The 57,671-nt window shown below is 41.5% G+C and carries 50 protein-coding genes and 1 pseudogene (2 of these 51 cut by a window edge); 10 read left to right on the plus strand and 41 right to left on the minus strand.

Annotation, left to right across the window (positions count from 1 at the left end):
• Positions 1 to 862 carry the 5' portion of a cell division protein FtsQ gene (locus NST74_RS18465; RefSeq protein ID WP_341113715.1) on the minus strand. Its footprint begins 17 nt before the window's first position, so the window shows 862 of its 879 coding nt (coding positions 1-862); its start codon is at positions 860 to 862; its stop codon lies off the left edge, out of view.
• Positions 863 to 1,042: 180 nt separating this feature from the next.
• Here NST74_RS18465 and NST74_RS18470 point away from each other — a divergent pair, with 180 nt between their 5' ends.
• From NST74_RS18470 to NST74_RS18480, 3 genes are all read left to right on the plus strand, one after another.
• Positions 1,043 to 1,876: a MurR/RpiR family transcriptional regulator gene (locus tag NST74_RS18470; RefSeq protein ID WP_341113716.1), complete on the plus strand. Its 834-nt coding sequence runs from the start codon at positions 1,043 to 1,045 to the stop codon at positions 1,874 to 1,876.
• A 309-nt stretch (positions 1,877 to 2,185) separates the two neighbouring features.
• Positions 2,186 to 3,778: a glycoside hydrolase family 5 protein gene (locus NST74_RS18475; protein WP_341113718.1), complete on the plus strand. Its 1,593-nt coding sequence runs from the start codon at positions 2,186 to 2,188 to the stop codon at positions 3,776 to 3,778.
• A 191-nt stretch (positions 3,779 to 3,969) separates the two neighbouring features.
• Positions 3,970 to 4,644 carry an SOS response-associated peptidase gene (locus NST74_RS18480; protein WP_042129026.1) on the plus strand — a complete coding sequence of 225 codons (675 nt, stop codon included), beginning with the start codon at positions 3,970 to 3,972 and terminating at the stop codon, positions 4,642 to 4,644.
• 116 nt (positions 4,645 to 4,760) lie between these two features.
• On the opposite strand, the gene NST74_RS18485 is transcribed toward NST74_RS18480, so the two are convergent.
• The 3 genes from NST74_RS18485 to aroA form a co-directional block, all read right to left on the minus strand.
• Positions 4,761 to 5,396 (minus strand): hypothetical protein, encoded by a 636-nt coding sequence (locus NST74_RS18485; RefSeq protein WP_341115927.1) that lies wholly within the window; start codon positions 5,394 to 5,396, stop codon positions 4,761 to 4,763.
• A 217-nt stretch (positions 5,397 to 5,613) separates the two neighbouring features.
• Positions 5,614 to 6,669 carry a chorismate synthase gene (aroC, locus tag NST74_RS18490; protein WP_341113719.1) on the minus strand — a complete coding sequence of 352 codons (1,056 nt, stop codon included), beginning with the start codon at positions 6,667 to 6,669 and terminating at the stop codon, positions 5,614 to 5,616.
• 18 nt (positions 6,670 to 6,687) lie between these two features.
• Positions 6,688 to 8,034: a 3-phosphoshikimate 1-carboxyvinyltransferase gene (gene aroA / locus NST74_RS18495; protein WP_341113721.1), complete on the minus strand. Its 1,347-nt coding sequence runs from the start codon at positions 8,032 to 8,034 to the stop codon at positions 6,688 to 6,690.
• 106 nt (positions 8,035 to 8,140) lie between these two features.
• Here aroA and NST74_RS18500 point away from each other — a divergent pair, with 106 nt between their 5' ends.
• Positions 8,141 to 9,019 (plus strand): LysR family transcriptional regulator, encoded by an 879-nt coding sequence (locus tag NST74_RS18500; protein ID WP_341113725.1) that lies wholly within the window; start codon positions 8,141 to 8,143, stop codon positions 9,017 to 9,019.
• 61 nt (positions 9,020 to 9,080) lie between these two features.
• Here the strand turns inward: NST74_RS18500 and NST74_RS18505 are convergent, their stop codons facing one another.
• Positions 9,081 to 9,341 carry a helix-turn-helix domain-containing protein gene (locus NST74_RS18505; protein ID WP_042129035.1) on the minus strand — a complete coding sequence of 87 codons (261 nt, stop codon included), beginning with the start codon at positions 9,339 to 9,341 and terminating at the stop codon, positions 9,081 to 9,083.
• Positions 9,342 to 9,356: 15 nt separating this feature from the next.
• Positions 9,357 to 10,349, minus strand: a complete 993-nt coding sequence (locus NST74_RS18510) for a hypothetical protein (protein ID WP_341113726.1) — start codon at positions 10,347 to 10,349, stop codon at positions 9,357 to 9,359.
• Between the two features lie 421 nt (positions 10,350 to 10,770).
• Between NST74_RS18510 and NST74_RS18515 the strand changes: the two genes are divergently transcribed.
• Positions 10,771 to 11,490, plus strand: coding sequence for a class I SAM-dependent methyltransferase (locus NST74_RS18515; RefSeq protein ID WP_341113728.1), 720 nt, complete (start codon positions 10,771 to 10,773; stop codon positions 11,488 to 11,490).
• 83 nt (positions 11,491 to 11,573) lie between these two features.
• Here the strand turns inward: NST74_RS18515 and NST74_RS18520 are convergent, their stop codons facing one another.
• The 16 genes from NST74_RS18520 to NST74_RS18595 all read right to left on the minus strand — a co-directional run bounded on the left by NST74_RS18520 (position 11,574) and on the right by NST74_RS18595 (position 26,903).
• Positions 11,574 to 11,672 (minus strand): sporulation protein YjcZ, encoded by a 99-nt coding sequence (locus NST74_RS18520; RefSeq protein WP_139328621.1) that lies wholly within the window; start codon positions 11,670 to 11,672, stop codon positions 11,574 to 11,576.
• Positions 11,673 to 11,988: 316 nt separating this feature from the next.
• Positions 11,989 to 12,615, minus strand: coding sequence for a type 1 glutamine amidotransferase family protein (locus NST74_RS18525; protein ID WP_341113729.1), 627 nt, complete (start codon positions 12,613 to 12,615; stop codon positions 11,989 to 11,991).
• 110 nt (positions 12,616 to 12,725) lie between these two features.
• Positions 12,726 to 13,688, minus strand: coding sequence for a helix-turn-helix transcriptional regulator (locus NST74_RS18530; protein WP_341113730.1), 963 nt, complete (start codon positions 13,686 to 13,688; stop codon positions 12,726 to 12,728).
• A 133-nt stretch (positions 13,689 to 13,821) separates the two neighbouring features.
• Positions 13,822 to 14,685 (minus strand): RNA polymerase sigma factor SigJ, encoded by an 864-nt coding sequence (gene sigJ / locus NST74_RS18535; RefSeq protein ID WP_341113732.1) that lies wholly within the window; start codon positions 14,683 to 14,685, stop codon positions 13,822 to 13,824.
• A 42-nt stretch (positions 14,686 to 14,727) separates the two neighbouring features.
• Positions 14,728 to 15,912: an NAD(P)/FAD-dependent oxidoreductase gene (locus tag NST74_RS18540; protein WP_341113733.1), complete on the minus strand. Its 1,185-nt coding sequence runs from the start codon at positions 15,910 to 15,912 to the stop codon at positions 14,728 to 14,730.
• A 288-nt stretch (positions 15,913 to 16,200) separates the two neighbouring features.
• On the minus strand, positions 16,201 to 16,965 hold the full coding sequence (locus NST74_RS18545) for a VOC family protein (protein ID WP_341113736.1): 765 nt from the start codon (positions 16,963 to 16,965) through the stop codon (positions 16,201 to 16,203).
• Between the two features lie 2 nt (positions 16,966 to 16,967).
• Complete coding sequence (gene proC / locus NST74_RS18550; RefSeq protein ID WP_339287215.1) at positions 16,968 to 17,807, minus strand: pyrroline-5-carboxylate reductase; 840 nt, start codon at positions 17,805 to 17,807, stop codon at positions 16,968 to 16,970.
• Complete coding sequence (locus NST74_RS18555) at positions 17,792 to 18,619, minus strand: MetQ/NlpA family ABC transporter substrate-binding protein (RefSeq protein WP_042129053.1); 828 nt, start codon at positions 18,617 to 18,619, stop codon at positions 17,792 to 17,794. Before NST74_RS18555 ends, proC begins: the two co-directional genes overlap by 16 nt.
• Positions 18,620 to 18,630: 11 nt before the next feature.
• A complete protein-coding gene (locus NST74_RS18560; protein ID WP_341113737.1) occupies positions 18,631 to 19,650 on the minus strand; it encodes a uroporphyrinogen decarboxylase family protein in 1,020 nt (339 codons plus the stop codon).
• 31 nt (positions 19,651 to 19,681) lie between these two features.
• Complete coding sequence (locus NST74_RS18565; RefSeq protein WP_042129057.1) at positions 19,682 to 20,341, minus strand: methionine ABC transporter permease; 660 nt, start codon at positions 20,339 to 20,341, stop codon at positions 19,682 to 19,684.
• A complete protein-coding gene (locus NST74_RS18570; RefSeq protein ID WP_341113738.1) occupies positions 20,316 to 21,359 on the minus strand; it encodes a methionine ABC transporter ATP-binding protein in 1,044 nt (347 codons plus the stop codon). The genes NST74_RS18565 and NST74_RS18570 overlap by 26 nt, the downstream gene beginning before the upstream one ends.
• Before the next feature lie 46 nt (positions 21,360 to 21,405).
• Positions 21,406 to 22,566: an amidohydrolase gene (locus tag NST74_RS18575; RefSeq protein WP_341113739.1), complete on the minus strand. Its 1,161-nt coding sequence runs from the start codon at positions 22,564 to 22,566 to the stop codon at positions 21,406 to 21,408.
• Positions 22,567 to 22,586: 20 nt separating this feature from the next.
• Positions 22,587 to 23,258 (minus strand): GntR family transcriptional regulator, encoded by a 672-nt coding sequence (locus tag NST74_RS18580; RefSeq protein ID WP_341113740.1) that lies wholly within the window; start codon positions 23,256 to 23,258, stop codon positions 22,587 to 22,589.
• A gap of 245 nt (positions 23,259 to 23,503) precedes the next feature.
• Positions 23,504 to 24,856 carry a sodium-dependent transporter gene (locus NST74_RS18585; protein ID WP_341113743.1) on the minus strand — a complete coding sequence of 451 codons (1,353 nt, stop codon included), beginning with the start codon at positions 24,854 to 24,856 and terminating at the stop codon, positions 23,504 to 23,506.
• Positions 24,857 to 25,064: 208 nt separating this feature from the next.
• A complete protein-coding gene (locus tag NST74_RS18590; protein ID WP_042129067.1) occupies positions 25,065 to 25,937 on the minus strand; it encodes a carbohydrate ABC transporter permease in 873 nt (290 codons plus the stop codon).
• A gap of 15 nt (positions 25,938 to 25,952) precedes the next feature.
• The gene (locus tag NST74_RS18595) at positions 25,953 to 26,903 is read right to left on the minus strand and encodes an ABC transporter permease (protein ID WP_042132288.1); all 951 of its coding nucleotides are present in this window, start codon (positions 26,901 to 26,903) and stop codon (positions 25,953 to 25,955) included.
• A gap of 167 nt (positions 26,904 to 27,070) precedes the next feature.
• Here NST74_RS18595 and NST74_RS18600 point away from each other — a divergent pair, with 167 nt between their 5' ends.
• From NST74_RS18600 to NST74_RS18610, 3 genes are all read left to right on the plus strand, one after another.
• On the plus strand, positions 27,071 to 28,882 hold the full coding sequence (locus tag NST74_RS18600) for a sensor histidine kinase (protein WP_341113745.1): 1,812 nt from the start codon (positions 27,071 to 27,073) through the stop codon (positions 28,880 to 28,882).
• Positions 28,883 to 28,886: 4 nt separating this feature from the next.
• Entirely contained in the window at positions 28,887 to 30,494 is a 1,608-nt protein-coding gene (locus NST74_RS18605; RefSeq protein ID WP_341113748.1) for a response regulator transcription factor, read from the plus strand.
• A gap of 109 nt (positions 30,495 to 30,603) precedes the next feature.
• Positions 30,604 to 32,283, plus strand: coding sequence for an ABC transporter substrate-binding protein (locus NST74_RS18610; protein WP_341113750.1), 1,680 nt, complete (start codon positions 30,604 to 30,606; stop codon positions 32,281 to 32,283).
• 116 nt (positions 32,284 to 32,399) lie between these two features.
• Here the strand turns inward: NST74_RS18610 and NST74_RS18615 are convergent, their stop codons facing one another.
• Positions 32,400 to 33,506, minus strand: coding sequence for a hypothetical protein (locus tag NST74_RS18615; RefSeq protein WP_341113751.1), 1,107 nt, complete (start codon positions 33,504 to 33,506; stop codon positions 32,400 to 32,402).
• 69 nt (positions 33,507 to 33,575) lie between these two features.
• On the opposite strand from NST74_RS18615, the gene NST74_RS18620 reads away from it, so the two are divergent.
• Positions 33,576 to 34,100: a CDP-alcohol phosphatidyltransferase family protein gene (locus NST74_RS18620; RefSeq protein ID WP_341115928.1), complete on the plus strand. Its 525-nt coding sequence runs from the start codon at positions 33,576 to 33,578 to the stop codon at positions 34,098 to 34,100.
• A 4-nt stretch (positions 34,101 to 34,104) separates the two neighbouring features.
• Here the strand turns inward: NST74_RS18620 and NST74_RS18625 are convergent, their stop codons facing one another.
• The 9 genes and pseudogenes from NST74_RS18625 to NST74_RS18665 form a co-directional block, all read right to left on the minus strand.
• Positions 34,105 to 34,701, minus strand: coding sequence for a DUF1349 domain-containing protein (locus NST74_RS18625; protein WP_341113753.1), 597 nt, complete (start codon positions 34,699 to 34,701; stop codon positions 34,105 to 34,107).
• 199 nt (positions 34,702 to 34,900) lie between these two features.
• Positions 34,901 to 37,987 (minus strand): ATP-binding protein, encoded by a 3,087-nt coding sequence (locus NST74_RS18630; protein ID WP_341113756.1) that lies wholly within the window; start codon positions 37,985 to 37,987, stop codon positions 34,901 to 34,903.
• 210 nt (positions 37,988 to 38,197) lie between these two features.
• Positions 38,198 to 38,917 carry an ankyrin repeat domain-containing protein gene (locus tag NST74_RS18635; protein WP_341113759.1) on the minus strand — a complete coding sequence of 240 codons (720 nt, stop codon included), beginning with the start codon at positions 38,915 to 38,917 and terminating at the stop codon, positions 38,198 to 38,200.
• A gap of 30 nt (positions 38,918 to 38,947) precedes the next feature.
• Complete coding sequence (locus NST74_RS18640; RefSeq protein WP_341113760.1) at positions 38,948 to 40,459, minus strand: S-layer homology domain-containing protein; 1,512 nt, start codon at positions 40,457 to 40,459, stop codon at positions 38,948 to 38,950.
• Between the two features lie 149 nt (positions 40,460 to 40,608).
• Positions 40,609 to 41,301 (minus strand): response regulator transcription factor, encoded by a 693-nt coding sequence (locus NST74_RS18645; protein WP_341113762.1) that lies wholly within the window; start codon positions 41,299 to 41,301, stop codon positions 40,609 to 40,611.
• A complete protein-coding gene (locus NST74_RS18650) occupies positions 41,279 to 42,778 on the minus strand; it encodes a sensor histidine kinase (protein WP_341113766.1) in 1,500 nt (499 codons plus the stop codon). Before NST74_RS18650 ends, NST74_RS18645 begins: the two co-directional genes overlap by 23 nt.
• A gap of 266 nt (positions 42,779 to 43,044) precedes the next feature.
• Positions 43,045 to 43,887 carry a sugar phosphate isomerase/epimerase family protein gene (locus tag NST74_RS18655; protein ID WP_341113767.1) on the minus strand — a complete coding sequence of 281 codons (843 nt, stop codon included), beginning with the start codon at positions 43,885 to 43,887 and terminating at the stop codon, positions 43,045 to 43,047.
• 221 nt (positions 43,888 to 44,108) lie between these two features.
• On the minus strand, positions 44,109 to 45,197 hold the full coding sequence (locus tag NST74_RS18660) for a DUF1648 domain-containing protein (protein ID WP_341113769.1): 1,089 nt from the start codon (positions 45,195 to 45,197) through the stop codon (positions 44,109 to 44,111).
• A gap of 1,088 nt (positions 45,198 to 46,285) precedes the next feature.
• Positions 46,286 to 46,438 (minus strand): annotated as a pseudogene (locus NST74_RS18665) (recombinase family protein); the annotation flags it as partial.
• A gap of 175 nt (positions 46,439 to 46,613) precedes the next feature.
• Between NST74_RS18665 and NST74_RS18670 the strand changes: the two are divergent.
• Positions 46,614 to 47,822 carry a GNAT family N-acetyltransferase gene (locus NST74_RS18670; protein ID WP_341113770.1) on the plus strand — a complete coding sequence of 403 codons (1,209 nt, stop codon included), beginning with the start codon at positions 46,614 to 46,616 and terminating at the stop codon, positions 47,820 to 47,822.
• Positions 47,823 to 47,918: 96 nt separating this feature from the next.
• Here NST74_RS18670 and NST74_RS18675 read toward each other — a convergent pair whose 3' ends face one another.
• From NST74_RS18675 to NST74_RS18715, 9 genes are all read right to left on the minus strand, one after another.
• Complete coding sequence (locus tag NST74_RS18675; RefSeq protein WP_341113771.1) at positions 47,919 to 48,836, minus strand: N-acetylglucosamine kinase; 918 nt, start codon at positions 48,834 to 48,836, stop codon at positions 47,919 to 47,921.
• 129 nt (positions 48,837 to 48,965) lie between these two features.
• Positions 48,966 to 50,528, minus strand: a complete 1,563-nt coding sequence (locus tag NST74_RS18680) for a glycoside hydrolase family 3 protein (RefSeq protein ID WP_341113773.1) — start codon at positions 50,526 to 50,528, stop codon at positions 48,966 to 48,968.
• A gap of 17 nt (positions 50,529 to 50,545) precedes the next feature.
• On the minus strand, positions 50,546 to 51,688 hold the full coding sequence (locus NST74_RS18685; RefSeq protein WP_076141025.1) for an exo-beta-N-acetylmuramidase NamZ family protein: 1,143 nt from the start codon (positions 51,686 to 51,688) through the stop codon (positions 50,546 to 50,548).
• A gap of 98 nt (positions 51,689 to 51,786) precedes the next feature.
• Positions 51,787 to 52,494, minus strand: coding sequence for a PIG-L deacetylase family protein (locus NST74_RS18690; protein ID WP_042129099.1), 708 nt, complete (start codon positions 52,492 to 52,494; stop codon positions 51,787 to 51,789).
• 2 nt (positions 52,495 to 52,496) lie between these two features.
• Positions 52,497 to 53,468, minus strand: coding sequence for a GNAT family N-acetyltransferase (locus NST74_RS18695; RefSeq protein ID WP_341113775.1), 972 nt, complete (start codon positions 53,466 to 53,468; stop codon positions 52,497 to 52,499).
• Positions 53,469 to 54,689 (minus strand): anhydro-N-acetylmuramic acid kinase, encoded by a 1,221-nt coding sequence (locus NST74_RS18700; RefSeq protein WP_341113776.1) that lies wholly within the window; start codon positions 54,687 to 54,689, stop codon positions 53,469 to 53,471.
• The gene (locus tag NST74_RS18705; protein ID WP_042129105.1) at positions 54,689 to 55,549 is read right to left on the minus strand and encodes a carbohydrate ABC transporter permease; all 861 of its coding nucleotides are present in this window, start codon (positions 55,547 to 55,549) and stop codon (positions 54,689 to 54,691) included. Before NST74_RS18705 ends, NST74_RS18700 begins: the two co-directional genes overlap by 1 nt.
• An 18-nt stretch (positions 55,550 to 55,567) precedes the next feature.
• The gene (locus NST74_RS18710) at positions 55,568 to 56,470 is read right to left on the minus strand and encodes a carbohydrate ABC transporter permease (RefSeq protein WP_042189608.1); all 903 of its coding nucleotides are present in this window, start codon (positions 56,468 to 56,470) and stop codon (positions 55,568 to 55,570) included.
• A gap of 104 nt (positions 56,471 to 56,574) precedes the next feature.
• Positions 56,575 to 57,671, minus strand: the 3' portion of a protein-coding gene (locus NST74_RS18715; protein ID WP_042129109.1) for an ABC transporter substrate-binding protein. The gene runs 358 nt beyond the window's last position; the window shows 1,097 of its 1,455 coding nt (coding positions 359-1,455); the start codon falls outside the window, past its right edge; its stop codon occupies positions 56,575 to 56,577.

Genomic DNA, 57,671 nt, shown 5'->3' on the forward strand with positions numbered 1-57,671 from the left:
CTGCTTCCTGTCTTTTACGTGCTGACCACCGAATGAGGGATATAATCGCTGTTGCTGCAACAACCGCTGCTACCAGCATACTCAGCCAAATCAAGCTCTCTTCATAGGACTCTGCCCAAGCAAACTCAAAATCACCAAAATTCCATCCGGATTCCGACAGCAATTCCGATCCAAGCGCAACCATTACCAGAATTGTTCCAGAAATAACGAGCTTAGGAGATAACCAAGCTGCTGTTGCATATTTCATATTCCGTTCACGCGGCTTCATGCCAAGTAAGGGTTCGATCTTTCCATATAAGCGCGGAACCAGATACATGGTAGGAATCAAAGCGAACAAGATACCAGAGAAGAGTACATCATTCAAAAAGCCAACTCCCTCAATGACTACGATACTCTCTGCCAGACCTTTAACAGCTTCAAACTCTTCTACACCCACCCATACCTTCACTATATCCACAACAGAGCTGAAGAACTGATGAATCACTACACCAGTAATCGCCGCCACTCCAACCTGTCTGCGATTCTTCGGATCGGATACCATACGACCTGCAGTATACATCGCTAGTGAGAAGGTAATGAATTTCTCCAGTTCTCCTAACCCACCAAATTGACCTAACATCAGTTCCCCGAAAATCACTTCACCTACAGCTGCCCCAATGGCCGCATATAAAGGATGAAACAGCATACATAAGGTCAAAGGAATGAAAGCAAAATATTCAATCGATAATTCAATGGGGCCTAGTTTGATCCCAGGCACTAGCTCCGTGAACATATTGGACAAACCGTAAAGCGACATCGATAGTACAAAAATCATCATTTTTTGTGACTGTGTCAGCGTGTAGCGCGTTTTTATCGTACTCATGAATATTTGGCCTCCCTACAGGAATTTATCTTCATTATAAGAAGGTCATGTCAGCACAACTTTTACCAATTGTTAAATGAGAGTAATATTTTTTTCAATATTTTTAATGTTGTAAAAATATTTACAACATCTTCGCACGATATATTCTATTTATCGCTTCATATTAGGAGGAATGAGAAATTGTATAAAGATTGGAATCGCCGCGCTTTCTCACCAAATCAACGAATTATTGCTGACTTTATCCAGAAAAATGAGCAACGTGTGGTCTATATGACCGAACAGGAAATGGCCGATGAGCTTAAATTGAGCATCGCCTCCGTCTCTCGTTTCTGGAAAGCGGCTGGATACAACCATGCCAAGGATTTCAAGAACCGACTTCGTTTCCGTTTCGAGTCCACACCTTCCATCAAAATGCGTGATGCCATGCAAAGATCGGATGATAGTTCACTCCCTCAAGTACTGCTGGACAATTGCTCACATCATCTACAAGAAACACGCCGCTATTTGAGCGACGAGGCACTGCAACGTGCAACAGAAGCATTATCTACAGCTCGCATTGTATATGTATATAGCCCCGGTCCATGTGCTGGATTGGCGGAGCTGATGATCTATCGTATGGCGCGTTTTGGATTACAAATGAAAAAAATGGCTCCCAGCGGACACGAGTTGTTAGAGTCCTTGATGCATGCTGATAAACAAGATGTAGTGCTTGTCTTTGGATTCGTTCAACTGTTACCGGAAATCGAAGTGATTCTGGACCATTCACGGGAAGTAAAATATCAGGTCATCTTGATCACCGACAGACTTGTATATCCTCGATCCCAAGATGCAGATATTGTACTGTATGCCGGGAGAGGTGAGGTATGGGAATTTCACTCTATGGTCGGTCCCACTTATATCATCGAGAATCTGATTCTTGGCGTAGGTTTAGCAAATAGGGATAGTAGTCTGAGCAAGCTGGACAATTTGCAGCAGCTAAGAGCGCAGTATGGAGGAAAGCTTCCGCGGAGTTAGGATAATTACGATAACAAAAAGATAACAAAAAAACACATAAGTATCGAATGTTCTAGCGGTTTATTAAATTTTTTTATTCAAAATTACTAATAACAATTAAAAACAAGTTTTCCAAGAAAAAATGCTCAACAGTATAAAATAATTATACGCTCCTTAAATAACATAATGCTAATATAATAACGACAAGTCCTATGAAGTTAGCAATTCCTCGAAAGCACAGTTAAATATGTCACCCTCATTATTCAAACACTAGGAGGTGAACTCACGCTACCGGTATTAACCTAATGAGGGTTTACATAAATAAAATTCATGGGGTGGTTTTTAGTGATTTTACGCAAGTGGTTGATTGCTTTTGTCGCATTTTTACTGATGTTCTCGTGGACTGGACAACTCACGAACAAAGCACATGCTGCAAGCGGATTTTATGTAAGCGGTACCAAATTATTGGATGCTACAGGACAACCATTTGTGATGCGAGGAGTCAATCATGCGCACACATGGTACAAAGATCAACTATCCACCGCGATACCAGCCATTGCCAAAACAGGTGCCAACACGATACGTATTGTACTGGCGAATGGACACAAATGGACGCTTGATGATGTAAACACTGTCAACAATATTCTCGCCCTCTGTGAACAAAACAAACTAATTGCCGTTTTGGAAGTACATGACGCCACAGGAAGCGATAGTCTATCCGATTTGGACAACGCCGTTAATTACTGGATTGGTATTAAAAGCGCGTTGATCGGTAAGGAAGACCGTGTAATCATTAATATAGCTAACGAGTGGTACGGAACATGGGATGGCGTCGCCTGGGCTAATGGTTATAAGCAAGCCATACCCAAACTGCGTAATGCTGGTCTAACTCATACGCTGATTGTTGACTCCGCTGGATGGGGTCAATATCCAGATTCGGTCAAAAATTATGGGACAGAAGTACTGAATGCAGACCCGTTAAAAAATACAGTGTTCTCTATCCATATGTATGAATATGCTGGGGGCAATGCAAGTACCGTCAAATCCAATATTGACGGTGTGCTGAACAAGAATCTTGCGCTGATTATCGGCGAATTTGGTGGACAACATACAAACGGTGATGTGGATGAATCCACCATTATGAGTTATTCCCAAGAGAAGGGAGTCGGCTGGTTGGCTTGGTCCTGGAAGGGAAATAGCAGTGATTTGGCTTATCTCGATATGACAAATGATTGGGCTGGTAACTCCCTCACCTCGTTCGGTAATACCGTAGTGAATGGCAGTAACGGCATTAAAGCAACTTCTGTGTTATCCGGCATTTTCGGGGGTGTAACTCCAACCTCAAGCCCTACTTCTACACCTACATCTACGCCAACCTCAACTCCTACTCCTACTTCTACTCCTACTCCTACGCCAAGTCCGACCCCGAGTCCGACCCCGAGTCCGACCCCGAGTCCGGGGAATAACGGGACAATCTTATATGATTTCGAATCAGGAACTCAAGGTTGGTCGGGAAACAATATTTCGGGAGGCCCATGGGTCACCAATGAATGGAAAGCAACGGGAGCGCAAACTCTCAAAGCCGATGTCTCCTTACTATCCAATTCCACGCATAGTCTATATATAACCTCTAATCAAAATCTGTCTGGAAAAAGCAGTCTGAAAGCAACGGTTAAGCATGCGAACTGGGGCAATATCGGCAACGGGATTTATGCGAAACTATACGTAAAGACCGGGTCCGGGTGGACATGGTACGATTCCGGAGAGAATCTGATTCAGTCAAACGTCGGTACCACTTTGACACTATCCCTCAGCGGCATTTCGAATTTGTCCACAGTCAAAGAAATTGGGGTAGAATTCCGCGCCTCCTCAAACAGTAGTGGCCAATCAGCTATTTATGTAGATAGTGTTAGTCTGCAATAGACTAATCTGTAAAAAAACTTCAGGTTATATAGTAAGCTTAATAATTCGAGGAGCCGTTACCTAACGGCTTCTCTTTTGCTATCAAGGATTGATTGAAAACTTAATTCATCCTCACTTCGAATGACTACGAAAGCCATGAATAATTTACCTTCTTTTACAAACACTACGAAACAAAAGGAGGCTGATGTTTCATGTGTCAACGTTTTTCCCTGGCGGCCGAACTGCAGGAAATTAGGGATCATTTTGAAATTAACCGGGTGATGTACTACTATAAAGACCGCTATAACATTAGTCCCACACAGGATATGCCGGTAGTTTTACAACAGGATGGCGAGCGAATTCTAGATGAGTTCCGCTGGGGGTTCGTTCCTTATTGGGGAAAAGATGCGATCAATGCAGATCTCCGAAATGTGCATCAGAATCCAACCTATCGCAAGATGGTGGACAAGCATCGTTGTATTATTCCGTGCAATGGATTTTACTATTGGAAAAAAGAAGGCAAGAAGACTTATCCCGTTCGGGTAGTCATGAATAATCGCAGTATGTTCGGAGTAGCTGGTCTATACGAAATTTGGCGTGATACGCGCGGGGAACCTCTTCGCACCTGCTCTCTGGTCATGACAGAAGCTAACCCACTGATTAGTGAATTTGAGAGCCGGATGCCGGCAATTTTGTCCCCCCAGGATATCACTCGATGGCTAGATGAGGAGACCAATGATCTTGAAGCACTGAATCCGATTCTGCGGCCTTATTCAGCAGATGAAATGCAGGTGTACCCGGTCACACCAATGATTAACAACAACAGAAATGACTCGGCTGAATGTATTCGGGAAATGGATTTGAACGAGTCCTGGGTAAAGCCGTGAAATAACTACAGATTTGAATTAGAACTCCCTAATAAATAAGCAGCGGTGCTAGTGCTTGAAACCAAAGCCTTAGCACCGCTGCTTTATTGTTATCGGTGAACACTGAAAGCAAGTCGTCACTTGAGTTCGGATTCATATTGTTCAAGCTTTTCAAAAACACCATTCACCCATTCTTGGTCATCCCATAGCTTGGGATTGTTAAGCTTTCTAACCGCAGGGTGACCCGTTGTGATAGTATCTACACCATCTTTGTATCCAAAGTACAAATCAACTAATTCTAAAGACTTATTTGAAGATTGAACTAGTAATTCGCAAGTCAATCCAGACCCTTCATTTGAAAAAGGCAAGCTTAAATAGTAAAGATTCTTATCAAGTTTCTTAAACTCTACTTCCTTAAACTCATTATCGAAGCCGAAATTCACACTACTGGCACCATTCAATTCCTGCTTTTGTGTTAATTCCAACATTTTATCTGTGAATTTAAGAAGATTTGCCTTCGAGATGTAATTCTCAAATGATACAATTTCTTGTTTTGCAACAGCTCCGGTATAAAGATTAACGAAAGCTTTTCCAAAAGCCTCAATGGAAACAGCTTCACTGATCTGATCTTCTTTAATGAAAAATTGTTGATTAGCCAACTCACTTAATAGTTCTGTTGCTGATTTCTCTGACGGTTCAACAGATGCTTCTATCTTTGATATCGATTCAATGGAATTGTCATTTATTGTGGTAGGGTTTAAAACAAATAACATCAACACTACAATACCTAACGTGAATATTCTCATAAAATCCCCTTTTTAATAATTATATAAAAAATAGTTTTTCCTATAAAATCTATGACTCATCCTATGATTCCATAATATACTAATAATGCTTTCTATATATAGTCAAATTGGAAATTCATCTCTTTCGCAAACCTAAAAAAGCCCATTAGCGCAATATGCGGTAATGGGCGAGACGGCTCTTGATTTATCCGAGCATAGCAGCTTGTCGTTTATACTGATCCTCCAGCACTAAACAGACCATAGCCTCTACAACAGGGACAATTCTCGGGCAAATACATGGATCATGTCTACCTTCAGTGCGTATCTCTTGTTCTTCGCCTCTGATGTTAGTCGTTTGCTGTGGTACAGAGATGGAAGACGTCGGTTTTACGCTAATCCGAAATACGATTTCTTGTCCGGTGCTAATTCCCCCGATGATTCCTCCGGAATGATTGGTTAGGAAACCATCGCTATTCATCGCATCATTATGCTCACTCCCCAGCATCGTTGCCGCTTCGAAGCCAGCTCCAAATTCTATCCCTTTAACTGCGCCTATGGACAGCATGGCTTTCGCCAGTTCTGCATCCAATTTATCGAAAACAGGCTCTCCAAGACCCGGAATTACGCCACGAATGCGGCATTCCACGATGCCTCCACAGCTATCTCCAACCTCAGCTAACCGCTCAATCTTTTGAATCATCTTGGCAGCTGCAATCGGATCACAGGCGCGGACAGCATTTTGTTCAATAATCTCCTCATCAAAGGATTCACACTTTATACCACCGATTTCTTGTGAGTATGCTACTACCTGCACGCCTCTTCTCTCTAACAGCTTACGGGCTATTGCACCTCCAGCCACTCTTGCCGCAGTTTCTCTACCTGAAGCTCGTCCGCTACCGCGATGATCCCGGATGCCGTATTTCTCTAGATAAGTAAAATCGGCATGGCCCGGCCGAAAAGCATCCTGTATCTCACTATACGCTTCTGGTCTCATATCGTGGTTTTGTAGAACTACAAAGAGTGGTGTCCCTGTTGTTTTACCCTCAAATACTCCTGATTGTATGTGGACAACATCATATTCTTTACGAGGCGTAGTCACTGAAGATTGACCCGGTTTTCTCCGATCCATTTGCTTCTGAATATAAGCTTCGTTAATCTCAACGCCAGGTGTTACACCATCCACTATGACACCTACCGACACACCATGTGACTCACCAAAGGTTGTAATTTTGAACACTTCACCGAATGTATTTCCTGCCATTATATATGCACCCCTTATTTAATATTGGATCTGTACACCTAATGCTGACAATCTGTCAAAATAATCTGGACAGGTCTTGGAGACACAACCAGGGTCGATTATCTGAATATTCTCAATCTTCAAGCCGATTAAAGAAAGCGCCATAGCCATGCGATGATCGTCGTGAGAATCTAGCATAGCGGGAATAGGCTGACCCGGATATACCGTTAGGCCATCCTCAAACTCATCCACACGGATTCCGAGCTTACTAATTTCCTCACATATCGCGGCTATCCGATCACATTCATGATGTCTGATATGCGCAGCATCTTTTAAAGTGATTGGAGCATCGGCAAAAATAGCCATAGCAGCCACAGTTAGTGTTTGATCCGACCATTTCTTCATACTCACTGTGAATCCACCTTTAATCTGTGGGACACCTTGTACTTCAACATAGTTCTCCCCACGAAGAACGGTACAGCCCATTAACTCCAGAACATCTAAGAACTCGATATCAGGTTGACTTGTATTGCTAGCATTGATCCCTTCAATACGTACACACCCTGCCGTAAGCGCAGCTACCGCCCAAAAGTAACAGCATGTAGATACATCAGGCTCTAAAGTAATCGTGTGACCTTGATACTTTGCTGTTGGAACTGTTATCGAGTGACCGTCCTGAGAGGCTTCTGGTGTTACACCAAATGAAGTCATCATAGCAAGAGTCATCTCGACATAGTCTCTTTGCACAACTTCACCATCAATAAACACGGTTACCGGTTCTTTGGCATACGGTGCAGCTAGCAGTAATCCGCTAATAAATTGACTTGAAGTAGAGCCGGGTAGCGTTGCCTTTCCTCCTTGCAGACCTTGTGTCTCTAATGTAAAAGGTAAACAGCGTTCGGCTTGCTTATACTCAAACTGTGCGCCAAGGTTCGTTAATGCGTCGAGTAATGGCGCAAGAGGTCGCTCACACAGTCGTTTACTTCCATTCATTGTCCAAGTGCCATTCCCTGCCGCGAGTGCAGCGGGTAAGAATCTCGCAACTGTGCCTGCCGCTCCTACATATAGTTCCCCAGTCGGATTCGGCCAATTGCCTCCACATCCCTCGACAACTGCTGTCTCTTCATCTATCACAACGGAAATTCCAAGTTTCTTTAAGGATTCAATACACCAATAAGAGTCGTCACTTCTTAATATTCCCTTTATTTCTGAACGTCCTTCAGCTAAAGCAGCGATTATCAAGGCCCGATTCGTCAGACTTTTGCTCCCTGATATAATTATCGTCCCATTGATTGCCACTTCCGCTGGACTAACCTTCACTACTTGTTTATCGCTATTTGTTGACCAAGGAGAACGCGCTTCTAAGTCCGGTTGATTGGATTCCATTACATCCACCCCTTTGAATTATTCCTCTAGACTGATTATAATAAATGAAATGAAATAAATGAAATCGTATTTTCACTATAATGATATAGAGGTGATCTATACCATCATGTTCAACTTAGAATGGTATCGAATTTTCTGGCAAACGGCACGTCATCGAAATTTAACAAAAGCAGCAGCGGAACTGCATATTACACAGCCCTCTGTGAGTTATGCCATTAAACAGATGGAAGAGGCCTTGGGGCTGAAGCTGTTTCACAGGCTATCCAAAGGTGTAGAACTAACAGAAGAAGGGCGAGCACTTTTCGAATATGTAGAGCAATCCTTTACTATGCTGGATTCTGCACAGAAACATCTGAAGAGCTTGAAGCAATTAAATGAAGGAGAAATACGCATCGGAGCAAGCGATTATCTGATCAAGCATCTTTTGTTGCCGCAGTTGAACACCTTTCATAGCACATACCCAGGTATACGAATTCGGCTTTCACATGGGAAGACACCCGATATCACTAAGCGTTTAAAAGATGGTGAGATCGACTGTGCCTTTGTACATATGCCTCTTCAAGATCCACTGCTAAACATCCAGACACTCGCGGTGTTGGAGGATTGTTTTGTAGTTGGTGAAGCCTATAAAGAATTAGCGAATCGTTCATTAACCATGAAAGAAGTGTCAGAGCTGCCGTTAATCCTATTTTCACAGGGGAGCAGTACAAGAGTATTTGTAGAGCAATGGTTTGCAGCTAAGGGACTGTCGGTAATTCCAGATATTGAGTTGGGGAGTATAGAACTGCTAGCAGAGTTCGCTAGATTAGGGTACGGGGCTGCTTTTATTAGCCGTTCTTTCGTGCAAGAGGATATTCATAGTCGAAAACTTTATGAGCTGAAGCTAGACGATCCGCTTTTACCTCGCAGTATAGGTTTTGCAGTACGACGGGATAGAAAGCTATCTGTTGCGGCTGAGCATTTCGTTCGGATGATTGGTACGTAGTTATCAGAGAATGTTAAATTCTTTGACTAAAAAAAGAAAAAAACACCGGAATTCCCAGTGTTTATTTCATTCCTAAAGCTTCTTTCATTTGTGGGATAGATAAACCGTTGGCTTTCATCTCTTTGATCCAAAGAATGCGTGCGACGGTTTCCTCTCTTTTATATCTGCGTGTTAAATTCTCCTCCGCCTGTTCAAAGGGCAGCATGCCTTCCTCTGTGTAATGTTTGAGTGTACTGTAACGGGCATTTGTGATTCTTACCAATTCACCTATAGATACATACTCTGACGCCAAAATATTCTCCATGGTACGTTGTCTAGACATTGATTACCAACTCCTTTACAGCGGGCGTTTCGGAACAATACGCACACCTTGAATTGGCACTTTCATCATTACAAAATGCGGGATCGCATCATATAACAAATTATCAATTTTAAGAGTCGCAATCGATCCTCTCTCCATCACCTTAACTTCATGTCCATAGGACTCTAATCTTGTAATAACTGCGTCTAGTCTTTGATTAGAATTATCAAACCAAGACTCTGTTTCAATAAAGACAGCTCGTGAACGCTCTAGGGCAGGGAAGATTAGGTTGATACTGCTACCGATAAATGTCTTCGCAAACTTTGTCTTCAATTCTAAGAAACGTTTAAGACCTAACTCAATTCCATGGCGAATTTGTATAGAAAATAAAGCCTTTGCCCATAAATTACTTTGGTATAGTTCATGTAGTTTGATATTTACCTTTTCTAATTCATTCAGCGAGAAAAAAGCATGCATACATCCACTTTCACGAAGTAGCCATAACATACAAATGACCTCATCCGTTACAGGACCCTCTTCCAAAATTTCTGCCCGAATGTTCTCTGTAATGCTTGTGTATGCCTGCATATTACTGCGATAAGCTCTAACTTCAACTTCAGCAGAGTCAAAAAACATGTCGCTCCCTAACAGACTTGGGATATCTTCAAGCAAATTCATTGCTTTAAGATAATCTGAAATCGCGGTTTCAAACTTTTTCAATTGATTGTTAGACGGCATGGATGCCTTTTTTAACCACCAATTCAGGTCACCCTTCACCTCAGCACTATTATGAAATAAGGGTTGTAGAACAGTTTCTCTATAAAGAGTTGAATGAGATTGCTCAAGAGCTTCCTTATGCAAAATTAAGTTGTACTCAGATTGCGTAATACTTTCCTCTAAGTAAAGCTCCAAGATAACCGCAGCCGCCATACAGCGTAAAGACACTTTCTTGACAGTAGTCATATGAAGACTTCTCTGTGCATTTAGCGCAATCAATGAGAAACTCGGCGCTAATTTTAAATCCATCATAACCATCCACCCCTATCCATAAATTCGTATTTACTGGATGATGATATTTATTCCGAATGTCGAGCGTGTGATTCACTTACTACTTACTACTTACTACTTACTACTTACTACTTATCATTTACAATACACCAATTTAACATTAATTGTCAATGACTCTTATGAAGCGTAATCATATCCTTTCACGCAAAAAAGCCAGACCACCGAGCAATTACATACATTGCTTGACGATCTGGCTATTGAGTTTTGTACACAAATCAAAAGTTTTATGCTCCCCGTTCTTAAATTCTTCCCATTCAGCGCTTTCGAATCCTAAAAGTTTTTTTATGTATGTCCTTAAGTCAGTAATAATCAACATTGCGGTACAATGTTGATTTCCATTCATATTATAAAATATAACCCGCAGTGAAAGGAATTTAAACTCATGGAATATTTGAATATGCTTGCTAAATTAGGTGTTGGAAATGCTCATCCTGGAGGGTTTACTGCAACTTTAAAGCAATTTGAACAATATCCTCTACTACCTGCTTCCCGAATCCTTGAAGTTGGTTGTGGCACTGGCAGAACATCTTGTTATTTAGCAGCACAGGGTCATGATGTAACAGGTGTAGATATTCAACCGGATATGATCTCAAAAGCAAAAATACGGGCTGAAAAAGAAAATGCTTCAATTCAATTCTTAGTAGGTGACGCAAGTTCGCTTCCTTTTCCTAACGAGTCATTTGATGTGATTCTTGTTGAGTCTGTATCTATTTTCACTGATACGGATACAGCATTTTCGGAATATTATAGGGTTTTACGGACTGGAGGCAAGCTTTTTGACAGAGAAATGGTCCAATATAAACCTATACCCACAGAAATCAATCAAGAGATCACTACTTTTTATCATATTGAAAAGCTATGGAATATTAGTGATTGGTCAGCATTAGTAAATGCAACAGGATTCAATCATTCCCAGATCGATGGTCCCTTCTTGTTTCCTAAATCAAGTGAGGATCTTACAGAGCATCCAGACCATTATCAACAAATGGATGCTGATTCCTTTCTTGACCACACGATTTGGGAAGTGATCAGTAAATACAACAGTATAATGGACCGTTATCATGAATACATCGGATTTATTCTCGTTATTGGAACGAAATAAAGGATTGTCATGTCCATCAACATTTGCAAAGAAAGAACAATAGCCTTGGAACAGTGGCTATTGTTCTTTCTGATAGCCTGCTATTATACAAAGAAACAAGCAGATAATATAATTACCAATAAGATATAAAGAACCAAAATTTCTCCAGTAGAAGTGAATCTGCCTCCAACTCCACAGCTCATTGATTATCCCTCCCTTTTACTTCCTAAAACATAATATGCACCACTATTCTAAAAGTATGGACTATCACCTAATTAACATGAGCTGACGGATTTTAATATCCTACTCACGCCGGAAATAATTACGAAATTGGTCCCAACATTAAGTGCCAAAGTTTCTCAAATAGATGATGAGGAATTGTCGCAAATTCGAACCCGAATCGAAAGAATTGAAAAGATTCTTAGTGAGGTAGAATAAACGGCGGAATTGCAACAGTCACCCCAGTAAAGACCCATCCGATAAGATATGATGGACTTTTGTTATATCCTCCCTATACTGTCATTGGATTGAATTCATTAACTCGTAGAAATATTTAGGTTCATGAGTTTTATTAAGACGATACCAAGCGTCTAATGTTTTTGGAGAGAATACAGCTAGAGCTTTTAAAACATGAACAGAAAATTCTAATGAAGCAACTCCGGATGCAGTGATCAATTTCCCATCAGTGACAGCAGATTCCACTTTGTAATATTCTTCACCCGTGTAAGAATGGCAAATCATTTTAAGGTAGGCCAAATCATTGCTTGTGTGCCAACGTGAATCTAACAATCCTGCTTGAGCAAGTCCTAAAGTAGCACCGCAAATTGCTCCAACTACTATCCCTTCCTTTAAACACATCTCGGCAATTTTTAATATGGGCACGTGAATAGCTTCTGTCCATGTATTTCCACCAGGTAAAATCAGTGCATCTACGCTTTTAATGCTGCACTCATCCACTGTAATGTCAGGTATTATTTTCAATCCGCCCATTGTAGTTACTGGAGTCTTTTCTATCCCAACGGTGACTATTTTTGCTGGAGCCAGCCCCTGTCTGAAGTGTCTTCCAGAGTTCAGCTCGGCGGCTAAATAACCTATTTCCCAATCGGACATGGTATCAAACACATAAAGATATACTGTATTATTCATTTCTAAGTGCTCCTCATAAAGTTTATTAGGTAACAGCAGCCATTCATCTTTAATGAGTGGTTATCATTATAATAAAACAACTTCACTGACATCTGCTGTCAGTGAAGTTGTTAAACTTGATAATATTCCATTAACTCTGAAGTAACCGCCACAAGTTTATTCTTTAGATTCTGTGGCTCTATAACTTGAATGGATTTCCCATAGGGAAGAATTATATACGGAACATATGTATACAGTGATTCTTCCTCAAGTAAAAAAAATGCTTGCGTTGATGTCCGCTCCTGCAAATGATGCTCCATAAACCAATGTATGCATAAATCATCCAACGCCTCTGCCCTGCCACCAATAATTAAAGAAATTAATTCGGATTTACCTACTACATCTGGTAACAGATTTTCCATAAAAAAAGTACGCGCTGAAAAATCATTGGGACGCCTAAATGAGAATGGCGTTCGTGTGATGTTCAGAATTCGTTCTACCCGAAAGCTGCGGATCTCATTCCGCAGGTGGCAAAATGCAATTGTGTACCACTTATTGTTCCAATTAACCACGCCATAGGGGTCTATTACCCTATTTGGGGACTGCTCTTCATGACTGTTACGATAAGAAATTTCTACAGACCATTCATTTGCAACAGCGTGCTCTAATTCCTGCAATACCGGCTGAACAGCGGGGTATCCCCTGCGGTTTATTACTTCAAATCCGGCTAAATGATGGCTTAGTATACTTTCCTGCTCCTGATTTGAATACATTTTCAACTTGGATGTTGCATTCTCTAATGCCTCACTCAAAGGATATCCGGCTTCTTTTGCAAATTGGGCAGCTTGAAGCAGTGTCTTTTTTTCATCAATACTAAATAGCAGAGGAGATTTGATAAAATTGTGCAGCAAGCTATACCCGCCATTGTGCCCTGTGTCGGATATAATAGGGACGCCACTGACACATAGTGCATCAATATACCGATAAACTGTTCTTATATTTATCTCTAACTTTTCCGATATTTGCTTTGCAGTCAATTTCTCTCCCGAATTCAACATCCATAGAATTGTTAGCATATTATCATTTTTTGGCATAACATAACTCCTTGTTATTACTAATCAACTCCGTTAGTGTTACCGGAGTGAAGGACAAATAGCGTAGCCTATATAGGCTCACTCCCCCACATCTCCATAACGGTTCTAACGGCGATTTTTTCAAATTCTCTTTTCATTTCAATAAATGCCTCAGCTTATCTGGGTTCCTAACAAAGTATAAGTTGCGAATCGAATTTCTCTCGACATGCATTAGCGCAACAGTTACGATGCCATCTTCTGAACGGACAACGAGTCCTGTTTGGCCATTTATATCCCTCATTTCTACATGCATGCCTCCTTCGTAATGAGGAGCCTTACGAGTTAAGCCGAGAAGGAAACGGGCGACGAGATCGCGCGATTCAATAGGATAGACGGCGGCGGAGGCTTTACCCCCTCCATCTGAGACCAACACGACATCTTTGGCAAGCATGGATACAACCCTATCCACGTCACCCTGTTCGAGAGCCGCTAAGAGTCGACGGACCCACTCTTCGCTTGCAGCTTCGGGATTGACTGGTTCATCGGGGGTAATCCCCATTTTTCCTCTCGCACGGCTGATCAGCTTGCGGCAATTCGCTTCGCTTTTGCCAACGAGCTCAGCAATATTAGCATATTCAAAGCCGAGCGCCTCACGAAGCACGAACACTGCCCGTTCCGTAAGGGACAGCCTTTCAAGCAATACGAGCATAGCATAAGACAGCAGCTCGCCTTGAACAACCGATTCAAACGATTCATCATTCGGAGTAAGAAGGGGCTCAGGAAGCCATTGCCCGAAATACTGTTCCCGCCGCTTACTCGCCGAATTGAATAAATCCCGACAGCGATTAGTTACCATTTTGCACAAATATGCTTTAGGTTCAACCAGTCGATCCAGCTCTACATCATACAACTTCAGGAATACGTCCTGCACAGCGTCCTCCGCATCGGAGACCGATCCAGTCAGTTGGTAGGCAAGCGTAAAAAGCAGCCCTTTATAATGCTCATATAACTCTTGCATCTTAAAATTCCACCCTTTTCCACTAACCCTCTTCTGTTTACATTATTTTAACAGACTTGCTGAATCCCATGTGAATTTCCTTATTCGCCAACCCAGCTTTCCTGTAAAAATAATATCTAACCCCCATTGATGTGTCCATACTATTCCCTGCTCCGGACCTAAGGCAAAACAAAAAAAGTAAATAAATTCCTTATGCATGGGTGCCGGACGCCCTGCAATATCCGCCGATAAAATCTTTCCAAGCCTTGCTGCTTGGGCGGTCGCTTCCTTACACGTCTTCCCGTCCACCCGGCCGCTAGCAGAGTCTACGATTCGCGCGCAGTCGCCGATACTGTATACACCCTGGGCCCCTTGAACTCGATAACTTGCATCTACGATCACGTATCCTTCCGGAGTGATCGGTAACCCGATGCTTTGCAGCATTGGGTTGGGTAACAGCCCCAGCGTCCAGACACATAGGCCAGCGGACATCGTCTCACCGTTAGATAAGGTTAGCACTCCCTCTTTCTCCTGTAACACCCTACTTCCATGTAAGGTAGTTACTCCGATAGCGTCAAGTGAACGTTCCAGTTTAAGCCCTACTTTTGCCGGGCCTTCTGGGAAAAGTCTCTTATTCGCGTTAAATAAATTTATCCTTACAGCATTCGGGTCAAGTCCCAACGATACCGCATCATCACGAAAAAAATAAGCTAGTTCGGCAGATGTCTCGATGCCGCTTATGCCCGCTCCAACAACGGCAATGGTCATTAATCTCTGACGTTCTTTCGAGCTTTTTTCCTTTACAGCTTTCTTTATATTCGCGCGCCATGCCTCTCGGATCTTCCACGCAGCGTCTAAACTCGCTAATGCCATACCTCCTTGATCAGGGTCGGGTTGCCGCACGACGCTGCCCACCGCCAGAACGAGGAAGTCATATTTTATCGAATTCTTATTTCCTACAGCATCCTGACAGAGTAGCCTTCTTTCCTCTGATTCGATTTTCGTTACTGTAGCCTGAACGAATTCAACCCCCTCTGGAAATAACCTAGTCAGAGGGATAGTAATCTCTTCATCTCCGACCGCAGGCTTAAAAAGCAATACTTTGCGAAAGTGATAAGGGTTCTTATCTATTAAAATAAGTCGGAGTGTTCGTTTACTTGCTTGCCCCTTAAATGTTTTCTGAATCGCTTTAACTGCATTAATACCTGCATATCCTCCGCCAATAACGATGCATGTCAATTCTTTCATTGCAACCACTCCTTATTCGGTCTGCATATAAAACGAGATAAGGAGTCGTTTTGTGACAACAACGATATTTCGATGACTGCCGATTATCTGTACTTGAAAAAGTTATCATATCCTATTTAGCAAACTACCAATCAAGCTAAAGTACTTGTTGAATGATGTGGGCAAACATGTTTATACTACACAAACATAGCTATTCAGTATAAGTCTATGGATAGCAAAAAGACTTGCTCGAAGTATCGATGACTTCGAGCAAGTCTTTTGATCTTAAATTATAAAGAAACTAATGCCTTATACAAAAACATACTCCCCGTCACCGATCTGAATCGTCTTCCCTTTCAGCGCTAACGAATCCGTTTCAAAAATCACCTGTTTGAACTGGTTCTCGTCCCCATGTACGAAAGCAAAAGACTTATCTTCAATCGTAAGGATAAAAGTACTGTCGTCTGACTCTGTTACAGGCAATCCGAATAACGTTCCCCAATGGTTAGCAGTAGCTGCAGGGTCAGAGACATGGAATACAGCGCGCACGATTTCGACATGACCAGCAGGATGAGGCTGGATGACTGCCGACGATGTTAATCTTTCTAACCTCTCTGCATCTGTTCCGCTCCATTGAATGATGAACGGATAGACTAGGCCTTGAAAGTCACCACCGATAGTCATCATGCGCCACTCGATTAATCTTCCCTCGTTATCTAGACGCTTCCCATCGATAATTGGAGATAATGATAAACCCGCTGCTTTCAGGGAAGCCGCTACTTCTTCAATATCATCTGTCCGGATGACTACTCTGCTTAAGACTTCATGCTCAGGTAGAAGTTTTACCGCGTCTTGCACCACTAGATTATGTTCCGTCGCCTTTGCTAGCTCAAGATTCTCAATACCCAGAAATTCGAGATAGGTCAGCCCGAAATAACTTAATGAATTATATGTGCCCCAATCTTTATGAGAGCCTCCCTTAAAAGCAACCAATCCATGATCTCCAAAAATTTCAACCGGTTTGGCCAGATCATTGACGTAGTGTACTAAATGATCCCATTTCACCGTTGCCATGATTACTTCACTCCCAGCTCAGTAGTACGCTTCACAGCTGCCAGAACACTTCTTTGCAGACCTGCTGCGAAATCACTGTTATTTAATTCGAACAAGCCATGCATTCCGACACCGCCTGGTGAATTATTAATATCAAGCAGTTGTCTTGGATGCAGTCCTGTCTGCTGCAGCATAGCAACCGATCCCATAACGTTCTCCAGCGCTACCTTCCAGGCTTGTTCACGCGGCAGTCCGGCAAGTACACCTGCATCTACAAAAGATTCAATGAAATAATAAATATAGTTGGGGCCAGCCACACCAAATCCAGTGAAAATATCCATCAATGCCTCATCCAGATATTGCACCTTACCAAATCCGAGTAAGAAATGCTCCACTTGATCACGCGTAGCGTGAGCATTTAACGCAACACCGCTATATCCGTAGCCTGTATCCGTCAAAGTATTGGGAATAACTCGGATTATGGAACGATCAGCTCCAAAATACCCGGCTAATTGTTCATTCGTCACACCCGCCACAATCGATACGATTGCGGCAGTGGATGTAGCAAATTTCTGTACAATTTGTCCAAGTGTAGTCAAATCATCCTGCGGCCGCACCGCAACCACAATCAGATCTGCTGTAGCAAGGCTTTGCTCTTGCGAGCTTTTCGTATCTACTCCGTATTTGGTATTCAAAAACTGAAGACGGGTCTCATTAATGTCTGATACACTAATTTGATCTACAGACAGGGTATTATTGGATATAGATGCACGAATAATCGCTTCCGCCATCTGTCCTCCACCAATAAAATGAATCTTCTCTTGTGTCACAACATTCACATCCCTCATTAATTGTTGTCCCATGCTTCAGGCAGAATGAAGCCATCATATTTCTCTATTCCACGGATGTATTCTTCAAACTCTTTCGATTCATAAGCGGCTTTCAAGTCCTTGGCCCACTGCGTATTTTCATCCTTTTTATTAACCGATACGATAATTCTGTGTTCCATAGGTGTATTTTCTATTTTTAAGGCATCCGTAATCTTTCTGTCCGAATTAGCAATATAATTCCCGTTTACAACGCCGTAATCAACATCTTGCAGTGAAACAAGGATTTGAGCAGGATCCAATATTTTAATATCAATGTTATATTTATCCGGCTCCATACTGTTGATGTTAAAATCAGCTACGCCCGCGCCATCTTTAATCTTGATCCAACCCAATTCTTCAAGGATACGCAGTGCACGCTCTTGGTTAACCGGATCATTCGGAACAGCTACGGTTGTACCATCTTTAACATCGTCAAGTGTTGTATGATTTACGGAATAAAGACCTTGTGGTGCACCAGGCGCATAAGCGATTCCTACCATGTCTGCTTTGATTTCTTTGTTGATTGCCTCCATATATGCTGTGCTTTGGAAGATACTTGCGTCAATAGAGCCTTCCTTCATCGCTGGATTGACCTGCATATTTTGTGAAAAGGACTTAATTTCAACGGTATAGCCTTGTTTCTCTAGGATGGGTAGAATCGATTGGCGGAATTGCTCCTCATAAGTTCCCACACCAAATCCAATGGTAAGCTTCTTCTTATCTCCGGAATTATCGGATTGACTATTCCCGCAAGCCGTCAACACCGCTAGAACCCCAATCATCAACACTACTATCAACTTTTTCATAACTTCATCTCCTATTCAAATATAGATTGTTTTAGTTGTGCTAACGCCTCATCCGTCACATTAAGCGGGATAGCGCAATTTGGAGAAAGAATAAAAGGCTGGTCTTTCATTAATGTCAATGCTTCTTTAGCCTGCTGCTTAATTTGTGCGATATCGTTTACAGCGAACAACCCATGATCGACGCCACCTACTTTAGTAGCTTTGAGATCCGCCTCTATACCTGGGTTCCCCTCGGCTACAGTATCCCAGCTGATCCCATCAATTCGATAATCATTAAATTTCTCAGGCTGTGCATAGGCTCCACAAGTATGGAGAATGTTTTTGCCATAGCTTGCAGCTTCTAAGACTATAGAATCATAGGGTCTGGAGAACTCATCAAACATGGCTTCATTAAATAATCCTGGATGAGCGGTGCCTGTCACAGCGTAGAATAAACCGTCAGAACCCACATGCTGCAGCTCTTGTACATAATCGGCTAAGGTTAATGAAATTGCATGTAACGAATGGTGTGCTGCCGCACGATGCTCCTTAAATAACGACTCCAAAGTTACCGGATGCTCAATGCCAAACACTGTTTTTGTAACATAAGCAGAACGCCCTACAATAAATAGCAATACAGTCAATGGAGAGAATACCGTTTGGATTAGTGGGGTATCAGGTAGTCCTTGACGAATTTTTCTAACCCCGTCTAAGTGTTCTGCCAAGGAAGCAGTATGCACAGCCTTTTTGACTTCAATATCCCATAGATTAGCCGCTGATGGAATCGCAGTCGTTTGCTGCCTAGGAAATACAGTCTGATAGTCCGTAAAATCATATTGATTGCCCCAAGCTTCCGCCAAATAAGTCGCTCTAGGATTAATCTTGACCCAGTCCCAATCATATTGCTTCGTGAAAGAAATCGTAGTTTGTGCTAGGTCATCTGCTGTTTGTTCTTTGTCGATAAAATGACGCCACCCACTTACAATTGGACGATCTGCCTTTTCACCGAATAATATTGCTTTAAATCGATCTTGCTTACTCCATTCACTCATCTGCCAAACTCCCTCCCGGAATATGTAATGACTAATAACGGCGAATTTTTCTCGCTAGCGTGTTACCTAAGGATTGAATGCCTTGCACTAAAATAATGAGAATGATCACGGTAGCTACCACGACAACCGTATCAAAACGTTGGTATCCATATACAATCGCCAAGTCTCCGACACCGCCGCCTCCAACCGTACCAGCCATTGCAGTTGCACCGATCAACCCGATCGTTGCCGTTGTCAAAGACAGAATTAAGGATCCAACCGCCTCTGGCAATAAAAAGTACCATATTACTTGAAATGGCGTAGCCCCCATCGCTTCGGCGGCTTCAAGAATTCCCGGGTTCACTTCAAGCAAGGAGTTCTCTACCAAACGTCCAATGTAAGGAGCAATATAGATAATTAATGGTACGATCGCTGCGCTTGTCCCAATCGAAGTATGAACAATCAATCGTGTGAAAGGTACGATTGCCACGAGTAAAATAATAAATGGCAGAGAACGTATGATGTTAATAATCGGATTAAGTATGGCGTAAAGCGCTTTGTTCTCCAAAACACCACCAGGACGCGTGATTACAAGCAATATCCCAAAAGGAATCCCAATCAAAGAGCCAACAAATAAGGAGACGCCAACCATCTGAATCGTTTCAATAATCGCCTGCAAAAATTGATCACCTGTTAATGTGGTCGAAAACATTAGATTCTACCTCCTCTACACCGACTCCATGACGTTTTAAGAAAGATAACGCATTGTTAATTTCAGCTGTATCTCCACTGCATTGAATAATTACTGTGCCCAGTGTCGTTTCCTGAATCTCCGTCGTATTCGCAAATAAAATATTGACCATCACATCAAAGGAACGAATCATTTCGAACAGGATAGGCTCAGAAGCACTTTCACCAACAAAATTAAGCTTATGAAGCACACTGCCAGGCGCCGTTTTTATGTTTTTTTGCACGCTCGGTGTAATGCTGTTCTGAATAACTGTCTTTACAAAATTTTGAGTGGTCTTATGCTTGGGGCTACCGAATACATCTAGTACGCTACCTTGCTCTATAATCCGGCCTTCTTCCATGACCGCTACCTTATTACAAATCTCTTGAATGACAGACATTTCATGTGTAATGATCATCACAGTAATGTTGTACTCTGCATTGATTTTTTTTAATAGCTGTAAAATAGAATGGGTTGTCTGTGGATCTAAGGCAGAAGTCGCTTCATCACATAAAAGGATAGATGGATTCGAGGCAAGTGCTCTAGCAATCCCTACACGCTGCTTCTGCCCACCTGACAATTCACTGGGATAACTTCCCGCTTTGTCACTTAATCCAACAAACTCTAGCAACTCTTGTACACGCTGACGGATTTCATTCTTATTCTTTTTTAGAAGAACCAGAGGAATCGCTACATTATCAAATACTTTTTTAGATTCTAATAGATTGAAATGTTGAAAAATCATACCGATATTCTTCTTAGCTGCACGCAGCTCTTTATCGTTATAGGTTCCTAAATCACGCCCGGAAACAAATACTTGTCCTTCTGTCGGTCTTTCCAAATAATTGACTAAACGAATTAATGTACTTTTTCCTGCACCACTATAGCCAATAACCCCAAAAATATCACCTTTATCGACCTTTAAATCGATCCCTTTAAGGGCATCAATCGTGATCCCTTTCCGTGTGAACGTTTTGGAGACCTGCTTTAGTTCAATCATATACATTCCTCTCAATCATCTTTAGGATTTAGGTCAAGAAGATTAATTAAGCTTTGACTTGTAGCTTCACTAGTGCTTGTTCTGCCAATATAGCGAAGTACTTCGCAGCAGGTAAGATCGCAGCCTCATCCACATCGAAACGAGGGTGATGTAAAGCATACGCTGGACCTGAACCTATATTTACAAAAGCACCCGGGATCTGTTGTAAATAGAAGGAGAAATCTTCTCCACCCATCTGTGGAGGAATATCATGTACTTCGTATCCGACATGTGAGGCGATCTCTTTGGTAAAGTCAGCCCATTTCCCATGGTTTATCGTTGCTGGCGGACCAGGATACCAATGTAGCTGTGCTTCTGCCCCAGCAGCTGCAGCAATCCCTTCAATAATTCGAGTCATTTGGATTGGAATTTGGCCACGAATTTCTTCATTATAAGTTCGCACCGTACCTTCTAATTCCACTTTTTCCGGCAATACATTCCATGTGAAGCCCCCATTAATTCTGGTGACACTTAACACAACTGGTTCAGTGGTGCTATTTTGGCGGCTAACAATGGTTTGTAGCGACGTAATGATCTGAGCCGCAGTGACAATGGAATCCACACCTTTTTCCGGAGTAGCCGCATGAGCGCCGACACCTTTTACCGTGATTTCAAACCGATCAACACCTGCTGTTAAAGCTCCCGTTCTAGTTCCAAATGCTCCAGTTGGCAGGTCTGGTGAATTATGTAGACCAAATATTGCATCTACACCCTTGAGTCCTCCTGATGCTAAGACACTTTCCGCCCCATGCCCTGTTTCTTCTGCTGGTTGGAACAATACTCTAACCTTGCCAGGCAATTCACTTTCACGTGCCTTTAACAATAAGGCAGCTCCTAGAATAGTTGCAGTGTGAAAATCGTGCCCACAAGCATGCATTTTTCCGGGGATCTCAGAGGCAAAAGGCAAGCCTGTCTGTTCCTCTATCGGAAGTGCATCAATATCACAGCGAATGGCTACAACAGGTCCGTTACCTTGCCCGATCTCTGCAATAAGTCCGGTTTGTAATGGAAGGTCTAAAATATGAATATTGGCGTTAGTCAGCCATTCTCGTAATTTCTCTGTGGTCTTAAATTCTTCATAAGCTAATTCAGGCTCTCTGTGTAGCTTTCTTCGAACATCTATTAATTGATTTGCTAAAGCTTGATCAACCTCATTAAGTAAATTCATAGTAAAGTGCTCCCCTTTCTTTACGCTTCCAACTTTTCTTCAATACCTTTAATCCGGTCAAGTGCAGTAGCTAGACTGCTTAAAATATGATCTCGCATTGCTTTTTCAGCGCCATCTTCATCGTGGTCAGCGATCATTTGCAAGATCAGATCATGTTCTTCATCTGCCTGTGTATTCCAATCTCCATGCATGGAGACGAATCGACAATACCGAAGGGAATGATCTCTTAATTGATTCAGAACTTTTTCGAACGTTCTAAGCTCACTGATTTCCGATAAATAATCATGGAACTCAAATCCATAGGTAACGAAATTCTGATTGTCGCCAAGCTGAAAGGAATGTTTCATTTTGGTAATCATTGTCGTTAAATTAACAATATCTTTCTCTGTAGCATGCTTAGCTGCACTTCTTGCAATATAACCCTCCAGCATGCTGCGAATATGAAATATTTCTTCAACCTCTTTGAGCGTCACAGAAGCTACCCGCAGTCTTCCATTTGGCTGACGAATTAGAAAATCCTCGTTCTCCAATCTCTGTATGGCCTCTCTTAGTGGCGTACGACTAACTCCTAATAACGCCGCCAAATTTTCTTCATGTACAGGTTGATCCGGCTCTAGTTCACTATCAATAATTTTTTGTTTTAATGCATCGTAGGTATTATCCTTTGACAGCCTTCGTGTTCGTATCGCCATATCTATGTAGCTCCTCATCGATAATCTGTCGGGCAAGAGAGCCTCAACAATATATTTGTATAATTGTATACAATTATTAGTTTTGAATGGATTTGTTCAATCTTTTTTATACTATATTCCAATTAATCCACCTAGTCAAGTAGGATTTAGAGGAATAATGTATTTATCTTCAATATCAAAAAAAAGCTCTACAACCACAAGGGTCGTAGAGCTTTTTTTGATGATTTTTTAGACATTGAATTAAATTAAAATTTAATAAGCCCTGAGGTATGAAGCAATACCAAAAATACCAGAATCGGCGCAACATACCGGAGCATAAACAACCAAACGCGGAACCAACCTGCCTTAAGCCCAGCCGCTTCTGCTGCCCCTTTCCAGAAATAACCGGCAAAGATGGTAACCAGCAAACCGCCTAGTGGCAACATAATGTTAGAGGTTACAAAATCCACCCAATCGAATAGCGCTTTGCCGCCAAACGATAGCTCAGGGAACATTCCCAGAGACATCGCCGAAGGAACACTGAGTAGGAAACATACTAGCGACAAAATCCAAACTGAACGTTTCCGGCTCCAATTCCAGCGCTCCATCGCGAAAGATACAGGTACCTCAAGCAGGGAAACGGCAGAGGTTAAAGCCGCAATCGCCAGCAAAATAAAGAACAGACCGCCAAAGAATGCACCAAACGGCATAGCTGAGAAAGCTGCCGGCAAAGCAATGAAAATTAGCGAAGGTCCTTGATCGGGAGCAATGCCAAATGAGAAAGTCGTCGGAAAAATGATTAATCCTGCGATAAACGCATATAACAAATCTCCCGCCCCGACTGCGAGCGCAGCAGTTCCTAGCGATTGTTTTTTATCCACATAAGAGCCGTAGGTCAGGAGTATCCCCATCCCTAGCGACAATGAAAAGAAAGCATGTCCCAATGCGACTAGCGCAGATTCCGCCGTTAATACCGAGAAGTCCGGTTTTAGGAAAAAGGATACCCCTTCTTCTGCACCCGGTAAGGTTACTGCGCGAATCATCAATACAAAAAGAAGAACGACCAGACCAGGGATTAATACTTTATTAAATTTCTCAATCCCGCCTGATACTCCAAGAATAACTACACCCGCCGTTATAAGGATTGCAATCCCCTGCCAAACAATCGGCATAGGTCCAGAGATAAAGGAGCTGAATTCACCTGCATAATTACTAGAACTAAACAGTTGTCCATTAAACGCGATCATTGCGTAGTTCAGCGTCCATCCTGCAACAATGATATAAAAGGATAGAATTAAAAATGGTGCAAGGACTTGCAGAAATCCGACCGCCATCCAGCTCTTCCCGCCTCCGGCACGTACAAATGCAGTAGCCGCGCTTCCACGTCCGCTGCGACCGATGGCCAGCTCTGCCAGCAATACCGGTAAACCGATCAACACTAGACATACAATGAAGAGAAGGAAAAAAGCCGCTCCTCCATTTTCCCCAGTAATATAGGGGAACTTCCACATATTCCCCAGCCCTACTGAGCTTCCGATAGCTGCGAAAATAAAGCCGGCGGAAGAAAATCGCTCCTTCTTCTCCGAGAGAAGGTTTTTTTCACCTTTAAATTGATTCATTCTTATGCCCCGTTTTCTTTTTTTCTTTTTTTAGACCTCATTATAGCCTATGTTAGCATGATCGTCATATGAAAATTTTCTGAATATTTATATCATTTTCAATAATTATCCAAATTAGACATAAAACTCATCGCAAAAAAAGGAGCTACATGCCCTAGTCTTGGACTAGAACCGTAGCTCCTTCTTCAAATTCTTTAACTAAAAAAAATTATTCTTTTACAGCCCCTACCACAATCCCAGTTACAAAGAAACGTTGCAGGAAAGGATAAACCAATAGAATTGGCAAAGCACTTATGAAAATCTGCGAGGCCCGGATGGTTCGTTGTGATAAATTAGCAACGGCGGCCGGATCAAGCTTAGACATATCTGCCTGAACGATAATCGTCTGCATAAACGTCGCTAGCGGAAGCTTGTCTGCATCTCTGATATAAATAATACCGTCAAAATAAGCGTTCCAGTGTCCTACCATAAGGAATAGAGAGACGGTTGCAATAACAGGTAAGGAGACCGGTAAATATATTTTCACAAAGGTCTGAAAGTGTCCTGCCCCATCAATAAAAGCTGCTTCCTCAAGATCTTTAGGTACGGTGCGGAAGAAATTCAGAAGCAAAATGATGTTAAATACAGCCACTAATCCAGGAAGAATAAGCGCCATCAATGAATTCATAAGACCAAGCTTCAGAATTAGAATATAACCCGGTATCAGACCACCGCTGAACAGCATGGTGACAACAAAATACCAAAGATAGACGTTTCTTGCACGAAAGACTCTTGTTTCCTTAGACAGCGCATAAGCTGCAACCGTATTTACCACCAGCGCTAGTCCTGTTCCGAGTACTGTCCGTTCCACAGACACCCACAAGGAGTTAAGGAAATTGACATTATTAAACGTCTTTGCATAGGCTTCAAAGGTAAAGCCAATCGGCCAGAATGTGACTAATCCAGCATTAGCAGGTGCGGATGCACTAAGAGATACCATGAGTAAGTGGTACAAAGGTAGCAGGCAGAGCACGGAAAGGATTGTCAAACACACATTATTGATTATACTGAATATTCGATATGGAATTGTTTTATGGTACATCAGTTGTCATCCTTTCTAGAAAATTCTGTACCCTGCAAATCTATAAGCAAGTCGGTAAGAGACTACGATTAAGACTAAGCTAATTAACGATTTAAATAGATTAACTGCGGTTGCGAAACTGAACTGTCCGCTTAGAAGACCTTCTCTATACACGAAGGTATCAATGATATCTCCCTGCTGATAGATCAATGGACTGTACAAGTTAAAGATCTGGTCAAAATTTGCGTTGAGCACATTACCCAGTGCCAAGGTTGCGATTACGATAGCGATTGGGATTAACGCTGGGATTGTGATATACATCGTTTGTTTCCAACGCCCCGCCCCATCCACTTCAGCAGCTTCATAAAGTGATGGATTGATACCCGAAAGTGCCGCTAAAAAGATAATCGTATTGAAACCAAACTCTTTCCAAACATCACTGGCAATGATAGTGAACCTGAACCAGTTGCCGTCTCCTAGGAAGAAAATCGGCTTGATGCCGAATACAGATGTGAGGAATTGATTGACAATACCTGTCTGAGCAAGGATATCAATAAGAATCCCTGAAAGTGTAACCCAAGACAGAAAGTGCGGAAGATAAACGAGTGTTTGAATAGTTCTTTTAAGGCCCATTCTTCTTACCTCATTAAGCAATAAGGCGAAGATAAACGGAATAATCAAGTTCAAAACAATTTTGGAGCAAGCAAAAAATAACGTATTCCACGTAATGGACAGGAAATAATCATTCTCCCACATGTACCTGAAATGCTTAAGTCCGACCCACTCGGAATCAAAAAAACCTAGTGCAGGTTTATAGTCTTGAAATGCCATAAGAATTCCGGACATCGGAATATAAGAAAAAATAAAAACCATGATTGCCGCTGGCAACACCATAAAATGGAGAATCCATGGTTGATTAAAGCCTTTTTTTCTTTTTTTACTCGGCTGACTTTCTAGGCTCGCCTGTGGTATCGAGTTAACCTCCATATTAGCCTCCATATTAGCCTCCATAGCTCTCTCCTGTTCCCAAAAAAAATATTTTGTGTGTGATGGGGATCTCTGCTATAAATAGTATCAGGCGTTTCTCAGGTTTGACTATATAACATTGTTAGGCTTGATAGGGTTTTATTAGGACAACATCTGGAGGGGCATTTATGAATATATGGAAGCGCTTTACAATACTTAGAGGAAACTTACAATCTCGATTTAGTCTGTTTGCCAAAATAAACAGCTTGATCATAATCCTATTCATTCCCATTATTATCATGTATACCTTTTCAAATAACGTCACCTTCGAGGTTGTAGGCAAAGAGTTGCAGACGTCCAATACGAAACAACTTACTTTTTTGTCCAACCAGATCGATTCGCGAATTAATCAGATGATGGACTTCACTCTTATTCTGTCAAGAGATCCCAACGTCAGGGCATTCAATGGACTAAATGTATGGGAAGATCGATACGATCAGATGCAGACCAGATATATTCTCCAGGAAAAGATGGTGCTTCAAGCTGGGGTTACAGATATTTGGCCGACCAGATACGCTGTTCATTCACAGCAAAATAAAGATGTCATCGCCAATTACGACAGACCCATCGGGTACGATGAGGATTATCTAAAAGCAAATATGAGCGGAAGATGGACGTATGGTGATCATGGTGTAGAATCTCAAGGCGATCTAAAATCCTTTTACTGGTTCTTAACGGATTCCTTAGCTCAGCCGGGGACATTAACGGGAAGTAGCCTAGTCATTGAAGCAAGTTTCAGTTATACGAACATTCAGAACATGCTCGATTCTTACAAAGCAGGTGGGCAAGGCGATCCGTTCTTCTATCACAAAGGGGAGAAACCGATCCTCAACCGTAGCGCGGACAAGCAGTTATCCGACGAACTAGTTAATTACCTGGATAATCATTCTCCAGAGAATACCACTCAGGATGTAGTGAAACTAAATGGGAAGAACTATTTGGTCAGTTCTGTAAAATCAGCCTCTTTGGATTGGCATTTAGTTGATGTTGTGCCGCTTTATCAAATTCTCAAACCGATTTCTCTTAGTAGGGATTTATTCTATATCACAATGATTCTGCTATTTGTTGTGGGAGTATCCTCTTCCATTCTGCTATATAGAAACGTTCAATATCCAATTAAAAAGCTAGTCAGCGGTTTAAAGCGCGTACAAGAAGGAGATTACTCCGTACGGCTTCATAGCAATGAGCAAAATGAGTTTTCGTTTCTGTTCCGTCGTTTTAATGATATGTCCCATCAAATTCAAGACCTGATAGAAAATGTATTTAATGAAAAGATCCGGGCTCGAGAAGCTACCCTCAAGCAGCTTCAAGCGCAAATTAATCCACATTTCCTCTATAACTGTCTTGGTTATATTATCAATATGGCCCAGATGAAGGATGAAGACGCTGTCGTATCAATGGCATATAATTTAAGTGCTTACTACCGTTATACCACCCGTATGGAACGGGAGACGGCTTCTTTGGAGGAAGAAATCAAACTCTTGGTCAACTATTTAGATATCCAAAAACTGCGCAACGGCAGAATTGATTATCATATTGATATTCCTGAGGATATGCTTAGCCAATCTGTACCTCGCCTAATGCTCCAACCTATGGTGGAGAATTCTGTGATTCATGGAGTAGCGAAGTCCTATTCATCAGGCGAGATCAAGATTAGTGGTGAGAAGTCAAACGGTTTCTGTAGAATTTATATTGATGACGACGGCCCCGGCTTGAATCCGGATCAGCTAGAAGCATTAAACCGTAAAATGCAAGAGCCTTTACAGGAGGAAATGGGTTGTGGTCTTTGGAATACGAATCAGCGGATCATGCACCTGTTCGGCAATCATTCAAGTCTTACCTTCAAGCCATCCCCTCTCGGTGGATTCCGAACAGAAATTGTCTGGGAAATCCCAACTGAGGATGATAGTTATAAATTAAAGGAACATCAAGGAGACTAACAACATGCAGATGATCATAGTAGACGACGAAGCACACTGGGTAGATAATCTTTCCATGACTAAACCCTGGCATACGCTAGGAATTGAACAGGTGCATAAAGCTTATTCCGCACGTGAAGCACTGCAAATTATCGATACGCATCCCATTGATATAGTGATCTCAGATATCCAAATGCCAGAAATGACGGGAATTGAATTGATTGAACGAATAAGAAAACACAATAAAAAAATTAAGTGTATTATTTTATCCGGCCATTCAGAATTCGATTATGCCAAAAAAGCACTACAGAATAAGACCGTGGATTACTTGCTTAAACCGCCTACAGATGATGAATTGCTCGGAGCAGTTAAAAATGCGATCAATCAATTAAACGCAGAATGGGAGCTCATAAGTTCACTTAGTCGGACCCAGTTTACCCTTCGGGAGAATCTTCCGGTTTTACGGGGGCGATTACTACTGGATGCCTTACAAGGACATCGATTTCAAGCCGGTGAATGGGAACGGAAGCTTGTGAGTTACGATCTGCCCTTCCAATCCGGAGAAGCCGCTTTAATGCTTGTACGAATGGAAGAAGAATTCGGAGAATTTGATAACACCGATCAAACCTTGATCGAATATGCGATCATTAATATGGCTGAAGAAATTATGGGAGAATTTATGGAGGTCTGGGGGGTTAAGGAAGAACATGGTTACCTTGTGTTTCTGCTTCAGCTTAAAGATCAAGGAACCGACCTTGAAAAAGAATCCATATTAGAGAAGCTTTCTTTACAACTTCAGTATAAGGTTAAGCAATTTCTGAAAGGTTCCCTATCCATTGTAATCACGGAGTGGTTCAAATTCCCTGAGCAGCTGTCGACTCGTTTCCAGCAAGCTTCATCTTCTTTCCGTCAAATTGTCGGGGATGAGCGTGAATTCATTATGCGCGTTAGTGACTTGGAGCTTCCTTCAGTGCATGGCCCCTTAGATGCTCTTTATACCCCTCCCACTTTGATTCATCTACTGGAGAGTGGACATTGGGATGCGGCTGAAGAAAAATTGCTTGCCGTCTGTGCCGAGCTGGATGAGAAATGGTCTGAATCCTGGGAGCATTGCATGGAGGCTGGCTTTTTAATTACTGCCTCTTTCACGAATCTCGCACATCGTAATGGTCATACATTGGCAAACTTAATGGGGACCGATATCGAAGCGTTGCAGAGCGGGGATGCTTTTTCCAGCATTAGTAAACTAAGAAAATGGTCTCTAAGTGTTCTGGCCCAGCTAAAAGAAGGAACATCCAACGAAATTAAAGACATTCGTTCCGAGTATGTAAAAAAAATTCAAGATTATACGGATAAGAACTTGCATGATGATGTATCATTACGTGTTCTAGCTGACCATGTAAATCTCCATCCGACACATTTATCAAAAATCTATAAGATTGAAACGGGTGAGGGAATCAGCGATTATATCTCGCGCTTGCGGATGGATCGTGCCTGTCATAAGCTGAAGACCACCACTAAAAAAGTCTATGAAATCAGCATGGAGATTGGATATATGGACCCTGCTTATTTTATCAAAGTATTCAAACGGCAGTTTGGGGTAACACCGCAGGAATATAGAGACACAAAATAAAGAGCATGATAGAGTCCTATCGAAACTAAAAATCTCATATAGATGACATCCCCGACAAGTTGTTAAAGTTACACTTGTAAAGATCATACACAGTAGGGGGAATTGAAGAATGATCAAGTTCAAGAAAATGTGGTCGCTTCTCACGGTCACAGCACTTATCACTCTCACAGCATGTGGCAGTAGCGGCACATCTAATGAGAACACCAAAAATGGCAACGCTACCAATAATACCCAATCCGAAGCAGATGCTGCTTTCGCAAAAGGCAAATACGATCCACCAATCGAGTTCAGTGCCGTATTGATGCCTAAGAAGTATGTTCAAGGTGATACCAAAGAAAACAACGTTCACGATCGCTGGATGCTTGAAACATTGGGTATGAAGCATAAAGATACTTGGTATCCTGCAAATGACGATCAATACAGACAAAAGCTTCAACTTGCCATTGCTTCCGGCGAAAAGCTTCCTGATTTCGTTTTTGCACCAACTAACGCAGTATTGACCAATCAGCTTATTGATTCCGGTCAGTTCATCGCTATTGATGAGTTATTTGATAAGTATGCCAACAAAATTCTGAAAGATCACGTTGCAGCACATCCAGAACTTTGGTACCCATTCACTAAAGACGGTAAGAAGTATAATCTGCCGATCCTTGAATATACCGACAATGATGATACGCTCTTGTGGTTGCGTGAAGACTGGATGGAAAAGCTGAACCTTGAAGCGCCTAAGACCATCGCTGATCTTGAGAACATCATGGACAAATTCAAAAACGAAAACCCTGATGGCTTAGCACCTAAAGATGTGTACCCGCTTGCAATTTCTTTGAAAAACAATACAAATACCTGGATGGGCCAACTCGACTGGTTATTCGGGGCATACGGTACGATTGAGGAACAATGGAACAAAGACAAAGACGGCAATCTAGAATACGGTTCCATTAACCCAGGTGCTAAGCAAGCACTCGCGAAGCTTAGCGAATGGATGGATAAAGGCTATATTCACACGGACTCCGCTCTTTGGGATGAAGGTAAATCTGCTGAGAGCTTCACGAAAGGTGCAGCTGGTATTCTACCAGGCGCCAACTGGGTTCCAGACTGGCCCGCTCCCGACCTTATGAAGAATGTACCTGGTGCGAAGATTAAAGGTTATCCGGTTCCAGCAGGACCCGATGGTTTGATTGGAACCAAATGGCAGAATTCAGGTGTAAACGCTAGTATCATGATTAACAAGGATGCTAAGCATCCTGAAGCGATTTTCTTGTACTATAACTACTTGCTTGATAACTTAGCTAACCCGGCTGCTGGCAGTCAATATGAATATGGCTTTGCTAAAGGTTACGACTGGGATATGATTGATGGACAACCTACAAGTGATAAAGACAAGATTAAAGACTTCTCCAATGAATTCCCATTCTTAACAGGTCCGGCCCGTATTCCTGATCTGTTTATGAAGACTTTGGTTAAACTTGCTGATGGCGAGACACCTGTAACACCTTATGAAAAACAAATGGCAGAGTTCCGTAAACCAGAAAACTGGGCGGCAGGAAAAGTTGTTATGTCGCAGTTAGACGTCCGTAAACAAAACTACTTTACTGGTGCTGCTACACCAACAATGGTTTCCAAATGGAACCTGCTTCGTCAGTCCGAAATGGAAACTTTCAACAAAATTATTTATGGCAAACTGCCAGTAGACTCCTTTGACCAATTCGTTGCCAATTGGAAATCCAATGGCGGTGACCAAATCACTAAGGAAGTTAACGAATGGTTCAAGTCTGTATCCGCGCAATAAGCTTTAACAAGCATAGCAACAAGCAGGAGCGTTCATTCGCTCCTGCTTGTTTTTTTATATAATTCGCACGCCTCTGGTAAAATAGCCAGATTGCCGCTCCCTTTTGGGAAGAACACTCATGGTTGCTTTTGATAGATTGACCCATTTGTCGTCCATCTGTCACATAACTGTTCTCCCTTAATAATAAGGCATTCCCCATCAAGCCTAATAATTACTGGCAAGTCATGGATATAAAATTCCGAGCCTAATTTGGGCACTAACTTCTTTTTAGAACCATCTGGAGTAATAATATGCCCCTCAACCAATTGAAGCTGCTCATTTATTTCCTCACACCTGTAAGTACCATATGGCATTGTAAAGCCGCAAAAAGGTAAATAATTGATGCCCAGAAAATTTAGTTGCGAATCAACATAGTCTTCCCATCTACTCTCTGAAATTTCCAACGAAAGTTTACTTATTGGAGCTGAGTCGAAAAGCTTTCTTGCATATCTACCGTAATCTCTTAAGAACATCTTATAGCCTTCCGCCCCTGGAGGACGATTCCTATAGTATGGTTGATGATTGTCTCTTTCCCAAATTCGCTCCAAAAATGCAGTTCCTCGACGCTTTGCAAGATAATCAATCGTGTCATCCGTATTATTCCTGTACATGTAAATCAATGAGGGTTGAAGCGGGGATATAATCTTATAAATTGCTTCGATAAATGACTGAAGCTGGATGAATGGTGCGTCAGCTAAGATAAAGGTGTATATTTGGAATTGAAAAATACAACTGTCCAAGATTACAATTTGATTGGAGTGGAGTTGTTTCTTTACGAAATGCTCCCACTTTTCAATGGCCACTTGTTTATAACGTTCCAAGTCGAGATTCCATACATCATATCTTTTTAATTCCGTAAACGCATCACTACCTAAGTATTCTTGATAATTCCACTCTACTTCTAGCAGATCAATTCCAATGCCACGCTTTCGTTTAATGAGAAGCTGCTCCAACATCGGAACTGTATGGGGATAACTAGCGATAAATTCTAGATACTCTTTGTTCTCCATATATGCTTCATAAAAAAATAAAGTTGGATGAGGTCTCGCTACTTCGTGAATCCATCTAGCCTGCTCGCCATTTTGCTCTAATTGTTGAAATAATATTCCTGCATTAGTTGATTTGCCTGTTGAAGGAAGCCCCTCCATCAAAATCAACCGGGATTGATTGAGTGTTCGTGGCATAATGAGTACTCCTCGGTTTCTTAAGTATCCCCATAATATGTCAACAAAGGTGGGTTGAGATTGAAGCTTGTGCCTAACTATATCACGCTTAGCAGAATCATTTTGGCAATAATGCTGTTATTCTTCAAGCCGTTAAGTTCGGTCTTCCTTATTATTTATGTCCTTTGCGGAATCACCGATTTGATCGATGGACGTATTGCAAGAATGACGAACACAACAAGTAGTCTTGGTGCAAAGCTAGATTCTGCAGCCGACACAATACTGATAGCTGTCACTTTATTTACATTGTATCCGTTTCTCGGACTTACACATGTAATCATCTTCTGGATCTTTATGATTGGAGTCATCCGTGTAGCATCGATTGGGATTGCTCTTCGCAGATTCAAAACTTACGCAAGCATTCATACCTATGGTAATAAAATCACCGGGCTCCTCTTATTTATAACTCCTCTATGGCTTCTCCACATCGATCACTCCATTTGGAATGTCTTTGTATGTATCATTGCTACCATATCCGCCTTGGAGGAATTCATCATCCAATTCACTTCAAAACAATTAAAGTTAGACCGAAAAGGATTGTTTATTAAAAATTGATCCATTAGAAGCGACTTTCACTCTTCGATTCCGTCAAGCTCAAATAATCAAACTTCACTGAACAGCCTTCACCCTGCGGGGATTGCGCGACTACACCTGCTACGCATTCAGCACCTTTATTCATTCCAAAATATCGGATAAGTGTCCAATTCGCACCGTCCTCTGAATAAGAAAAGGTGACACACTGATTTTGCTTGGTCATACGCAAATAAGGATTGTCTACAGCAACTTGTACGGAGTTACAATCATCTGACATCCCTTCTCTTGTCACCACAGACACGATTATGGGACACTGTCCGTCGAATTCAAAGCAAATCTTGGCCCAGTTATAATGGTCCATCATAAACATTAGGCAGCCTGAATCATATTTATGCCGCATATCGACACTAATTCTGGTTGTCATTTCAAAGGAAGCTCCTACAGGTGTGGATAAGAATGGTGCTGAGCTTGCGATATGTTTACCTGCCGGGTCTTGAAAAAAATCTGATTCAGGAGGTGCAATTATTGTAAGCTCATCTAAGTCTGTAAACTCCCAGCGCTCAGGACGATTCATCCAGCTCAGTTGGTTTCTTGTTTCATTTACAAATAAGTTTAAAGTCATTCTTCTTCTCCTATCGTCAATGATTTTCTGACATTCCCCATGTCTCTTTCCTCTCGCCTACAATTTTTCCTTTCTTTGTAATCATGCCAGATCATTTTTATTTTTACAATCCGCTATGGGATAATAGTGAAATAATCACATAATTTTCTAAACAAAATACCAAAAAGGATAACTCCAAGGAGTTACCCCATGATCACAGTCAACCCTCATCAGGAATGATAAAAGAAACCGTAGTTCCCACACCAGGAATACTTTTTATTTGTAAGCCAATTCCATATAATTGAATCAATCTTCTATCCGTATTAAGCAGCCCAATGCCTTGGTTCTTATAGCTTTTTGGATTTAATAGCTTGCTGACTTGAGCTTCGTCCATTCCCATCCCTGTATCTACAACGTTAAAATGGACAGCATCCGCACGTGTCTCAATGTGAATACGCAGTGTTCCACCTTTAGCCCGACTCAAAACGCCATGTCGAACAGCATTCTCAACTAGTGGTTGAATCGTAAGCGGAGGAATTAACATTTCCAGATTCGCATCTACTTCCCATTCCACATGGAGCCTCTCCTCGAAACGCTGCTGCTGGATATATACGTAATTCTCAACCAGTTCAAGCTCCTGTGACAGCGTAACGAGCTTGCCTGCATTTAAGAAGTCAAAACTAATGCGCAGATAAGTTGCGAACGCATCTGATAACTCTCTCATTTTGGCAGTGTCAAAGTCGCTTAAAGACATAATCGAATTCAGTGTATTGAAAAGAAAGTGCGGATGTATCTGGGCTTGTAAATAAGCACCCTCCATCCTCAACCTATCATTAACCGCCCGCTTCATAGATGAAAGGGACAAGGCGCGATACTTCAACTCCATAGCATCTACCGGCTTGGTGACATAATCATTTGCTCCAGCCAAGAAGCCCGCATAAACATCCTCCCGCTCACTACGAGCGGTCAGTAGAATAATAGGTAATTCATACATCGTGAACCGCTCACGAATCAATCTTGTCAATTCATAACCTGACATACCCGGCATCATCACATCCGTGATGATCAAATCAAATCGATCATGGTTTAATTTATCCAGCGCTTCACGTGCAGAAGTCGCAGTAACCATCTGATAGGTTCCATCTGACAAAATATTTTGCAAAACTTTTAGATTAACCGAATCATCGTCAACCGCCAGAACACGTATAACATCAGAGTCTGGATCAAGCTTTGTGAGTGGCTCTTCTTCCTTCGTCGAATATGTGGCAGCTACCATAGCAGACGTCTCAGCAGTTATCCATGCGCTGAATGGTGACAATGTTTCCGTATCCTTCTCTAGTTGTGTATTCGAAACGGATGATTGAACACTCTCATCTACTACAGGTAATTTGAAGCTGAACTTACTACCCTGACTCGGCTGCGATTGCAACAATAATTCACTACCGTGTAGTTCGACCAGCTCCTTACAGATACTAAGTCCCAGACCGATACCACCCTCGCCATAAGCCCCTTGTTCATAACGCATAAAAACACGCTTTTTCAGTGACTCATCCATACCAATTCCTGTATCTGTGACATGGATCCATACGTGCCCTCCCACTTGCTCTGCGACTAGTTCAACCTTCCCCTGTTCAGTATACTTAAGCGCATTATGAACTAGATTTATCAGAATCTGAACTAATCGCTCCTCATCAGCATACACACACGGCAAATTCTCATCGATATCCATGCTAAGCTCCACCTTTGTTCCACCGGTAAGGAAGCGTAACATATCTAGCACACCCTCCGCCAAGGACCTTACTTGCACGGCTTTTATATTCATCACAATCCGTTTATCCTGCAATCTCACCACATCAAGCAAATCATTCAACATGAGCGACATCCGCCGACTGACCATAATTAGCAGTTCCATGTCACGTTGACTTTCTTCATCCAGCACATGTTTTTTCCTCGTTAACACGCTCTGGGCAATATTCATAATCCCATGCAGGGGAGTCCGTAGTTCATGTGACGTATTCGCCAGAAAACGGTCCTTTAATTTATTTGCCTCTGCTAATTGAGCATTTAATAACACATTCTGATGGGATTGATGAAAGTATCTTCTAAACCAATAAGCTGAAAAAGTGGCTAGTGCAGCAATTAAATCTATCGGATAAAACATAAATTGTGAGGTTCCTGCGTAATAAATAGAAGCCCATAATATATTGTTTAACACAGCAAGCACTGAGCATAATAAAAATAATGCACCCTCAGCACGAATAAATACCATCTTCATAAAATAATAAGCCGTCCAACATACTGGAACGTAATACAGGATCATATAGACCCCTTTTTCGATCGAATATAGCACGGTATCATCTGGACCAAAGATTATAAATAGGGTAAAACCGAGAAGTGAGAGGATATAACTATAAAAGGCCTTACCTTTTCGCAGATTCCCATAGAGCTCTCTACCCATCAGGAATAGGAACAAGCAGAACCCTATATACGAAAGCACCTTTAGCTTCAACGTCCAGATAAAATCAACCTGAAGAAACCGGAACAATAATCCGTTATGTTCAACTCCAATGGATACAGCCGCTGCAACCATCATGGAGAAGAAAATAATCAATTCTGTTTTTCGCACATCCATCAAATAAATGATCAATAAATACAATCCATGTAATAGAAGCAGTACCCCTACGATTAGCTGCAAGCCAATGGAATTCCAGTAAACGGTGTCCACTTCATGTTGAATGCCAAACTCCACGGATCGTACAATGCCTCCTTTTAACGGAGACTCAAAATTTGAAGCTCGAACAAACAGATCCACTTCGTGCTGATCTGTAGGTGCATAACTAATCAGGAATGACTTCTTCACAGAGACATGGTCTTCCTTATCATTAGATAACACACCAAACCGTGAGAGAACTGTTCCATTAATCTCCACTTCAGAAGCCGTATAGATGGATTGGAACCAAAAGCTAAGTGGCTCAGATAAGGGTCGATCCAGCAGAATTCGCAAATGATACGTTCCGTATCCATATGCTTTTTTTTGTTCTTCAGGCTTGAATATAGCATTCCAGTTACCCGGAACTTGTAGCCTCTGTCCCCCAGAAACACTATCAATGTTGGCGTTATTCACCCATTGTTCAGGATAAAACCCCCATTCTCCATCCAGCGGAAAGGAGCTAATTGATTCAATGTCCACCCCGCGTAAATCTAGCACACCTTGCTTCACAGTTGGTGGATTGGACAACGAAAAATGATTATGCCAACCCCAGCGCACCACAAGCAACAAACCTATAAATACTACTATGTATAACATATTACTTAACTTAATTTTATTCTCCGAAGTTCTCATGCACGCCTCATTCTTCGACAAAATTTAATAGTCCTATATCCCCATCTTCCACTATTGAACATTATAGTCTGATTATACTATATTATGAGGTCTGTTGACGTAAGGAATGCAAGGATCAAAGAACAAAAAAAAGAAACTCCAAATTGATCGAAGTTTCCTTTTTTTCTCCATACATTATAACGACTCGCTACTCTTTTTCATTAACATTTCAACCATTTCTTTATATCCCCGATTTTGAGCATGCTCTAAGGGACTAATTCCATCGGAATCTGCAAGATAGATGTCAGCACCGTGCTGAATTAAGAGTTGAACTATAGCCTGATGTTCTTTGCCCCCATCACCCAATATAATAGCTTCTAGTAATGCAGTCCAACCCAGATTATTGACATGATCAATATTGACGTCAGAAGTGGTAAGAAGCTCTTCTACAACGTCCACATGACCACGGTCTGCAGCAGGGATGAGTGCCGTTCCCCCAAACCTGTTCAGGATTGATGTATCAGCACCTGCAGCAACAGATACCTTCACAAAATCAAGCATGCCCTCAGCTCCAGCATAAAGAAGTGGATTATCCGAGCGGTTGTCACGCATATTGATATCGGCACCTTTTTCAAGCAAAAATTTGAATATATCCAGTTGATTCGTGTGTACAGCGATCATAGCGGACGTTCTACCATCTTTGTCCGTAGCATCAATATCTGCACCGTCTGCTAATAGTTTGGCTATAAGATCCTTATCTCCTTGACGAGCAGCAGTTAACAGTGCTTGGTTCAATTTATCCATTTCATTGTTCACCTCCTGAGTTGATTGCTGCCCTTGGTTGTTTAACACCTTGAAATCATCGGTCTGACATCCAGTAATCAAGAGGATAAGTGTTAACACGAGAAAGCGCATGGCAACCAACACCTTTCCTGTGAATTATCCTTAATTCGAAGTTAATGTTGCTTGGGATGTTGCCCATGCACCCAACGGTGTTACAGTATACACTGTGCCTGCAGCCAATTTGCCATTATTCGTAATATCGAATACACCTACCGCACCTTTACGACTGGAGAATTTATACGTTGCAGCCAATGTGTCTCCGTTTGGAGCAGTTAGTTGTACACTTCGACCCGAAAATAATTCATCCCCAGGATCTTGAGCCAAAGTTACATTAATGGATGTTTCGCTGACAGCTTCCGCACCGGAGATTTGCAGTGGCGCTATTTCTTTCGCTTCAAATGATGGATTTGCTATATTGGCCCAGTCGGACGTTACGGTATATTTCACACCCGGTTTCAAGACTTGTCCTTCAGGCAGCCGAAATTTCGGTTCAATCTTACCATCTGTTGATTGTGTGAATGGGACATACTTGGCAACGATAGATTCTCCACCTTCCGGAGTTATCGTTACTTGTCTGCCTTGCATGGAAGAAATGATTTGATACGTGATGCCGTTTGCTTTATTATTCTCATCCAAAACAAATGCGTTAGCACCACGACCACCACTGTATGCAGAGATGACATATCCATAATCAATAACGCCATTTGTTTTCAGTGCTTCAATCTCGAAGGTATCGTTGGTTACCTGAGTGGTTGTCGTCATATCCACCTTCGCTGAATTTCCTACAAATGATCCTGCATTCTTACCTTTGTACGTTAAATTATAATTTGTTCCAGCTTTTTGTACCGATGTAGGAACGATGTACGTTGCAATGGAGCCCGTTTTCAGACGAGGCATATTCGTCAAGGTTAGACCATCATTGAATACAAAATCTTCTTTCGCTTTAGCAAACACTTCATTCTCAGCAGTCAATGGCGCATCCAATGTCACGATTAATGTAATTTCATTGATCGATTTTATACTTGTAATTTGAGCTTTATCGGAAGGCACTACTTTACGAGCTGTATTCAGTAAGGCTGCGACTTCTCCGCGTGTTGCGGGTTCAGGAGTGGAATTCAATTGATTTGCCCAGTAGTTAACCGATAAGACATCACGCTTCAACGCCTTTGATACTACTTGTACAAGCTCTGCATCCGTTACCGCTTCTTTAGGGTTGAATTTACCTTCTTCCGTCTCCATTATCCCTAATCCAACAAGTGCTGATGCATATTGGTAATACCATACGTTTGAATTCACATCGGTGAATGAAGCATCATTCTCCTCGGAACCTTGTAATTTAAAGGTCAATACTACCATTTTCGCTAATTCTGCACGAGTGATTGGATTGTGTACACCCATCGATTGATCAGCATACCCCTGCAACACACCCAGTCCTACAAGTGCTTCAACGGCTTCTTGAATTTCTTTGTCGGATACCTTCGATGCTACTGCGGATATCCCTATGTTGCTTGATGCAGGTGCTGCTTGTACATTTAACACCGCAAAGGGTAAAGAGGTTGTGCCTAGTGCTGCTGCGACCATTAATGCTGCTGCTTTTTTAGAAACTATTTTCACTGTATTTCCCCCTCAAGTATCATTAAGTTAATAGTTGCTCATGTCTATAACTAAATGATAAAGGAAAGAAATAAACTCTCCAGAAACGATTTATTAATAAAGTATTAACTGGATATTAATAATATCGAAAATCGTCAAGGATAGCGCCATTACACCGTAAATCGGTATCCCGCACCCCACACCGTTTCAATATATTGTGGATTCGAGGGATCTGATTCCAGCTTTTCTCGAATTTTGCGAATATGAACCGTCACTGTTGCGATATCCCCGCTGGAATCCATCCCCCAAACCCGTTCGAATAGATCATCTTTGCTAAACACCCGATTCGGATAGCTCGCTAAAAAGACCAGTACATCGAACTCCCGCGCTGTAAACAAAACCTCTTGATTACGCACAAACACCCTGCGGGAATTTTTATCGATATGGACTCCTCGAATTTGAATCTCATGCTTCTCCATAGGTTCCAGCTTACTAAGCATGCGTTCATATCTTGTTAGGTGCGCCTTCGCTCTTGCTACTAATTCACTTGGACTAAAGGGCTTCGTTATATAATCATCCGCTCCGAGATTAAACGCCCGAAGCTTATCGATTTCTTCTTTTTTCGCAGATACGATAAAGATCGGTACTTCCTTCGCCTCCCTGATACGGCGGCATAATTCAAAACCATCGATGCCAGGTAACTGCAAATCTACGATAATAAGATTGTAATCCCCTTCCAGAGCCTGCCCAAGCCCTTCAGAACCTGTATGACATATATCAACGGCAAAACCGTTCAGCTCAAAATAATCTTTTTCCAATTGCGCTATCGTTGCCTCATCTTCAATAATCAGAATCCGTGTCATGTGACTGAAATCCTCCTTCGTCGGTCGTTCGCTTTAAAGTAAAGAACAGGCTTGATCCCACACCTGGTTCACTTTCCATCCAAATCGCTCCACCATGTCCTTCAATAATCTGACGAGCGATCGCAAGACCAAGTCCACTGCCGCCTGTCGATAAGTTTCGAGAAGGCTCCGCGCGATAAAACCGTTCAAAGATATGTGGAAGAGCTTCAGCATCAATGCCCATTCCATTATCCTTCACTTCAACCGTCACCCATTCACTATCAACTTGCAGAGAAAAGCGGATTAAAGGCTGAGGTTTGTCCATATACTTTAGCGCATTTCCAATTACGTTCAGTAATACCCGTTTTAATTTATCCAAATCTGCAAGAACCTCAATACGTTCGGAGGTGTGATTGTCTAGCTGAAATGAAACTCCTTTATTTTCGTTATTGTAGCGCATCTCTTCGATACAGTCCTCAAGGAATGCAATAATATCAACAGCTTCGAACGAAAATGGAACCTGATTCAAATCCAGTTTGGAATATAAGAACAATTCATCGACCAATTTATCCATTCCAATAGTTTTGTTATAAATAATGTCGACGTACATGTCCATCTTCTCAGGTGTATTGGCGACGCCATCTCTTATGCCCTCAATAAAGCCTTTAATATTTGTGATCGGAGTCCGCAAATCATGTGAAATATTTGAGATTAACTCTTTTCGATTCTCCTCATATTGCAGACGAAGGTTCACTGACTCTTGTAACCTCTGTCTCATCATTTCGAACGCTTTATTTAACTCCCCTATCTCATCTTTGGATTGCAGGTTAAGCTCAAATTGAAGGTCACCCTCTTGAATTCGTTCTGCGGAGTCCCTTAACTTGTTCAGTGGTTTAATAACACTTCGTGTAATCCAGCGATATAATAGCAGATTCGCAACTACAAGAACGCCAATTAATATCAATGAAAAGATTGGTAGCAGCCTCCGTGTGAGTTCCGCAAATGGACTATGCTCTTTGATGACGAAAACACTGCCTTTCGCCCCATCCGAATATTTAAAGTCAAATTTGGCATAGCCATAAAATCTTTCTTTAATATTAAATGTGTTACGAATCTGATAGTTATTCAGATCGTAAGGTGGTAAAGCATCCTTTAACTCAGGTTGATTGAAGGTGCGTGATTCAAAAACGGGGTCATTCACTCGCCTTACAAATAGTCCTGCTTTCTCAGTCTTTAGCTTAAAATCATACTCCAGTAACAAATCCTTGTTCTGCAATTCATCGGGGTCATGCTTGGCTAAATACTTTAATTCTAAAAAAATCGATTCTTCTTGCTCTGACAACGGATTTAATTGATAGTGCACTTTATAAAAATCACGAAGACTGTGAACATCTCCTGTAGAAGCAATTGTAAATAAAGCTGCCGTCATTACGATCATAAGTAAACTAACGACTAGCATTCCCGTATAAGATAACAGTAATTTTATCCGAATTGACACGACTTCTCCCCTCTCGCTAACAATGGAGCCGCTAAATAATCATCTCCGTATTTTAGTGAAATACTATCACATGGGGGGAGCGTTTGCTAACAGAAAAAAACTCCCACCAACACTCGGTAGAAGTTTTTATAGAACTTAATTTACGCGTGATCATCAAATTCTATATAGATTGATCTGATAATTTTCCTATTTCGGGTTGGTCGTGACTCCAGAGAATGTTTGGACTTCCGGCACTTTTCTCTTTTTTGAAAATTTTCAAGTTTAATTTATATTGGTACGTTTTCCAGCGAAGAGAATACTTTATCGAAGCCTGCTTTGGAACGAGAAAATAATTCAGATGAACTTTGCCCGGAAGCCGGCGCCAGAACTTCTTGGGCGATCACACCGGTATACCCGATCTTTTTCAGGCTTCCCAAGAATCCTGTGAGATCAATAGAACCTTCTCCTGGATACAATCGATCGAAATCTAACAATTCCTCTATCGGTAGAGGTTTAGCATCATTAATATGGACATATGCAATTTGATGCGGTTGTAATTTCAGCAGATCCTCACTCGTTAATCCATTCGTATGCCAATGATAGGCGTCAAGTAACAATCCGATATTTCTCACTTGAATCGTTTCCATCCAACTTAACGTATCCTGCATCGACCAGATCAATGGATTTGCCCATTGTGTACGTAAGTGATGAGGGCCTACGAACTCTAATGCTAATGAAATTCCATAAGCGCCTAATATTTCCGCGCAAAATCTTAAACGTCTTGTGGCTGCAATCATAAAAGGTGCGACCGGAAGATCTGTCGAAGGTAAAATATATGTACAGCATGTCGTGCATTTTAATGCAGCAGCGGCCTCAGCCATCTGGATAAGCGATTTCAACCCTTCCCTGAAGCTTTCCTCTGTCGTGCGCCAATCTACCACTAAACCAAATGATCCTAGCATGATGCCATGGCTTTCCAGCAATTGAACAGCCCCATCCTTACCATACTGCTGCACTAATTCCAATGGATTCGCGTCTATCGACTGAAAGCCGAATTGGCTCGCAAGTCTGATATATTCTTCATTAGAGCTGAGTTCACCTAAGCCTGCTGTTGTTAATCCTCTTATCATCGTCGTTCTCCTCCTTTATAACTAATTATCAAAATAGACAATAATTCTAGAAATATTATATTATGTCCAATAATTAATAGCGGTCTACTCGCTAAAGTATGATGAACATTAAGGTGATAAATATATAGGATATACCACATAAGCTGGTCGCGGAATATCCCGGTTGTTAATTTGATCAAACTTGCTGATTTAAATCAATTGCTCAATAAGAGTTTGCCTTGTTACCGCACCACAACTAACAGTACAATAATTCCGAGCCAAAACAGCCAGCTTACTGGGTGACCGAAATTTAATCCCCAGCCGACTCCGAGCCTTTTCTTGACGATTAGGTTTGGATCTTTGCTATTGAAATAAATCATACCTAATAACCATTTATCATCATCATGGACAGGTCTGACATTGGAGCTATCGGCAGATCGCTCCAAGCGGCTTTCTCTCTGACCGGCCCAGAACGTTAAAGCGAAGGCGTATAGGATGATAAGGGCTATTATGATTAGGATAATAGGGATAGCGAAATTCATGTTAAGCAGAGATATCATGTTTAGTTGCACGACGGAAAACAGGATAACTATTAAGAAGCTTGCTGTAATCATAAAATATGACCAAGTACGGCGGTAAGTTACGTCTTGTCTGATGGAACGATTAGGATCAGTGGGTTGAAACTGCTGCTTCACTCTGCGAATACTCCAATTCTCAAATATGAACAAAAGTGTTATCAACACTTGCATTATCGTAGACATAAATACAGTACTAAAAGATTTAGCTGCATAGCCGTCTACGATCCAACTGCTGTTGTAATGGATCGGAATCTGATCAGGAATCAGATCGTAGTTACGTAGCACAGTTACAATAGTAACACCAATAATTAAAACATGAATGAGGAACCAATTACTAGACAAGCCAATGTTTCTTTTCCGAAATCCAGTGTCCACTGCCATGATCGATGGTTCCAGAGCAATAGGCAGCATAGGTAGTAAACTTTTCATTTTGAAATGATAGCTAATGTTTATGACTAGGGAGATTACGACCATGGCCAGTGAATAAGTGACAATGATCCAACTTTGTTGCATGGAATGTTCGTCACCGTATATTAGACAGATGATACAAACAATGAATAGGATAGTATGCAAGGTAGTACTAATCCAAGCATATGACTTCCGCATCTGGCGCAGAGGCTCACTATGGAATTGTACAGGGCTGACGGTGACCCCAAAATTAATCGTCTCTCTTGATAAATAAGGCATGCTAACCATGAGTACAATGGCAGGTACAAATACAAAGATCATTACTATAACAGGCATTATCGTCATATCATTCGCCTCCTCTTATGCATAAGTATGTATTTGAAAACTATTTGAAAACTCTATAGCATATCCTATTAACTTAGGATAGTTAATCGACTTGAACATAAATTTAATTATAATCGATTTTAGTGATTATAGGGCTTAAATTAACAATTTATCCAGTTTTTTTGCTATGCAGAGCTACTCATCTGACAACTGAATTATGGCAAGTACATCTGTTTGAAATTCTGTGAGAAGGTAATGGATAGGTTTTCGGATGAAGGGTGGGATAACCAGCAGTAGCAAAATTGAGCGAAATGCTCGCCTCGGATCTGAATGGTGCGGATTGCTGCGTCAGAGTATAAATAAGTTCTTCCATGCATGTTTTATTGCATCAATTGGAAGATTATTAAGATTGCTAACTATACTTTAAAACAAAAAAAACCCACCAATATTTATATTAGCAGGAGTTTTATAAATTGATTCACGCGAACATCTCATCAATGACAGGTATGTGTGAATCAATAAACATTGCCAGCAATATACTACCTCTGGCTATTTGATTAAACTAACAAAATAATATGAAGAATAGTGCAAATATTAGGAACGTCTAACCAAATAGACTCCCTTAACAACTTTTCGGCATAATGTCACTTGACCAGTATTCATTAAAACCGTTATCTCAACAGGACTTTAATTTGTAATAATTACATTATTAATGAGTCATTATCCACTTTTCATCCTAACAACACCATAAATGTATTTAATTACAATAAGTCACTCTTTACGTAGACAATATCTATGATCAAAAAAAGCAAACCATTTACAATCAAACTATTCGCATTGCTAATATCCATAGCAGTTAAAGGTATTACATAAGTGATTAAATAACTAAGCACTCTCTCGTTAATTGGCTTCAATCCATTTAAATCTAAAATACCCAACTGCGATAAAAGATACAACAAAAAGAATAACTATCACAATCCAGAAAGATAGCTTTAGTTCATCATTCAAAACACGCTTGAAATATGTAAAAGGGTGCTAATTTAAAATCATAGCTGTTGATACCTAGTAGTGGGGCATATGACGAAATAAAGAGATGCTTAGAAGGCATTTTAATCTTTTTCTCCACGCCCTAAACGGTCAATATCCATGACCACTACTCCATCATAGAGCTGGTCTTCAACATGCCGAAATAACTTCTGCATTTCCTTACGGGACTCTATCTTTTCACCAGAGGCCACTTCTTCATAGAGTCTATAGGTCCAATTTCGATTCTCGACTAAGGTACCTGATTTGTATCACTTCTATGATTCCACACGTTCCTTTTATTGACGAATTTTTCTTTCAATATTAAACTATAAATAAGAAATTAAATTCCAAAAAATCGTTTTTTTCATTTATTAAATTTATCCCAACATTACGGCGCAGGAGGAAATGAAGATGACGACGACACCAAACATCATCGTAATGAACCATCCAACTAGAGAGCAGCTTGAAAATATTTACGATATTTTAGATGAATGCTTTTCCGTAGGCCGAGCCTTTTTCCAAGAAAGATTAGACCTAGACACCACATATGATCCAGATACAACATGGTTTGCGATGGTTGACGATAAGATTGCATCTAATGTACAAATTTTTCCGTTTCATATTAGAGTCGGTCAAGCGATCTTGAAAACGGGTGCAATGGGGAGTGTCGGTACAGATCTAAATTACCGCGGGCTGGGGCTTGCTCACAAAATTCTTCATGCGCAGACCAACTATATGAAAGAAACCGATTATGATATAAGTTTGCTTTTGGCTAGCAAGCATGCGTTTTATGAAAAGGCTGGCTGGAGACTTATTCCGGAGACTGCTTTCGCAATTGAAAAACCTGCAAGTTTGGAGCAGCAGCAAAACAGTGATGAAATCATTCCTTTTGAAACATGTTATCTCGATGATATCCGTTTCATTTATGAACAATTCAATAAGAATCGTACCTACACCGTGATCCGAAGTAGAACGTATTGGAATGATTTATTGACCTGGCCGGAATGGAAGAAAGTTGACTGCTTGCTCCTTCGCAGAAATGGAAAAATCGTCGCTTATGGCATCATTGAAAAGAAAGATACTGAACAAGTATTTATTAATGAATTATTGTATTTGAATGAAGCCGAAAACGGCGTTGAAGCTTTGTTTCATGCCTTATGTCAGCTGCGCCAAAATGCAAAGCAAATATTAGCGATGCTCCCAGAGGACCATAAGCTATATTCCTATTACCAACAGCATCAAGCAAATTCAATTCAAATCAATATGGCGATGTGGAAAATGATCAATCTCAGTTCAACTTTCCATAAGCTTCAGCCTGAATTAGAAGATCGCCTAAACCGTAGCAACATAATTGCAGACCAGGAGCTGCATATTGCACTTCGCAGCAATGAGGACTGTATCTACTTGGATTATAAGCAAAAGCGCCTTTCTGTTTCCGATGCTAGTAATCATACCAATCCCTATACTTCAATAGAAGTAGATGAACGCGACCTAATGACTTATATCATGTTCGGCTATAATGAAGCAGGCGCAGCAAAGGACAGTACTGAGCACGCTAACATTCTTCAGACTCTATTTCCGAAACAACAAGCCGTGTTTTATTTGACAGATAAATTTTAAGCCATTTTTGATTCCTACCATTTTAAAATAAGGGTGTGTCGCAAGTCCAACTGCTCGGACTTATGACACACCCTTATTTTTGCTTAGCGACAAAAACTAGTCGTTGTTCATTTTTGATCTTCCTAACAGGACAGCACCGTAGGCTGCATCCTTAATCGGCAAAATCAGCTTTGTTTGCGGGTAGCTCTGTGCGAGCTTTCGCTCCAAGGCTTCTTTCACAAAGCGAGACTTTTGCAGCACACTTCCTGCAATCGCAATCGGACTTTTATATAGCTTAAGCCGTTCAATAACAGGCACAACAAGCTCATATAGATTGGCTGCACATTTCTCCGCTAACGCTATTGCATGTGCATCGCCCTTCTCGCATGCGGTCGTCATAATCGGTGCGAGCTGCGCAATATCTTTTTTCGTCGTATTTTTATCATAAACAAAGCCAATAATCTCTTTCACAGTGCTTAATCCAAGCTGCTCATATACCATCGCTGGGATGACCGTATCAGTTATTCTTCCGTCCTCCACTTGAACTAATACGGATAATAGATCGCGCCCAATGCTATAACCGCTTCCCTCGTCATCAATCAGATGACCAAAGCCTCCTGTGCGATGCTGCTCTCCTTTTTCATTGACCCCAAAGCAAATCGATCCTGTACCGGCAATGAGAATGATGCCTTGCATCGCATTTTGTGCCCCGTATAATGCGGTTTCTTGATCGCCTGTAATCGTTAATGGCCCGATATAACCGTTATTTCTCACATGCTGCTCCAAAAGATTGATGACCAGCGGATTACTTATTCCTGCCGCACCTATACATATATGAGCAACTTCTTGTAAATTACCGCAGTAGAGCTTCGTTTGACTAAAAATTTCCTCAAAGGAAGCGGCAATAGCATCAGCATCACCACCGTTATAATTAATAGGCCCTACAGTAAAGGTTAATAAAGCGTCTTCCTGGTCATGGGTAATTGTGACAGCTGTTTTCGTGCCGCCCCCATCAATTCCAATGATAAATGCCATACCTATGTCCCCTTGTTGTACTTTTTTCAAAGATAAGAATTTATATGTTTCACGCGATATATTATCCTTATATTTCTCGCATGAACGCTTGCCGTCCCCTAAAAGGACGCCGAAGGCGTTTATGCTTGTCTACATCTGTATCGTAATATTGGCGGTGGGTACAACCTCACCATTTAGGATTGGAAGGAGTGATTTGAATGCATCAAGTGTATACTCAAATGCCGCAATTCCGCAGAACTCGCCTTCGATTAACGGTAAATCATACGGGCGACCTAATGTAATGGCCGTTACTTTGCAGCCTGCTGCCAGCAGCTTCTGAACAAGCGCAAGCTGACCTTTGTTTTCACGCGCATTGAACAAGCCGATTACAATATGCTTGTAGCCTTGTACCTTTGGCAGCGCAGCGTTGATTTGCTCATCGCTCGGGTCAATGTCGATAATCTCATAAGCTGTATTAAAATGCTCCCCCATATATTGCGGAAAGCTAAGAGCTTGATTCAAGCTGCTGGACGCAAGATCGGTGCGGTATGAATAGGAACCCATAAATAACACTTGCTCGTCACCGGTATGAACGGGCTGGAGCTCACCTTTAATGAGGCAGATTGTTTCCGTACGCATTAGCTCATTTGCTCGGCGATGTACATCGCAGCCAACTAGTTCATAATCTAGCTCCTCAATCGTCGCATATTGTGCTTTATAAGCTAAAATTTTTGTAACAGCTGCATCAATTAGCGCTTCATCCAAATCACCGGTGGCTACAGCTTCTTCGATCAAATGAACTGCTTCCTTCACTGTCTCAGGAGTATGACTAATGAATACCAAATCAATCCCTGCTTTAACAGCTCCTAACGCTCCTTTTGCTGTACCATAGTATCGTTTGATCGCGTCCATTTCTAAACAATCCGATACAACTAACCCTTTATATCCTAATTTTCCTTTTAATATCTCTGTAATAATGGTATGAGACATAGTTCCGGGCACACCGGATTTTTCAATTTTCGGAAATAAAATATGTGCACTCATAATCGCTTGAGCGCCTTGCTCAATTGCGGCCTTAAACGGCAGCAGCTCAAGCTGCTCTAATTCCTCAAGTGTTTTTTCAATGGTAGGCAAGCCAATATGTGAATCGACATTTGTATCACCATGACCTGGAAAATGCTTAAGCGAGGACATGACGCCTCCATCAAGCAATCCCTTCATCATTTGAATTCCATACTGGGATACTGTTGCAACAGAATCACCATAGGAACGAACATTTATGACTGGATTCAATGTATTATTGTTAACGTCCATAACTGGAGCTAGATTAAAATTAATACCTAATGCTTTCAATTCTCTGGCAGTCATTCTGCCTGCTGCATACGCATTTTCAGGTCGTCCTGAAGAAGCAATTGCCATGGCTCCAGCAACATTGGTCGCGTCTTTAGGCATACGAGTGACTCGACCACCTTCTTGGTCGATCGTAATAAAACCCGGGATACCAGTATGTGTCGTGTACCATTGCTGCAGCTCAGTAACAAGCTCGCCTAATTGATATTTATTTTCGATATTATGTGAGAATAAAATAATATTGCCGACTTTATAATGCTCAATAACTTCCTTCAGCTCAGGAGTGATCTCGGTTGAAGGGAAGCCTGTTACGAACATTTGTCCAATCTTTTCGCGCAAGCTCATATGTTCTATTGTTCTCATCAATTATTCACCTTCCTCTAGCGATATAAATGATACTGCTGTGTTATTTCTGCAAATTGCTTGCTTTCCGCTGCAAACTGTTCAAGCAGCTGCTTGGCTTGCATATTTTCCGTACGATACATGTTGTCTCCCCCCAGCAAATCGATAAATGGACGAGAGCCCTCCTTCACAGGAGGCAGGAATGAAAATTGCTCGTACAAATCTCTTATCGTAAATAATAAGGTTACCCCAACTTCTAAAGGCCTCAGCACTTGGAGATCTGTAATGTAAATTTGTACCCCGCCGCATAGCTCGCCACAATGTTTAGATGACGTTGGCTTGAAATGAACTGGACGAAAAAGCACACCCGGGATACCTTTTGCATTCATCTCATCTGCCAATTGCTGCGCTTGAATGAACGGAGCACCAATCATTTCAAACGGGAACGTTGTGCCTCTTCCTTCCGAGCAGTTCGTGCCTTCAAATAAACATGTTCCTGTATATAATAACGCTGTTTCATATCGTGGCATTCCAAGTGAAGGATGAACCCAAGTTAATCCTGTATCCGGGAAGGACATGCTCCGTTCCCAGCCTTCCAAACGAACGACATGCAGCGATGCATTCCAATTCATTTGATCATTTGCCATCGTTGCTACCTCACCTGCTGTTAAGCCGTATCGCACGGCCAGCTCGTAATTTCCAACAAATGATTTGAAGCCGGGCTTCAAGACATTCCCTTCTACCGTTACCCCGTTAAGCGGATTAACACGATCAAGAACAACAAATTCTACACCTGCATTTGCACAATCTTCAAGTGCATACAGCATCGTATAAATAAATGTGTAATAGCGTACACCAACATCTTGAATATCGTATACAATGATGTCTACTTCATTCAGCATTTCTTTGGTTAAACGCTTGGAGTCTTTACGGTACAAGCTATAGACTGGAACATTCGTAAAAGGATCCATGTATGTGTCTACTACTGCCCCTGCATCCAAATCTCCGCGAACGCCATGCTCAGGTGAAAACATCGCAGCAAGATTAAAATTTTCATGTAATATAGTAATCGTTGATGCAAAATCCTTCGTAAGACCTGTCGGCGCTGTAATCAATCCTACGCGCTTACCTTCGAACAAGTAACGATAATTCGTTATAGAATCAATCCCATTTAACACCATATGAAGCTGCCTCCTAGCTGCTTTTTTGCATAAATGGATAGAACAAGGGAATGTTTCCTGCTATACATAGAAACACTCCCTCTTAGCTAGTTGAATAGTTACCAAAGACTAGACTGCCTAACCTTCACCGTTTCAGCAGGCACCATAAATGCTTCTGCATATGTCTTTCTTGCTTCACAGCCGCGAACAACTGCTAGTGCTTTATAGTAATCCATGTATTTGAAAGATTTGCTATTAGTCACAAACCAATGCTTGCTTAAAGCATCTATCCATAGATCAAATGCCGCTTGATCGAAATCCACATATACGTAAGGGACATAATCAACCGCATCCTCCCAGTTTTCGGAGTAATATAATCTTGCTGCAAAGTGCGCGGGGAGCGCTCGTTCAAAGGATGATAGACTTGCGAAGAAACGGGCATCATTTACGATATGATGCGTTAGCGCATGGTCCTTATGCATACTGTTTTTCCAGTGTGTAATAATAATGTTAGGCTTCACGCGACGAATTACATCACAAACCTCCATACGAATTTCTTGATTGTCAGGCAACTCTCCGTCACAATAATCATCGAATACAATAGCTTCACCGCCTAGCATATCCGCAAAAACCTGTGCCTCTTTCACTTTTTGCTGACGATAATCCTTCATATCCTGTCCTGCCGGAACCCCTCGTTCACCCGCAGTTAACGCTAGTGTTACAATGCGATCTCCCTTTAAACTATGACTAGCGAGCACACCACCAGAAGCTAGCTCCACATCACCAACATGCGCTCCAATTGCTAATACTGTGAATTTTTCGCTCATCTTTAAAGTTCCCTCCGCAATATAGAAAATTGTTTTTCAATAGTAAAGCCCGCTTTTTGATAGATTCGAAGAGCCGGATTATTATTTCCAGTGAATAGAGAGATATATTGACAGCCCACATTTTGAAAAGCTTCAACCATTCTGAAAAATAATACACTGCCAAGGCCATGACCCTCATGCTCTGGGTGCACTCCGATACCGCAAAAAAATGCTCTTCCATCAGGCTGCGAAATAATTGGACCTGCAAAGCCCACAACCTCGTCGCCGTACACAGCTACTACAAGTGGTGCGCCACCCTTCACATAAGTAACAATATCCTTCTTCCACTGCGGATTTTGCAGGGCAGCAAGCGTTGCTTCAAGCCCTGTATGTAAATCAGGGACATAGGACGTAATGTAAAAGTCCTTGCTATTTGCATTGGTTTCCTTATCTAAAATATCTTCGGGAACTATAAAGCTTCCGAGTTTTAAATACATGCCGCATTGCGTCGCTCGATCTTCGTAGCCTCTAGCCATTAAAGCTTCATATAATGGCTGGTCCTTACTGATGCCCGGGGCATTATTATGCTCATGCTGAGGTGCACTTGGTATACTCCACTTCAGCTTAACAGGGTTGAAAAACAATACATCCGCTTGTCTTTTCCCAAGTTCTTGGAATCTTTTTTCTAAACGCAATAGAAAAGCATCGTAAAGCTCCAGAGAAGCCACATGGGTATCTATAATAACACTCGTAATATAACCGGCCACATCTCCAAGAGGGAGATCGTCACCGCAGCAGCCAGCTGCAAAACCAACAATCCCTTTTTCGTCACAGCCTACCCATATACAGTCAGCGTCAAAATAAGGATGGTCGATGAATGTATCTTGAAACTCTCGCTCTGTAAATGGCTTATAATCATATTTTGTAGCCTCACGATTCCAAAGCTCTACAACTGCAGAGTGATCTTCAATTGAAAAGGTTCTGATTTGCATCATTTAAGCCTCCTGTGAACGTCCAATATAGGGCCAGGAAATTTTGCCCATTACTACTGGCTGTGAAGCTCCAGTTACTAGCGGGATATTGTTGGGTAAGCGCTCCATCGTGTAATACGCTAGCAGAGCAAAAGCAATTGCTTCCTTAGCATCACTATTACCACCGATATCCTCCTGCGTCAGCACCTGCACGTTATGCGGTGCAAATAAGTGCTGTAAATCACGCAAAAGCGTCTTGTTATAGCTTCCACCGCCGCCAATTAACAATTGCTCGGCCTGATGCTGTGGTGCAATATACCGTTCATAGCTATCGACGATGCTCCAGGCAGTTAAAAACGTAGCTGTCGCAACAACATCTTCTGCTTTCCAGTGATTAACATTCATCAATTCAATGATTTGTGCCACGTATTGTTGGCCAAACCGTTCTCTGCCTGTCGATTTTGGTAACGGCATCGTATAATATTTATCCTGCTGCATCCATTTCAATAGCTCATCAATCACTTGACCGCCCGCACCAATTTCGCCATCAACATCTATTGTCATTGGTGCAAATAATTGCGATACAAGGCCATCGATAATCATATTTCCAGGACCCGTATCAAAAGCAAATACCTCATCCGGTGAGGCATTTACAGGCAAAACAGTCACATTGCCTATTCCGCCAATATTTTGCATCAGAAGTGTTTTCTCTGGATTGTTAAACAATAAGTATTCGGTAAATGGTACTAACGGAGCTCCTTGTCCACCCATTGCCATGTCAGCAACTCGAAAGTCTGATATGCAAGGAATTCCTGTTCGATTCGCTATAACTGCACCATCCCCTATCTGAACGGTACAATGCAGATTATAGCCGCCCATAACCTTCTCTTCCGGAGCATGGTATATCGTTTGACCATGCGATCCTACTGCGATTATTTGCGAAGGCGAAAGGCCACATTTCCCTATAACGGATAATGTGGCTTGGGCGTATAATTCGCCAAGCCACATATTCATTGCGCCAACCTTATCAATCGTAGCGCTAGCGGGATCAAAAAGCTCAAATATGGAGTTTCTAACTTGCACCTCAAAAGGTGTGTTTTCAAAAGCCAGTAATTCAATCTCTACTCCATGCTCTTTTTCGGCTGATGGAAAAAGCTTAACTACTGCTGCATCAATACCATCTACTGATGTACCGGACATCAAGCCAACTAAGTATGTTGCATCAACTTTTGATTGTTTGTCCATTAACCTTTCACCGCTCCAACTGTTACCCCTTCAAGGAAGTATTTTTGTAAACTGAAGAACAGAATAAACATTGGCACTGCTGAAATGGTTGCCCCCGCCATCATCGGTGCAAAGTAAGTTGTATTCGCAAAGCGAAAGTTTTTCAAGCCAACCTGAATGGTTTGCATATCCATTGTATTCGTTACTAGGAAAGGCCAGAAAAAGTCATTCCATGCCGCCATGAACGTTAGGATTGCTAGTACTGCCATAATTGTTTTAGATAAAGGCATAATGATATACCAGAAGATTTTAGGCTGGGAACAACCTTCGATTTTAGCAGATTCAATAATTTCAACTGGAATGGAGGACATGAACTGCTTAACCAAGAAGATGTTGTATACCGTTACTATGCTCGGCATAATCAATGCCGTGTACGTATTTTGTAATTCAAAAATATTTACGATCAAAATATATAGTGGAACCTGTGTGACTTGAACAGGAATCATCATAGATCCCAGCAAAATAGCGAACAAAATGTTTTTTCCTTTAAATTTCATTTTTGCAAAAGCATATCCAGCGAGTGTAGCAAAGAATACGTTAGATACCGTAATACACGCTGCCACTATAAAGGAGTTCAATAACCAGTCCCATGTATGTGGGCTGAAGTTAAAGAAGAATTTATAGGAATCAAATGAAATCTTCGATGGTAAGATAGAATAGCTCATTGCACCAGCTTCTACCGGATCACCGAACGAGGAGATGACCATAAAGTATATCGGGAATATGGTAGCTGCGGCAAATAGGATAAGGAACGTAATGTTTGCGCCATTACGTATGAACAGATACCCTTTGCTTCTTAAGCTGTTGTTGTACAAACCCATAGTATTCTGCTCCTTTTCCTAGTATTCTACATCTTTACCTAAAAACTTGAATTGAAGGAATGATATAAATCCGATAATCGCTGCTAGTACTAATGATTGTGCCGCTGCCTCACCAAACTCAAAATATGTGAACGCATTGTTAAAGATTAACAAACCTACCATTGTTGTTGCATGGTCTGGTCCACCGCCTGTCATAAGATAAGCGTTTTGGAATACTTGGAAGGAACCGATAACACCAGTAACAAGTAGGAATAGCGTTGTTGGCTTAAGGAAAGGGACAACGATAAACCAAAGCTTTTGCAGGAAGGACGCACCATCAATTTCAGCTGCTTCATAATAGCTGTTATCAATAGCGAGTAATGCGGCTATATAAATAATAATTGCTGTACCATGACTTGATAACCATGACATTAACACAAGTGAGAACATTGCAGTTGCACTGGAACCAAGCCAGTTTTGATTTTCAATACCTAAAAAACTCACGAGCTTATTGGCAATACCTGATTTTAACGGATCGAAGATCCACAGCCACACTACAGAAAGCGCTACACCAGATGCTACGGCTGGCAAGTAATATAGTGCTTTAAAGATCGTTTGTGTTTTTTTCTTGAAAGGAATAATCAAAATTGAAATTAAAAATGATAGAAGAATATTAAATGGAACAGTTAATAGCGTATATACTAACGTGTTTTTCAGCGCTTTCCAGAAAAGTTCATCTGAAAACGAGTTAACGAAGTTATCCATGCCGACAAAAGTGGATCCTAATGGACCATATTTTTGTAAGCTGATAATAAAAGCATTGATGACTGGATATGCGGTAAATAAAGAAAACGCAATAAGTGCTACTGCGATAAACGCGTATCCCCAACCTGAGTCACTTTCGAGTTTCAATTTTTTTCTTTTAGTCAACGTTTGATTCATTGGGTCGCACCTCTCTTCTAAAAACAGTACAAGCTCTAGCTAATTTAGAAGGAAAGCTGTACGTTCTAGCTACGCACAGCTTTCACATGTCAGCCTACGACAGACTAGTCAACTACAATACCATCTTTACCGAAAGATTTAATTGCAGCTGCTTTAACTGCATCATACATTTCTTGTGGAGCAATCTCATTTGCAAGTAAGGCTTGTAGTTTAGGAATAATAACTTCTGTTTCAATTTTTAATGCTTCAGCAGCCAGATCAGTAGGAATATCTGTACGAGCCGGAAGCGCTTTTGCCATCATAGCTTTACCTGCAGCAACGTTATCTTCGTTACGAGGGAATTTTTCAAGTACTTCTGCATTACGTGCAGATTCAGTAATTGGTGATAAGAACAGCTCATTACTGTAGTTAGCAGCAATTGAACCAGAAGACAAGAAATTCGTTGCTAGGGCAATATTTTTGATGTGCTCTTCAGATGGAGCTTTTTTACCACGAAGTGCGATATAACCATCAACGATTGAAGTAGGGACATAATCGGCACCGTTGAATGTTGGGACTGGGAGTGAAATATAATCAACTTCAATAGAATCTGCAACAGCTGAACCATCGTTCGCTTTAATCTTCTCATTGTTTAGACGAGCAGAGTTTTCAAATGCAGATAATCCTTTACCTGTGATCATCGTTTGACCCGTTAGGAACATGTTCCACCGTTTACCAGCATCGATAGAGCTTAGCTCTTTAGGCATAGAACCATCGTTGATCATTTCGCGAATAGATGTAAGTAGCCCCAAGAAGTTTTTGCTTGTATACGTATATTTAAGATCTTTATCGAAGTAATCTGGTAAACCTGCAGTTTTAGCAAGAATAGCCAGATAGTCTTTAGATGCTACACCAGATGTTGCGAACACGAAACCATAACGAGTAGTTTCACCTTTATCATTTTTCACTACACCTTTAGAAATTGCATTACGAAACTCTTCATAAGTCCAACCGTTTTGTTGAACGCTTTTCCAATCAATTCCGGCTTCTTCAAGGAATTGTTTGTTACCACCGATAGTGTGGATTTCCATATATGCTGGTAGACCGTATTGAGCGTCACCTAGTTGGAAATATTTCAATGGAACTTCGTCATAATCTGCCTTGGCTTCATCAGAAAGGGCACCGTTAAGGTCGATTAATACATTAAGTGCTGCATATTTCG

Origin of the sequence: Paenibacillus sp. FSL F4-0125, from assembly GCF_038008565.1 — a bacterium.
Classification (GTDB): Bacteria; Bacillota; Bacilli; order Paenibacillales; family Paenibacillaceae; genus Paenibacillus_AQ.

Coding starts and splice junctions, on each gene's coding strand:
- NST74_RS18680 (WP_341113773.1), bottom strand. CDS start 50,528: ATGAGAACAATAGAACATATGAGCTTGCGCGAAAAGATTGGACAAATG.
- NST74_RS18675 (WP_341113771.1), bottom strand. CDS start 48,836: ATGGCATTTATCATTGGAATTGATGGGGGCGGCACGAAAACAGCTGTC.
- NST74_RS18565 (WP_042129057.1), bottom strand. CDS start 20,341: ATGTTTTCGACCACATTAACAGGTGATCAATTTTTGCAGGCGATTATT.
- NST74_RS18530 (WP_341113730.1), bottom strand. CDS start 13,688: ATGCCAAAAAATGATAATATGCTAACAATTCTATGGATGTTGAATTCG.
- NST74_RS18545 (WP_341113736.1), bottom strand. CDS start 16,965: ATGGCAACGGTGAAATGGGATCATTTAGTACACTACGTCAATGATCTG.
- NST74_RS18600 (WP_341113745.1), top strand. CDS start 27,071: ATGAATATATGGAAGCGCTTTACAATACTTAGAGGAAACTTACAATCT.
- sigJ (WP_341113732.1), bottom strand. CDS start 14,685: ATGCAAGAGTTATATGAGCATTATAAAGGGCTGCTTTTTACGCTTGCC.
- NST74_RS18475 (WP_341113718.1), top strand. CDS start 2,186: ATGGGGTGGTTTTTAGTGATTTTACGCAAGTGGTTGATTGCTTTTGTC.
- NST74_RS18630 (WP_341113756.1), bottom strand. CDS start 37,987: ATGTTATACATAGTAGTATTTATAGGTTTGTTGCTTGTGGTGCGCTGG.
- NST74_RS18655 (WP_341113767.1), bottom strand. CDS start 43,887: ATGATAAGAGGATTAACAACAGCAGGCTTAGGTGAACTCAGCTCTAAT.
- NST74_RS18590 (WP_042129067.1), bottom strand. CDS start 25,937: ATGTACCATAAAACAATTCCATATCGAATATTCAGTATAATCAATAAT.
- NST74_RS18670 (WP_341113770.1), top strand. CDS start 46,614: ATGACGACGACACCAAACATCATCGTAATGAACCATCCAACTAGAGAG.
- NST74_RS18660 (WP_341113769.1), bottom strand. CDS start 45,197: ATGACGATAATGCCTGTTATAGTAATGATCTTTGTATTTGTACCTGCC.
- NST74_RS18540 (WP_341113733.1), bottom strand. CDS start 15,912: ATGAAAGAATTGACATGCATCGTTATTGGCGGAGGATATGCAGGTATT.
- NST74_RS18710 (WP_042189608.1), bottom strand. CDS start 56,470: ATGAATCAAACGTTGACTAAAAGAAAAAAATTGAAACTCGAAAGTGAC.
- NST74_RS18510 (WP_341113726.1), bottom strand. CDS start 10,349: ATGATGGATTTAAAATTAGCGCCGAGTTTCTCATTGATTGCGCTAAAT.
- NST74_RS18525 (WP_341113729.1), bottom strand. CDS start 12,615: ATGAATAATACAGTATATCTTTATGTGTTTGATACCATGTCCGATTGG.
- NST74_RS18570 (WP_341113738.1), bottom strand. CDS start 21,359: ATGATTGAACTAAAGCAGGTCTCCAAAACGTTCACACGGAAAGGGATC.
- NST74_RS18645 (WP_341113762.1), bottom strand. CDS start 41,301: ATGACACGGATTCTGATTATTGAAGATGAGGCAACGATAGCGCAATTG.
- NST74_RS18700 (WP_341113776.1), bottom strand. CDS start 54,689: ATGGACAAACAATCAAAAGTTGATGCAACATACTTAGTTGGCTTGATG.
- NST74_RS18575 (WP_341113739.1), bottom strand. CDS start 22,566: ATGAATTTACTTAATGAGGTTGATCAAGCTTTAGCAAATCAATTAATA.
- aroC (WP_341113719.1), bottom strand. CDS start 6,669: ATGGCAGGAAATACATTCGGTGAAGTGTTCAAAATTACAACCTTTGGT.
- NST74_RS18485 (WP_341115927.1), bottom strand. CDS start 5,396: ATGTTATTTGTTTTAAACCCTACCACAATAAATGACAATTCCATTGAA.
- NST74_RS18480 (WP_042129026.1), top strand. CDS start 3,970: ATGTGTCAACGTTTTTCCCTGGCGGCCGAACTGCAGGAAATTAGGGAT.
- NST74_RS18685 (WP_076141025.1), bottom strand. CDS start 51,688: ATGGTGTTAAATGGGATTGATTCTATAACGAATTATCGTTACTTGTTC.
- NST74_RS18615 (WP_341113751.1), bottom strand. CDS start 33,506: ATGCCACGAACACTCAATCAATCCCGGTTGATTTTGATGGAGGGGCTT.
- NST74_RS18585 (WP_341113743.1), bottom strand. CDS start 24,856: ATGAATCAATTTAAAGGTGAAAAAAACCTTCTCTCGGAGAAGAAGGAG.
- NST74_RS18595 (WP_042132288.1), bottom strand. CDS start 26,903: ATGGAGGTTAACTCGATACCACAGGCGAGCCTAGAAAGTCAGCCGAGT.
- NST74_RS18580 (WP_341113740.1), bottom strand. CDS start 23,258: ATGGCGATACGAACACGAAGGCTGTCAAAGGATAATACCTACGATGCA.
- NST74_RS18605 (WP_341113748.1), top strand. CDS start 28,887: ATGCAGATGATCATAGTAGACGACGAAGCACACTGGGTAGATAATCTT.
- NST74_RS18610 (WP_341113750.1), top strand. CDS start 30,604: ATGATCAAGTTCAAGAAAATGTGGTCGCTTCTCACGGTCACAGCACTT.
- NST74_RS18505 (WP_042129035.1), bottom strand. CDS start 9,341: ATGTCTAGACAACGTACCATGGAGAATATTTTGGCGTCAGAGTATGTA.
- NST74_RS18705 (WP_042129105.1), bottom strand. CDS start 55,549: ATGGGTTTGTACAACAACAGCTTAAGAAGCAAAGGGTATCTGTTCATA.
- NST74_RS18560 (WP_341113737.1), bottom strand. CDS start 19,650: ATGAGTGAATGGAGTAAGCAAGATCGATTTAAAGCAATATTATTCGGT.
- NST74_RS18515 (WP_341113728.1), top strand. CDS start 10,771: ATGGAATATTTGAATATGCTTGCTAAATTAGGTGTTGGAAATGCTCAT.
- NST74_RS18555 (WP_042129053.1), bottom strand. CDS start 18,619: ATGAAAAAGTTGATAGTAGTGTTGATGATTGGGGTTCTAGCGGTGTTG.
- NST74_RS18500 (WP_341113725.1), top strand. CDS start 8,141: ATGTTCAACTTAGAATGGTATCGAATTTTCTGGCAAACGGCACGTCAT.
- NST74_RS18520 (WP_139328621.1), bottom strand. CDS start 11,672: ATGAGCTGTGGAGTTGGAGGCAGATTCACTTCTACTGGAGAAATTTTG.
- NST74_RS18690 (WP_042129099.1), bottom strand. CDS start 52,494: ATGAGCGAAAAATTCACAGTATTAGCAATTGGAGCGCATGTTGGTGAT.
- proC (WP_339287215.1), bottom strand. CDS start 17,807: ATGGGACAACAATTAATGAGGGATGTGAATGTTGTGACACAAGAGAAG.
- NST74_RS18695 (WP_341113775.1), bottom strand. CDS start 53,468: ATGATGCAAATCAGAACCTTTTCAATTGAAGATCACTCTGCAGTTGTA.
- NST74_RS18635 (WP_341113759.1), bottom strand. CDS start 38,917: ATGCGCTTTCTCGTGTTAACACTTATCCTCTTGATTACTGGATGTCAG.
- NST74_RS18625 (WP_341113753.1), bottom strand. CDS start 34,701: ATGACTTTAAACTTATTTGTAAATGAAACAAGAAACCAACTGAGCTGG.
- aroA (WP_341113721.1), bottom strand. CDS start 8,034: ATGGAATCCAATCAACCGGACTTAGAAGCGCGTTCTCCTTGGTCAACA.